This is a genomic window from Actinokineospora sp. NPDC004072 (assembly GCF_053604195.1).
In genome coordinates, this window is sequence record NZ_JBSGHB010000003.1 from 56,025 (window position 1) to 111,443 (window position 55,419).

52 protein-coding genes (1 of these 52 cut by a window edge) are annotated in these 55,419 nt (G+C 74.1%); 40 read left to right on the top strand and 12 right to left on the bottom strand.

All coding sequences use genetic code 11. The annotated features are described in order from the left end of the window. The 9 genes from ACWEPX_RS05045 to ACWEPX_RS05085 all read left to right on the top strand — a co-directional run. Positions 1-532 carry the 3' end of an FtsK/SpoIIIE domain-containing protein gene (locus ACWEPX_RS05045; protein WP_451895796.1) on the top strand. It extends 941 nt beyond the left edge of the window, so 532 of the gene's 1,473 nt are visible here — the last part of the coding sequence; the start codon falls outside the window, past its left edge; it ends in the stop codon at positions 530-532. Next, complete coding sequence (locus ACWEPX_RS05050; protein WP_451895797.1) at positions 529-2,115, top strand: replication initiator; 1,587 nt, start codon at positions 529-531, stop codon at positions 2,113-2,115. Before ACWEPX_RS05045 ends, ACWEPX_RS05050 begins: the two co-directional genes overlap by 4 nt. Before the next feature lie 14 nt (positions 2,116-2,129). Next, positions 2,130-2,321 (top strand): helix-turn-helix transcriptional regulator, encoded by a 192-nt coding sequence (locus tag ACWEPX_RS05055; protein ID WP_451895798.1) that lies wholly within the window; start codon positions 2,130-2,132, stop codon positions 2,319-2,321. Then, positions 2,321-3,559: a tyrosine-type recombinase/integrase gene (locus ACWEPX_RS05060; protein WP_451895799.1), complete on the top strand. Its 1,239-nt coding sequence runs from the start codon at positions 2,321-2,323 to the stop codon at positions 3,557-3,559. The genes ACWEPX_RS05055 and ACWEPX_RS05060 overlap by 1 nt, the downstream gene beginning before the upstream one ends. 325 nt (positions 3,560-3,884) lie before the next feature. Next, positions 3,885-6,446, top strand: coding sequence for a helix-turn-helix transcriptional regulator (locus ACWEPX_RS05065; protein ID WP_451895800.1), 2,562 nt, complete (start codon positions 3,885-3,887; stop codon positions 6,444-6,446). Between the two features lie 29 nt (positions 6,447-6,475). Then, positions 6,476-7,675 (top strand): class I SAM-dependent methyltransferase, encoded by a 1,200-nt coding sequence (locus tag ACWEPX_RS05070; protein ID WP_451895801.1) that lies wholly within the window; start codon positions 6,476-6,478, stop codon positions 7,673-7,675. After that, on the top strand, positions 7,672-8,529 hold the full coding sequence (locus ACWEPX_RS05075) for an NAD-dependent epimerase/dehydratase family protein (RefSeq protein ID WP_451895802.1): 858 nt from the start codon (positions 7,672-7,674) through the stop codon (positions 8,527-8,529). The genes ACWEPX_RS05070 and ACWEPX_RS05075 overlap by 4 nt, the downstream gene beginning before the upstream one ends. Before the next feature lie 51 nt (positions 8,530-8,580). After that, positions 8,581-9,123 (top strand): dTDP-4-dehydrorhamnose 3,5-epimerase family protein, encoded by a 543-nt coding sequence (locus tag ACWEPX_RS05080; protein WP_451895803.1) that lies wholly within the window; start codon positions 8,581-8,583, stop codon positions 9,121-9,123. Positions 9,124-9,132: 9 nt separating this feature from the next. Beyond that, on the top strand, positions 9,133-10,518 hold the full coding sequence (locus ACWEPX_RS05085) for an NDP-hexose 2,3-dehydratase family protein (protein ID WP_451895804.1): 1,386 nt from the start codon (positions 9,133-9,135) through the stop codon (positions 10,516-10,518). Here ACWEPX_RS05085 and ACWEPX_RS05090 read toward each other — a convergent pair. Next, positions 10,502-11,602 (bottom strand): DegT/DnrJ/EryC1/StrS family aminotransferase, encoded by a 1,101-nt coding sequence (locus ACWEPX_RS05090; protein WP_451895805.1) that lies wholly within the window; start codon positions 11,600-11,602, stop codon positions 10,502-10,504. The two genes, ACWEPX_RS05085 and ACWEPX_RS05090, sit on opposite strands and share 17 nt — an antisense overlap. A gap of 220 nt (positions 11,603-11,822) precedes the next feature. Here ACWEPX_RS05090 and ACWEPX_RS05095 point away from each other — a divergent pair, with 220 nt between their 5' ends. Both ACWEPX_RS05095 and ACWEPX_RS05100 read left to right on the top strand, forming a co-directional pair. Further along, on the top strand, positions 11,823-13,001 hold the full coding sequence (locus tag ACWEPX_RS05095; protein WP_451895806.1) for a macrolide family glycosyltransferase: 1,179 nt from the start codon (positions 11,823-11,825) through the stop codon (positions 12,999-13,001). Then, positions 12,998-14,383: a BTAD domain-containing putative transcriptional regulator gene (locus ACWEPX_RS05100; RefSeq protein ID WP_451895807.1), complete on the top strand. Its 1,386-nt coding sequence runs from the start codon at positions 12,998-13,000 to the stop codon at positions 14,381-14,383. Before ACWEPX_RS05095 ends, ACWEPX_RS05100 begins: the two co-directional genes overlap by 4 nt. 284 nt (positions 14,384-14,667) lie before the next feature. Here ACWEPX_RS05100 and ACWEPX_RS05105 read toward each other — a convergent pair whose 3' ends face one another. Then, positions 14,668-15,054 carry a hypothetical protein gene (locus tag ACWEPX_RS05105; protein ID WP_451895808.1) on the bottom strand — a complete coding sequence of 129 codons (387 nt, stop codon included), beginning with the start codon at positions 15,052-15,054 and terminating at the stop codon, positions 14,668-14,670. A gap of 56 nt (positions 15,055-15,110) precedes the next feature. Next, positions 15,111-16,664, bottom strand: a complete 1,554-nt coding sequence (locus ACWEPX_RS05110; RefSeq protein ID WP_451895809.1) for an FAD-dependent monooxygenase — start codon at positions 16,662-16,664, stop codon at positions 15,111-15,113. Between the two features lie 127 nt (positions 16,665-16,791). Here ACWEPX_RS05110 and fabG point away from each other — a divergent pair, with 127 nt between their 5' ends. From fabG to ACWEPX_RS05205, 19 genes are read left to right on the top strand one after another with little or no spacing between them, the layout of a single operon-like run. Next, positions 16,792-17,538, top strand: coding sequence for a 3-oxoacyl-ACP reductase FabG (gene fabG, locus ACWEPX_RS05115; RefSeq protein ID WP_451895810.1), 747 nt, complete (start codon positions 16,792-16,794; stop codon positions 17,536-17,538). Between the two features lie 34 nt (positions 17,539-17,572). Further along, the gene (locus ACWEPX_RS05120) at positions 17,573-17,872 is read left to right on the top strand and encodes an acyl carrier protein (protein WP_451895811.1); all 300 of its coding nucleotides are present in this window, start codon (positions 17,573-17,575) and stop codon (positions 17,870-17,872) included. Next, a complete protein-coding gene (gene fabZ, locus ACWEPX_RS05125) occupies positions 17,869-18,321 on the top strand; it encodes a 3-hydroxyacyl-ACP dehydratase FabZ (RefSeq protein ID WP_451895812.1) in 453 nt (150 codons plus the stop codon). Before ACWEPX_RS05120 ends, fabZ begins: the two co-directional genes overlap by 4 nt. 1 nt (position 18,322) lies before the next feature. Next, positions 18,323-19,378 (top strand): aminomethyl transferase family protein, encoded by a 1,056-nt coding sequence (locus ACWEPX_RS05130; protein ID WP_451895813.1) that lies wholly within the window; start codon positions 18,323-18,325, stop codon positions 19,376-19,378. Between the two features lie 8 nt (positions 19,379-19,386). Beyond that, a complete protein-coding gene (locus ACWEPX_RS05135; protein WP_451895814.1) occupies positions 19,387-21,657 on the top strand; it encodes a beta-ketoacyl synthase N-terminal-like domain-containing protein in 2,271 nt (756 codons plus the stop codon). After that, on the top strand, positions 21,654-22,358 hold the full coding sequence (locus tag ACWEPX_RS05140; RefSeq protein ID WP_451895815.1) for a nitroreductase family protein: 705 nt from the start codon (positions 21,654-21,656) through the stop codon (positions 22,356-22,358). Before ACWEPX_RS05135 ends, ACWEPX_RS05140 begins: the two co-directional genes overlap by 4 nt. Then, the gene (locus ACWEPX_RS05145) at positions 22,355-23,584 is read left to right on the top strand and encodes an FAD-dependent oxidoreductase (protein WP_451895816.1); all 1,230 of its coding nucleotides are present in this window, start codon (positions 22,355-22,357) and stop codon (positions 23,582-23,584) included. The genes ACWEPX_RS05140 and ACWEPX_RS05145 overlap by 4 nt, the downstream gene beginning before the upstream one ends. Next, positions 23,581-24,456, top strand: a complete 876-nt coding sequence (locus ACWEPX_RS05150) for an alpha/beta fold hydrolase (RefSeq protein ID WP_451895817.1) — start codon at positions 23,581-23,583, stop codon at positions 24,454-24,456. The genes ACWEPX_RS05145 and ACWEPX_RS05150 overlap by 4 nt, the downstream gene beginning before the upstream one ends. Positions 24,457-24,469: 13 nt before the next feature. After that, positions 24,470-25,360: an ACP S-malonyltransferase gene (locus ACWEPX_RS05155; RefSeq protein ID WP_451895818.1), complete on the top strand. Its 891-nt coding sequence runs from the start codon at positions 24,470-24,472 to the stop codon at positions 25,358-25,360. Continuing rightward, on the top strand, positions 25,357-25,752 hold the full coding sequence (locus ACWEPX_RS05160; RefSeq protein ID WP_451895819.1) for a phosphopantetheinyl transferase: 396 nt from the start codon (positions 25,357-25,359) through the stop codon (positions 25,750-25,752). Before ACWEPX_RS05155 ends, ACWEPX_RS05160 begins: the two co-directional genes overlap by 4 nt. Continuing rightward, a complete protein-coding gene (locus ACWEPX_RS05165; protein WP_451895820.1) occupies positions 25,749-26,561 on the top strand; it encodes an ester cyclase in 813 nt (270 codons plus the stop codon). Before ACWEPX_RS05160 ends, ACWEPX_RS05165 begins: the two co-directional genes overlap by 4 nt. Positions 26,562-26,570: 9 nt before the next feature. Next, the gene (locus tag ACWEPX_RS05170; RefSeq protein WP_451895821.1) at positions 26,571-27,341 is read left to right on the top strand and encodes an alpha/beta fold hydrolase; all 771 of its coding nucleotides are present in this window, start codon (positions 26,571-26,573) and stop codon (positions 27,339-27,341) included. Continuing rightward, entirely contained in the window at positions 27,338-27,814 is a 477-nt protein-coding gene (locus tag ACWEPX_RS05175) for a 4'-phosphopantetheinyl transferase superfamily protein (RefSeq protein ID WP_451895822.1), read from the top strand. The genes ACWEPX_RS05170 and ACWEPX_RS05175 overlap by 4 nt, the downstream gene beginning before the upstream one ends. After that, a complete protein-coding gene (locus ACWEPX_RS05180) occupies positions 27,814-28,791 on the top strand; it encodes a right-handed parallel beta-helix repeat-containing protein (protein WP_451895823.1) in 978 nt (325 codons plus the stop codon). Before ACWEPX_RS05175 ends, ACWEPX_RS05180 begins: the two co-directional genes overlap by 1 nt. Beyond that, a complete protein-coding gene (locus tag ACWEPX_RS05185) occupies positions 28,788-29,726 on the top strand; it encodes an ABC transporter ATP-binding protein (protein WP_451895824.1) in 939 nt (312 codons plus the stop codon). Before ACWEPX_RS05180 ends, ACWEPX_RS05185 begins: the two co-directional genes overlap by 4 nt. Positions 29,727-29,728: 2 nt before the next feature. Further along, positions 29,729-30,904, top strand: coding sequence for an ABC transporter permease (locus ACWEPX_RS05190; protein WP_451895825.1), 1,176 nt, complete (start codon positions 29,729-29,731; stop codon positions 30,902-30,904). Beyond that, positions 30,901-32,037 (top strand): ABC transporter permease, encoded by a 1,137-nt coding sequence (locus ACWEPX_RS05195; protein WP_451895826.1) that lies wholly within the window; start codon positions 30,901-30,903, stop codon positions 32,035-32,037. Before ACWEPX_RS05190 ends, ACWEPX_RS05195 begins: the two co-directional genes overlap by 4 nt. Before the next feature lie 42 nt (positions 32,038-32,079). Then, positions 32,080-34,098 carry a tetratricopeptide repeat protein gene (locus ACWEPX_RS05200; protein ID WP_451895827.1) on the top strand — a complete coding sequence of 673 codons (2,019 nt, stop codon included), beginning with the start codon at positions 32,080-32,082 and terminating at the stop codon, positions 34,096-34,098. A 15-nt stretch (positions 34,099-34,113) separates the two neighbouring features. Beyond that, the gene (locus ACWEPX_RS05205) at positions 34,114-35,358 is read left to right on the top strand and encodes a DUF445 domain-containing protein (protein WP_451896164.1); all 1,245 of its coding nucleotides are present in this window, start codon (positions 34,114-34,116) and stop codon (positions 35,356-35,358) included. Here the strand turns inward: ACWEPX_RS05205 and ACWEPX_RS05210 are convergent, their stop codons facing one another. The 3 genes from ACWEPX_RS05210 to ACWEPX_RS05220 are packed head-to-tail and all read right to left on the bottom strand — an operon-like array spanning position 35,359 to position 38,069. After that, positions 35,359-36,198 carry a metal ABC transporter permease gene (locus ACWEPX_RS05210; RefSeq protein ID WP_451895828.1) on the bottom strand — a complete coding sequence of 280 codons (840 nt, stop codon included), beginning with the start codon at positions 36,196-36,198 and terminating at the stop codon, positions 35,359-35,361. Next, positions 36,199-37,092 carry a metal ABC transporter ATP-binding protein gene (locus ACWEPX_RS05215; RefSeq protein WP_451895829.1) on the bottom strand — a complete coding sequence of 298 codons (894 nt, stop codon included), beginning with the start codon at positions 37,090-37,092 and terminating at the stop codon, positions 36,199-36,201. Then, positions 37,044-38,069: a metal ABC transporter solute-binding protein, Zn/Mn family gene (locus ACWEPX_RS05220; protein ID WP_451895830.1), complete on the bottom strand. Its 1,026-nt coding sequence runs from the start codon at positions 38,067-38,069 to the stop codon at positions 37,044-37,046. Before ACWEPX_RS05220 ends, ACWEPX_RS05215 begins: the two co-directional genes overlap by 49 nt. A gap of 169 nt (positions 38,070-38,238) precedes the next feature. On the opposite strand from ACWEPX_RS05220, the gene ACWEPX_RS05225 reads away from it, so the two are divergent. Beyond that, positions 38,239-39,339 (top strand): LacI family DNA-binding transcriptional regulator, encoded by a 1,101-nt coding sequence (locus ACWEPX_RS05225; RefSeq protein ID WP_451895831.1) that lies wholly within the window; start codon positions 38,239-38,241, stop codon positions 39,337-39,339. Here ACWEPX_RS05225 and ACWEPX_RS05230 read toward each other — a convergent pair. After that, entirely contained in the window at positions 39,336-40,016 is a 681-nt protein-coding gene (locus ACWEPX_RS05230; protein WP_451895832.1) for a hypothetical protein, read from the bottom strand. The genes ACWEPX_RS05225 and ACWEPX_RS05230 overlap by 4 nt on opposite strands. A gap of 179 nt (positions 40,017-40,195) precedes the next feature. Here ACWEPX_RS05230 and ACWEPX_RS05235 point away from each other — a divergent pair, with 179 nt between their 5' ends. From ACWEPX_RS05235 to ACWEPX_RS05245, 3 genes are read left to right on the top strand one after another with little or no spacing between them, the layout of a single operon-like run. Further along, on the top strand, positions 40,196-40,687 hold the full coding sequence (locus ACWEPX_RS05235; protein ID WP_451895833.1) for a beta-class carbonic anhydrase: 492 nt from the start codon (positions 40,196-40,198) through the stop codon (positions 40,685-40,687). A gap of 19 nt (positions 40,688-40,706) precedes the next feature. Next, positions 40,707-41,570, top strand: coding sequence for an A/G-specific adenine glycosylase (locus ACWEPX_RS05240; protein WP_451895834.1), 864 nt, complete (start codon positions 40,707-40,709; stop codon positions 41,568-41,570). Beyond that, positions 41,570-42,076 (top strand): 2'-5' RNA ligase family protein, encoded by a 507-nt coding sequence (locus tag ACWEPX_RS05245; RefSeq protein WP_451895835.1) that lies wholly within the window; start codon positions 41,570-41,572, stop codon positions 42,074-42,076. The genes ACWEPX_RS05240 and ACWEPX_RS05245 overlap by 1 nt, the downstream gene beginning before the upstream one ends. Here ACWEPX_RS05245 and ACWEPX_RS05250 read toward each other — a convergent pair. Then, complete coding sequence (locus ACWEPX_RS05250; protein ID WP_451895836.1) at positions 42,008-42,808, bottom strand: alpha/beta fold hydrolase; 801 nt, start codon at positions 42,806-42,808, stop codon at positions 42,008-42,010. The genes ACWEPX_RS05245 and ACWEPX_RS05250 overlap by 69 nt on opposite strands. Before the next feature lie 83 nt (positions 42,809-42,891). Here ACWEPX_RS05250 and ACWEPX_RS05255 point away from each other — a divergent pair, with 83 nt between their 5' ends. Genes ACWEPX_RS05255 through ACWEPX_RS05270 form a run of 4 tightly spaced genes read left to right on the top strand, consistent with a single transcriptional unit; the run spans position 42,892 to position 48,501 of the window. Further along, positions 42,892-44,313, top strand: a complete 1,422-nt coding sequence (locus tag ACWEPX_RS05255) for a M1 family metallopeptidase (protein ID WP_451895837.1) — start codon at positions 42,892-42,894, stop codon at positions 44,311-44,313. 9 nt (positions 44,314-44,322) lie between these two features. Beyond that, a complete protein-coding gene (locus ACWEPX_RS05260; protein WP_451895838.1) occupies positions 44,323-44,640 on the top strand; it encodes an antibiotic biosynthesis monooxygenase family protein in 318 nt (105 codons plus the stop codon). Beyond that, positions 44,624-45,421, top strand: a complete 798-nt coding sequence (locus ACWEPX_RS05265; RefSeq protein WP_451895839.1) for an SIR2 family NAD-dependent protein deacylase — start codon at positions 44,624-44,626, stop codon at positions 45,419-45,421. The genes ACWEPX_RS05260 and ACWEPX_RS05265 overlap by 17 nt, the downstream gene beginning before the upstream one ends. Positions 45,422-45,423: 2 nt before the next feature. Continuing rightward, positions 45,424-48,501 (top strand): BTAD domain-containing putative transcriptional regulator, encoded by a 3,078-nt coding sequence (locus tag ACWEPX_RS05270; protein WP_451895840.1) that lies wholly within the window; start codon positions 45,424-45,426, stop codon positions 48,499-48,501. Positions 48,502-48,522: 21 nt separating this feature from the next. Here ACWEPX_RS05270 and ACWEPX_RS05275 read toward each other — a convergent pair whose 3' ends face one another. Next, complete coding sequence (locus ACWEPX_RS05275; RefSeq protein WP_451896165.1) at positions 48,523-48,918, bottom strand: RidA family protein; 396 nt, start codon at positions 48,916-48,918, stop codon at positions 48,523-48,525. Positions 48,919-49,012: 94 nt separating this feature from the next. Between ACWEPX_RS05275 and ACWEPX_RS05280 the strand changes: the two genes are divergently transcribed. Next, complete coding sequence (locus ACWEPX_RS05280) at positions 49,013-49,999, top strand: helix-turn-helix transcriptional regulator (RefSeq protein WP_451895841.1); 987 nt, start codon at positions 49,013-49,015, stop codon at positions 49,997-49,999. Here ACWEPX_RS05280 and ACWEPX_RS05285 read toward each other — a convergent pair. Together ACWEPX_RS05285 and ACWEPX_RS05290 are read right to left on the bottom strand one after the other, a co-directional pair. Beyond that, a complete protein-coding gene (locus ACWEPX_RS05285) occupies positions 49,978-50,760 on the bottom strand; it encodes an ABC transporter permease (RefSeq protein WP_451895842.1) in 783 nt (260 codons plus the stop codon). The genes ACWEPX_RS05280 and ACWEPX_RS05285 overlap by 22 nt on opposite strands. Further along, on the bottom strand, positions 50,757-51,683 hold the full coding sequence (locus ACWEPX_RS05290; protein WP_451895843.1) for an ATP-binding cassette domain-containing protein: 927 nt from the start codon (positions 51,681-51,683) through the stop codon (positions 50,757-50,759). Before ACWEPX_RS05290 ends, ACWEPX_RS05285 begins: the two co-directional genes overlap by 4 nt. Before the next feature lie 86 nt (positions 51,684-51,769). On the opposite strand from ACWEPX_RS05290, the gene ACWEPX_RS05295 reads away from it, so the two are divergent. Further along, a complete protein-coding gene (locus tag ACWEPX_RS05295; protein WP_451895844.1) occupies positions 51,770-52,771 on the top strand; it encodes an endonuclease/exonuclease/phosphatase family protein in 1,002 nt (333 codons plus the stop codon). Between the two features lie 67 nt (positions 52,772-52,838). Here ACWEPX_RS05295 and ACWEPX_RS05300 read toward each other — a convergent pair whose 3' ends face one another. Then, positions 52,839-55,382 carry an ATP-dependent Clp protease ATP-binding subunit gene (locus tag ACWEPX_RS05300; RefSeq protein WP_451895845.1) on the bottom strand — a complete coding sequence of 848 codons (2,544 nt, stop codon included), beginning with the start codon at positions 55,380-55,382 and terminating at the stop codon, positions 52,839-52,841. Between the last annotated feature and the right edge of the window lie 37 nt (positions 55,383-55,419).

The window sequence follows — 55,419 nt, forward strand, 5'->3', positions numbered from 1 at the left end:
CGCGGAAGAGGTTCGGGAGCGGGCGGCCCGGTTCCGGGGCATCCGTCGGGGCTGGTCGGCCGACAGCGGCGAGCCCTTCTTGCTCCTGGTGCTCGATGAGCTTGCCGACGTGATCGCCTACCAGACTGACCGCAAGCTGAAGGAACGCGCGCAACTCGCCCTGCAGGCGATCACCTCGCAGGGCCGCGCCCCCGGTGTCGCGGTGCTGGCCCTGGTCCAAGACCCGCGCAAGGAGATCGTGCCCTTCCGCAACCTGTTCACCACCCGCATCGCCCTGCGCCTCGATGAGGCCGCGCAGGTCGACATGGTGCTTGGCGACGGCGTACGGGCACGCGGCGGCAACGCCCACGAGATCCCCGAAGCAACCCCCGGCGTGGCCTGGGTCAAGGAGGACGGCAAGCGTGACCCAGTGCGCGCCCGCGCCTTCCACGTCACCGACACCAACATCATCGAACTGCGGCACTACGTGACCGGAGGTTCGGCCGTCGTCCTGCCCTTCACCCTCCGACCGGACGGAGGTGCGGCGGCATGAACGGCCCTGTGAAGGTACGTCCGCCGCTGGCGCTGGAGGTCGTCACCGCGACCGCTGAGCAGCACGGCGTGTGCATCCGGCCGTTCACGATGGAGGTCGGCGACCCGGACACCGGTGCGCTTCGCTACGTGGGTGTGCCGTGTGGGTCGACGGTGGAGAGCGTGTGTGGGCCGTGCGCTAGGAAGGCGCGGGCTTTGCGGATGGCTCAGTGTCGTGAGGGTTGGCACCTGTGCTCCGAGCCTGTCGATGTGCGGCGGGAGCCTTCGGCGGAGGAGCGGGCGTTGTTGGAGCTGCGCGCCGACCTCGTGGCCGCCTACCGGCAGGCCGATGCCGCTGGAGAGGTGGAGGCGGACGGGCTGCGTGAGGACATCCGCGCGGTGGATGAGGAGCTGCGCGGCTGTGGTGTCGCGGGCAGGCTCCCGAACCCCGACGGGCCCGGCGCGAAGTCGGCTCCGAAGCGGTCGACCAGGCGGCGGCAGGACGCCCCGAACCTGCCTCGGCGACGGGTGGAGAAGCGCACCCTCGGCCGCGAGTACGCGGGCGGCTACCGGCCCTCGATGTTCGTCACCCTCACCTGCGACAGCTACGGCCCGGTCGGGGCTGATGGCGCACCCCGCGACTTCGCCAGCTACGACTATCGGCGGGCGGCGCGGGATGCGGTGCACTTCGCCTCCCTGGTCGACCGCTGGTGGCAGAACCTACGGCGGGTCGTCGGCTGGGACGTCCAATACTTCGCCACCGTCGAACCCCAGAAACGCACAGCGCCGCATCTGCACGCGGCGATCCGCGGCTCCATCCCGCACGAGGTCATCCGCCAGGTCACCGCGGCCACCTACCTTCAAGTGTGGTGGCCCGCCCACGACCAGCCCATCTACGACGGTGAGCGCCTGCCGATGTGGGACGGCGGCCGGTTCGTGGACCCGGACACCCGGCGCCCTCTAACGACCTGGGCGGACGCCCTCGACCAGGTGGAAGAACCGGCACACGTGGCGCGGTTCGGGCCGCAGGTGCACTCCAAGGGCATCCTCGGCAGCACCGAAGAGGCCGGACGCCACATCGGCTACCTGACCAAGTACCTCACCAAATCCACCGGCGAAGTCGTCACCGCCACCACCGACCGCCAACGCGAACACCACGAACGCCTACACGCCGAACTGGCGGTGACGCCGTGCTCGCCCCGGTGCGCGGTCTGGCTGCTCTACGGCGTCCAACCGCTGGACGTCACCTCCAAGACCATCCCCGGCCACTGCAAAGGGCGCGCGCACCGACGCTCCACCCTGGGCCTGCCCGGGCGGCGCGTGCTGGTCTCGCGCAAGTGGTCCGGCAAGACCATCGCCGAACACAAAGCCGACCGGCGCGCCTTCGTGCTGACGATGCTCGACGGTGTCGGCATCCGCCCACCCGAGCAGGACAACTCCCGGCTGATCTGGCGCAAACTCGCGCCGGGCGACACCAACGCCCCACCACGCGCCCACCTACTCATGCACGCCATCTCCGAACGCATCCGGTGGCGCGCCGAATACGACAGAGCCCTGCTCGCAGCGGGTACCGATGTTTCAGCAACTCCGCTTCTAGCGGCTTGACCAGGGGGAACGCTATGAGCAAGCAAGACGTGTTGTGGACGGTGGATGAGGTGGCGGCCTACCTGCGGGTGCCGGTGGCGACCGTCTACCAGTGGCGCAACCGGGGTTACGGGCCGGTGGGGCGTCGGGTCGGGCGGTATCTGCGGTACCGGGCTGAGGACGTGGTGCGGTGGGTTGACGGGCTGGCGGAGAGGAGGGCGGCCTGATGGGGCACGTCCAGGATCGCTGGTACCGGGCCAAGGTCGACGCGGACACCGGCAAGCCCGTGCTCAACGATCGGGGCAAGCCGGTCCGGGAGAAGACGCCTCTGTACGGCAAGGGTGACCGGTACCGGGTGCGGTGGGTCGACAGCTCGGGGCGGGAGCGTGCGAAGTCGTTTCCGGATCGGCAGAAGTCGCAGGCTGAGGCGTTCCTGGGGGAGGTGGAGAGCGAGCTGCGGCGGGGGACCTACATCGACCCGGACGCGGGCAAGGTGACGTTCGAGGTGTTCGGGAAGCGGTGGCTGGCGTCGCAGACGTTTGAGGAGTCGACGCGGGAGGCCGTTGAACTCCGGTTGCGGCTGCACGTCTTCCCGCACCTGGGCGGGCGGAGGCTCGACTCGATCCGGCCGTCAGACGTTCGGGACTGGCTGAAGGCGTTGCAGGACAAGGGGTTGAGTGAGAGCTACCGGCAAGTGATCTTCGTGCACGTGCAGGCGATCCTCAGCGCGGCCGTGGACGATGAGCGCATCCGGAAGAACCCCTGTCAGGCCGCGTCGGTGCAGAAGCCGCAGGTGCCCGCCCGGAAGGTCGTGCCGTGGACGGCGGAGCGGGTGCACGCGGTGCGGGACGCGATGAGCGAGCGGTACCGGGTGACGGTCACCCTCGGCGGCGGGCTGGGGCTGCGCCAGGGTGAGGTGTTCGGGTTGAGCCCGGATGACCTCGGCTGGGACAACGACGTCGTGCGGGTCCAGCGGCAGGTGAAGATCGTCGGGGGCAAGCCGTGCTTCGGGCTGCCGAAGGGCGGCAAGACGCGGGAGGTGCCGCTGCCGCACTCGGTTGGTCAGGCGGTGCGGGAGCACATGGACGCCTTCGCGCCCCTGGAGGTGACCTTGCCCTGGCAGCACCCGGGCGGGGAGCTGGTGACGGTTCCGGTGCTGGTGTGGAGCCGGGACCGGACGGTGGCCTGGCGTCCGGTCTACAACCAGTGGACCTGGGCTCCGGCGCTCAAGCGGGCGGGCGTCACCCCCCTCCCCCGGGTCGACGGCTTCCACGCGCTGCGGCACTTCTACGCCTCGACGCTGCTGGACGCGGGTGAGACCGTGACGGCGCTGTCGGCCTACCTCGGGCACGCCGACCCCGGGTTCACGCTCAAGGTCTACACCCACCTGATGCCCTCCAGTAAGCAGCGCACGCGGCGGGCCGTCGACGCGGTGTTCGGCGGCCTGGAGCCGGTGGCGGCCTGACGACGGCCTGAGCCTGGGGCGCGGCGGACAAGCGGCAGGTCAGGGGCGCACCCATTCCGCTACTACCAATTCTGACGCTGTACGCCTGTCGGCCTATTGGCTGCGCCAGGTCAGGCGAATTCCGGGTGAAGACCACGGGACCAGCGGTCCCACCAGGGGCTCTTCTGTGCTAAAGGGCCGATACTGAGAGCACAGGCGTATACCGATTCGCAAAGTTCTTTCATTACCCGATCTGGGCTATGACCATGCTATAAACCAGCGACAGAACCGCCTAAAGAGTCCATATGAGACTTGCTTGGCCACGAGCCACAAGGGGGCATGTCGAATGGTACGAACGGACCACGACGCGGCGCTCACCGAGCTGGTTGGCCTGTTCGCGGCGTGTCGGGCGGGGCAGGGGCGGCTGGCGCTGATCACCGGGGGGTTGGCCAGCGGGAAGACGCAGGTGCTCAACCGGTTCTACGCCCACGCCCGGGACGAGGGGGCGCTGCTGCTGACCGCGGCCGGGTCGCGGGCGGAGCGGGCGCTGCGGGCCGGGGTGATCGACCAGCTGTTCCACGGGGCCGGGCTGCCGCCCGCGGTGGCCGACCGGATGTCGCGGGTGATCTCGCCGCGCGCGGACGAGGAGTCGGGGTCGGACGCGCGGACGATGCGGCAGGGCTGCGCGATGATGGTGCACGAGGTGAGCCAGGCCGTGCTGGAGCTGTCCCGGGAGCGGCCGGTCGTGGTGGGCATCGATGACGTGCAGTTCGCCGACAGCTCGTCGCTCCAGTTCATCCTCTACTTACGCAAGCGGATGGCATCCGCGCGCGTCCTCATCGCACTGACCGAGTGGGAGCAGCCGCAGCCGACGCTGCCGGTCTTCCACGCCGAGATCACCCGCCGCCAGCACCACCGCATCGCCCTGGCCCCGCTGTCGACGGCGGCGATCGCCGCCCTGCTGGGCGAGCGGGCCGACCTCGCCCCGGTCTGGCACCGGGTCAGCGGCGGCAACCCCATGCTGGTGCAGGCGATGGCCGACGACCTCGCCGCGGGCGTCACCGCCGACGAGGAGCGCGCCGGACCGGCCTACGGGCGGGCCGTGCTGGCCTGCCTGCACCGCTGGGAGCCCTACCTGCTCGACGTCGCCCGCGCGGTCGCGGTGCTCGGCGACGAGGACGGCGGCGACGGCGGCGACCTGGTCGCCCGGCTGGCGGGCACCACGCCCGACGTCGCCGACCGGGCCGTGCGCATCCTGACCGGCGCGGGGCTGCTCAGCGGCGGGCGGTTCCGGCACGCGGCCGCGGCCGCCGCCGTGCTGGCGGCGATGCCGGTCGCCCAGCGCTCGACCATGCACACCCTGGCCGCCGAGCTGCGCTACCAGCGCGGCGCGGCGCCCTCGACCGTCGCGGCGCACCTGCTGGCCGCCGACCGGGCCGTGGCGGGCTGGTCGGTGCCGGTGCTGCTCGACGCCGCGGAGCAGGCGCTGACCGGCGACGACGCCGCGGGCGCGGTGCGGCTGCTCGAACTGGCCCTGCGCACCGGCGAGCAGCGCCTGGACGTGACCAAGGCGCTGGTGCGGGCGCTGTGGTGGACCAACCCGTCGGCCGCCTCCGCCCACATCGGACCGCTGCGGGCGGCGATGTGGGCGGGCGACCTGCGCGGGCGCGACGCGGTGACGCTGGTGCGGCACGCGCTGTGGACCGGCGACCAGGCCACCGCCCTGCGCGCGCTGGGCATGCTCTGCGACGCCGAGCTCGACCCGCAGAGCGCGGCCGAGCTGCGGATGACCGCCCAGTGGTTCCACGGCCGCGGCCCGGTCGCCGCGGCGGCCGAGGCGCTGCAGGCCGAGGGCGACGACCCGTGGACGGCGACGGCGCGCACGCTGGGCGCGATCTGGACCGGGCAGGCCGACCGGGCGACCGTGGCCGCCGCCGAGCTGATCCTCAGCAACAGCTGGCCGGGCCAGACCGCCCCGGAGGTGGTGGCCGCGGCGCTGCTGATCCTGGCCCACGGCGGCGGGTCCGAGCGGGCCGCGGGCTGGTGCGAGCGGCTGTCCGCCGACGCCGCCCGCCGCGGCGCGCCGACCTGGCAGGCCATGATCGAGGCGGTGCGCGCCGACATCGCGCTGCGCCGCGGCGACGCGGCGGGGGCGGCGGCGCGGGCCGAGGCGGCGATGGGGCTGCTGCTGCCGCAGGGCTGGGGGGTGTCCGTCGGCTACCCGCTGTCGATCCTGATGGCGGCCAACACCGCGCTGAGCAGGCACGGGATGGTCGAGGACCTGATGCGGCTGCGCGTGCCCGACGCCATGTTCGACACCCTGTGCGGCCTGCGCTACCTGCACGCGCGCGGGCGGGCGCTGATGGCGACCGGGCGGGTGCTGGCGGCCATCAGCGACTTCCAGAACTGCGGCCAGCGGATGCGGGCCTGGGGCGTCGACCTGCCCGCGCTGGTGCCCTGGCGCACTCACCTGGCCGAGGCGAACCTGCTGCTCGGCCGGGCGGACGTGGCCGAGCGGCACCTCAGCGAGCAGCTGCGGATGCCCGGCTGCGACAAGCGCACGCGCGGGGAGTCGCTGCGGCTGCTGGCGGGCGCGCGCGATCCCGCGCACCGGCCCGCGCTGCTGCGCGAGGCCGTCGAGTGCCTGCGCGCCACCGGCGACCGGGCCGCGCTGGCCAAGGCGGTGGCCGAGCTGGGCGCGGGCGAGCCGGACTGGGCCGACCCGGTGCTCAGCGACTCCGAGCGCCGGGTCGCCGAGCTGGCCGCCACCGGGCACACCAACCGCGAGATCGGCCGCGCGCTCTACATCACCGTGAGCACGGTCGAGCAGCACCTGACCCGCGTCTACCGCAAGCTCGGCGTCAACGGCCGGGCCGACCTCCCGCACCGGCTCGCCCTGGTGCGCTGATCCCCCACTACCAGCAGAGAAGAGCGCCCATGTCCACCTGCCGCATCTGCGCGGGCACCGTCACCGAGTTCCTCGACCTGGGGCGGCAGCCGCTGTCGGACGCCTTCCGGGCGCCCGACGACACCAGCGAGGAGTTCTTCTACCGGCTGGCCGTCGGCGTGTGCGGGACGTGCACGATGGTCCAGCTGATGGAGGAGGTCCCGCGCGAGCGGATGTTCCACCAGGACTACCCCTACGTCAGCCAGGGGTCGTCGGTGATGCGGGCGCACTTCCGGGCGGTCGCGGAGCGGTTCGCGCAGACCGCGTCGTTCGTGGTGGAGCTGGGCTGCAACGACGGCACGATGCTGCGGGTGCTGGCCGAGGCGGGCGTGCGGCACCTGGGGGTGGAGCCCTCGGGCGCGGTGGCCGACCTGGCCGCGGCCGCGGGGGTGCGGGTGCGCAAGGACTTCTTCGAGGAGTCGACGGCGCGCGACATCCGGGCGGCCGACGGGCCCGCCGACGTGATCTACGCGGCCAACACCCTGTGCCACATCCCCTACATGGGCTCGATCCTGCGCGGGGTGGACGCGCTGCTCGCCGACGACGGCGTGTTCGTCTTCGAGGACCCCTACCTCGGCGACATCGTGGCGCGGACCTCCTTCGACCAGATCTACGACGAGCACTTCTTCCTGTTCTCCGCCCGCTCGGTGGACGAGATGGCCCGCAGGCACGGCCTGGAGCTGGTCGACGTCGAGCGGCTGCCGGTGCACGGCGGCGAGGTCCGCTACACCCTGGCCCGGCCGGGGGCGCGCGCCCGCACCGCCGCGGTGGACGAGCTGCTGGCCGCCGAGGCGGACCTGGCGTCGATGGCGACGCTGGAGGGGTTCGCGTCGCGCGTGCAGAAGATCCGCTCCGACCTGGTGACGCTGCTGACCGACCTGCGCGAGCGCGGCGAGCGGGTGGTCGGCTACGGCGCGACGGCCAAGAGCGCGACGGTGACCAACCTGTGCGGGATCGGGCCCGAGCTGGTCGAGTTCATCTGCGACACCACCCCGGCCAAGCAGCACCGGCTGGCCCCCGGCTCGCACATCCCGGTGCGCCCGCCCGCCGACTTCACCGCGGACTACCCGCCGTACGCGCTGCTGTTCGCGTGGAACCACGCCGAGGAGATCATGGCCAAGGAGACCGCGTTCCGGGACGCGGGCGGCAAGTGGATCGTGTACGTGCCCGAGGTGCGGGTCATCTCGTGAGGGTGGCGGTGCTCGGCGGGTCCGGGTTCGTCGGCTCCGCGGTGGCCGACCGGCTCGCGGCGGCGGGGCTGGCGGTACGGGTGGTCGCGCGGGAGCCGGGGAACCCGCCGCACGAGGTGGTGCGCGCGGACCTGACCGAGCCCGGGCGGGTGGCGGCGGCGGTCGCGGGCGCGGACGTGGTGCTGTCGCTGGTCCTGCACACCGGCAGCGGGTCGTGGCGGGTCACCGCGGAGGGCGCCGCCGAGGCCGAGGCGGTCAACGTGGGGATCGTGCGGGCGGCCGCGGCGACCGGGCTCCCGGTGGTGCTGGCGGGCTCGACCTCGCAGGCCGCGCCCGCAGGCGAGTACGACCGGCAGAAGCTGGCCGCCGAGCGGGTCGTGCTGGCCGCGGGCGGCTGCTGCCTGCGGCTGCCGACCGTCTACGGGCCCGGGCCGCGCGACCGCGGGGTGGTCTCGGCGATGGTGCGCCGGGCCGCGGCGGGCGAGGCGCTGACCGTCTGGGGCGACGGCTCCATGCTGCGGGACCTGGTCTACGTCGACGACGTGGCCGAGGCGTTCCTGCTGGCCGTGCGGCATCTGGCGGTGCTGCGGGGCGAGCACTGGACGGTCGCGTCCGGGCGCGGTGTCACCGTGCGGGCGCTGTTCGAGCTGGTGGCCTCGACCGTGGCCGAGGAGACCGGGACCGACCCGGTGCCGGTGCGCTCGGTCCCCCCGCCGCCGCAGGCGACCGCGACGGACCTGCGCGGGTCGGTGGCCGACCCGTCCCGCTTCCACGCGGTCACCGGGTGGCGGGCGGCCACCGACCTGGCCGAGGGTGTGCGGCGCGTCTACAAAGGTCTTCCGGGGCACCCCTAACCTGGTGGTATAGGGGTTTACCCGCCCTCCGGGCGGCCGGAAGCTGTCCAGGTGAGAGCGCGCGAACTCGGTGTCGGCGGAGCGTGGGCCGTCACCCCGGACATCCACCGCGACGACCGCGGGTTGTTCGTCTCGCCGTTCGAGGAGCGGGGTTTCCGCCCGCTGTTCCCCGTCGCCCAGGTCAGCACCAGCGTGTCCGCGCGAGGCGTGGCGCGCGGGGTGCACTACGCGCGGACCCGGCCGGGCTGCGCCAAGTACGTGCACTGCTCGCGCGGGCGCGTGCTCGACTTCGTGGTGGACCTGCGCGCCGGGTCGCCGACCTTCGGCCGCTGGGAGGGCGTGGAGCTGGCCGAGTTCCAAGCGGTGTACCTGCCCGCCGGGCTCGGGCACGCCTTCCTGGCGCTGGAGCCCGACTCGACGGTCTGCTACCTGCTCTCCCGCGGCTACGAGCCCGCCGACGAGCTGGCGGTGTCCCTGCTCGACCCGGCGCTGGGCCTGCCCATCCCGGCGGACGCGGTGCTGTCGCGGCGCGACCGCGACGCGCCGACGCTGGCCGAGGCGCTGGCCGCCGACCTGCTTCCGCACTACCAGTAGGGAGTCCCGGTGTCCGCACCCACGCGCACCCCCGTCGAGCGGGTGGCCGAATCCATGCTCCACTGCGGACCCGCGGACGTCGGGGCGTGGCTGGCCGGGCTGGCCGACCGGTGGTGGATGCGGGTCGAGCCCGCCGACCTCGGCGACCTGGCCGGGTGGCAGGTGGAGCCGGGCACCGGGAACCTGCGCCACCACACCGGCGGGTTCTTCACCGTGGAGTCGCTCAGCGTCGACCTGCCGGGCGCGCCGGTGCCGCACTGGCGCCAGCCGATCATCAACCAGCCGGAGATCGGCATCCTGGGCATCCTCGTCCGCGAGATCGACGGGGTGCTGCACTGCCTGATGCAGGCCAAGCACGAGCCGGGCAACCCCAACGGCCTGCAGATCTCGCCGACCGTGCAGGCCACGCGCAGCAACTACACCGGGGTGCACCGCGGCAAGCAGGTGCCCTACCTGGAGCACTTCCGCTCCCCGGAGCGCACCGTCATCGACATCCGGCAGTCCGAGCAGGGCGCGTGGTTCTACCGCAAGCGCAACCGCAACATGGTGGTCGAGGTCGACCACGTGGAGGAGCGGGAGGGCTTCCGCTGGCTGACCCTCGGCCAGATCGCCGAGCTGATGACCGTGCCGGACCTGGTGAACATGGACACCCGCACGGTGCTGGCGTGCCTGCCCGGCGGCGGGGCCGCGCTGGCGGGCGCGGCGGTCGACGGGTTCACCTCGGCCCTGGTCCGCTCGGCCGACCCGGCGTCGCCGAGCGTGCACGGCCTGGGCGACGTGCTGAGCTGGATCACCGAGGTGCGCACCCACACCGACCTGCGGGTCGAGCGCGGCCCGCTGGCCGGGCTGCCGGACTGGGTCTACGACGACGGGCGCATCGCCCACCGCGACGGCGGGTTCTTCGCCGTGGTCGGCGTGCGGGTGGAGGCCGGGGGCCGGGAGGTCGCCGCCTGGTCGCAGCCGATGGTCGAGCCGGTCGGCACCGGGGTGATCGCCTTCCTGGTCAAGGAGATCGACGGCGTGCTGCACGTGCTGGCCCACGCCCGCACCGAGCCGGGGTACGCCGATGTCACCGAGCTCGCGCCGACGGTGCAGTGCGTGCCGGAGAACTACGACCGCCTGCCCGGCAGGCCCCGGTTCCTCGACGAGGTGCTGACTTCGTCGCGCGTGCGCTTCGACACCGTGCTGTCCGAGGAGGGCGGCCGGTTCCTGGGCGCGCGCAACCGGTACATGATCGTGGAGACCGACGCCGACGTGGCGCGCGACGACCCGCGCTACCGGTGGCTGACGCTGCACCAGTTCGACGAGCTGCTGCGGCACAGCTTCTACGTCAACATCCAGGCGCGGTCGCTGCTGCTGTGCCTGCGCAGCCTGATCCCTAGAGGAGCTTGCTGATCGCCTCGATGACCCGGTCCTGCACGTCGGTCGGCAGCGACGGGTACATCGGCAGGGAGAAGATCTCCCCGGCGGCGGCCTCGGTGACCGGCAGGCTGCCCGCGGCGTAGCCGAGGTGGGCGAAGCCGGTCATGGTGTGCACCGGCCACGGGTAGCTGATGTTCAGCAGGATGTCGTCGGCCTTCAGCGCTTCCAGGATCTCGTCGCGGCGCGGGTGGCGGACGACGTAGACGTAGTACACGTGGGTGTTGCCGGGCGCGGTGGCGGGCAGGACCAGGTCGGTGCCGCCGAGGGCCTCGGCGTAGCGGGCGGCCACGGCCTGCCGGGCGGCGATGTAATCGTCGAGCCGGGTGAGCTTGCGGCGCAGGATCTCGGCCTGCACCTCGTCGAGGCGGCAGTTGTGGCCGGGGGTCTCCACGACGTAGTACGTCTTCTCCATGCCGTAGTAGCGGTGGCGGCGCAGGTTGGCGTCGACCTCGGCGGAGTTGGTGATCGTGGCCCCGCCGTCGCCGTAGGCGCCGAGGACCTTGGTGGGGTAGAAGGAGAACGCGGCGGCGTCGCCGGTCGCGCCCGCGATCACCCCGTCGCGGCGGGCGCCGTGCGCCTGGGCGCAGTCCTCCAGCAGGTGCAGGCCGTGCTTGTCGGCGATGGCCTTGAGCGCGGCGATGTCGGCGCACTGGCCGTAGAGGTGGACCGGGAGCAGGCACCGCGTCCGCGGGGTGATCGCGGCCTCGACCTGGGCGACGTCCATCAGGTAGGTGTCGGGGTGCACGTCGACGAACACCGGGGTCGCGCCGAGGGCGTCGATGGCGACCACGGTCGGGGCCGCGGTGTTGGAGACGGTGATGACCTCGTCGCCGCGGCCGACGCCGAGGGCCTGCAGGGCGAGGCGGATGGCGTTGGTGCCGTTGTCCACGCCGACGCAGTGCGCCACGCCGTGGTAGTCGGCGAACTCCCGCTCGAACCCGGCCACGCTCGGGCCGAGGACGAGCCTGCCGGAGGAGAACACCGTCTCCACCGCGTCGAGGATGTCCTTGCGCTCGGCCTCGTACTCGCGCGTGTAGTCCCAGACGAGCGTGGTCATGGCCGCCCCTTCGCAGTCGTCGCCGTCCGGGTGAGCCTATGGCGGGCCACCCGCCTGGGGTAACCCCTATATTCGCAGGTCAGACCCGGTGCGCTAGCCCTGCTGGGGTGGCGGGGACTAGGCCGAACGCCGGCGCGGGGGTAGGGGTCGGGGGTTAGGGGTGTCCTGGCGAACGGCCGCCGACTTACGTTGGCGGCCGAATCCCCACGGAGGCGACCACATGCGGCTGCTGTTCCTGTGCCACCCCGACCACGGGCACGTCATCCCCAACCTGGCGATGGTGACCGAGCTGGCCCGCAGAGGGCACGAGGTGACCTACCTGACCGCGGCGAGCATGGCCGGGATCGCGACCGACGCCGGGGCCGCGGTGGTGACCTACGAGTCGCGCTACCGGGACGCGGACTTCAAGAAGGTCGCCGAGGACCCCGGCTACCTGATGGACCTGCTGCTCGACGAGAGCGCGGCGATGCTGGCCGCCGAGCTGCCGTCGCGGCCGGACGTGGTCGTCTACGACACCTCGATCCTGTTCGCCGGCCGCATCCTCGCCCGGCGGCTGGGCGTGCCCGCGGTGCAGGTGATCCCGGTGTTCGCCTCCAACGAGCACTTCTCCTACCTCAACGCGATGTACAACCCCGACGGCGCCGAGAAGCCCGCCGAGGTGCCGCGCGAGATGCCGCCCTGGGTGATGTCGACCATGCAGCGCATCGGCGCGATGTGCGCCGAGCACGGGGTCGACGTCGCGCCGCCGCAGCTGTGGTTCGAGGTGCCGCCGCTGAGCCTGGTCACCGTGCCGCGGGAGTTCCAGTACGCGGGCGAGACGTTCGACTCGCGGTTCGCCTTCGTCGGGCCGTGCGTGGGCGACCGCGGGTTCCTGGGGTCGTGGGAGCCGCCGTCGAGCGGGCTGCCGGTGGTGCTGGTGTCGCTGGGCGCGGTGTTCAACGAGCACGCCGAGATCTTCCGCACCTGCGTGGAGGCGTTCCGGGACAAGCCGTGGCACGCGGTGATGACCGTGGCCGAGGGCATGGACCCGGCGGCGCTGGGCGAGCTGCCGCCCAATGTGGAGGTCCACCGGTGGGTGCCGCACGTCGCGGTGCTCGAACACGCGGCGCTGTGCGTGACGCACGGCGGCATGGGCACGGCGATGGAGGCGCTGCGGTCGGGGACGCCGATGGTGTGCGTGCCGACCTCGGCGCTGGACCGGCCGACCGCCCGGCGGATCGAGGAGCTGGGGCTGGGCGTCGCGCTCGACCCGGCGGCGCTGACCGCGGCCGACCTGGTGGGTGCTGTTGAAGCGGTGATGGGCACGCCGTCCTACGCCGAGGCCGCCGCGGGGATGGCCGCGGCGATCGCGGCCTCGGGTGGTGCGGCGCGGGCCGCCGACGCGATCGAGCGGGCATGATCGGCATCCTCGGACCGGTCCGGGTGCTGGGCTCGGACGTGCGGATCGGACCCCGCGAGCGCGCGGTCCTGGCCCGCCTGGTGCTCGACGCGAACCGCGTGGTGAGCGTGGACCGGCTGATCGAGGCGGTGTGGCAGGGCTCCCCGCCCGCGAGCGCCCGGGGCCAGGTGGCGATCCTGGTCTCGCGGCTGCGGCGGGCGGTGCCCCAGGTGATCACCACGGCGAGCCCGGGGTACCTGATGCGGCTGTCGGACGAGGACGCCGACTGGTGCCGGTTCAACGCGCTGGTCGCCCGGTCCCGGACCTGCGCCGACCGGATGGGCGCGGTCGCGCTGCTGCGGGAGGCGCTGGCGCTGTGGCGCGGGGTGCCGTTCGAGGACGTGCCGGGGCTGCGCGCGGAGGCGGCGCGGCTGCAGTCGGCCCGGCTGGACGCCGCGGAGGCGTGCGCCGAGCTGGAGCTGGAGCTGGGGCTGCACGACCGGGTGGGCAAGGAGCTGGCCGCGCTGGTCGCCGAGCACCCGCTGCGGGAGCGCGCGCGGGCGCAGCTGATGGTGGCGCACTACCGCGCGGGCAGGCGGGCCGAGGCGCTGCGCGTCTACCAGGACGCGCGGCGGGCGCTGGTGGAGCAGATCGGGCTGGAGCCGGGCCCGCAGCTGCGCGTCGTGCACGAGCAGATCCTGCGCGACGCGCTGCCGCCGCCCGCGCCGGTGGAGGCGCCGTCGCAGCTGCCGCGGCAGCCGCTGCCGTTCGCGGGCCGGGTCGCGGATCTCGCGTTCCTGGACGACGCCCTGGCCGACGGGGCGGACGCGCCGGGGGCGGCGGTGGTGTGCGGGCCGGGCGAGGTGGGCAAGACGGCCCTGGCCCTGCGCTGGGCCCACCAGCGCATCGATCGCTTCCCCGACGGCCAGCTCTACGCCGACCTCGCCGCGGGCGGCCCGGTCCTGGACCGCTTCCTGCGCGCCCTCGGCGTCCGCGCGATCCCCGACGACCCGGGCGAGAAGGCGGCGCTGTACCGCAGCACGGTCGCCCGGCGCAGGCTGCTGGTCCTGCTCGACAACGCCACCGACAGCACCCAGGTCGCCGCCCTGCTCCCGGGCGGCCCGCACAGCCGGGTGATCGTCACCAGCCGCGAGCCGCTGGACGAGTTCGAGGCCCGCTTCGGCGCCCGCCACCTGTTCCTCGACCCCTTGGGCGCCGAGGAGAGCCGCACCCTCCTGGCCCTCCTGCTGGGCCGCGAGTGGGTGGCGGCCGAACCGGGCGAGGTCGCCCGCATCAGCGCCCAAGCCGCGGGCTACCCCCTCCCCCTGCGCCGCGCCGCAGCCCGAGCCGACCGCCAACGCCGCCAATCCTGCGCCCGCAGCCGCACCCTCATCCCCGCCTGACCGGCCAAGGCACCCAATCCGCCTACGGGTGCAGCCTCATCCGCGGCATAAGCGGCCAGCAACTAGATCCGGACTCCGCTCTCGCCGCACCCCATCAGCCCGCCAACCCTGTGGCGGCCTCCAGCCAGACCGACCAACCACCCGGCCCGGGCTCCGCCCGCCACACACCGCCAGCCCCGGCGTGTCAGGCCGGGAAACGCTGCGTCCGCAGGGGTGCAGGGACTGGTGGGGCGGCGGGAGCGGGTTCGGGTCGAGGTGGGTTCGAGAACGGAAGTTTCCTGCCCCTACCGCAGCCCATCCCAATCCTGGCCTGCCCGCGTGAACAGGGCTGGGCCGTGGGGGCCGAGGAGGGTGGGGTGGAGGGTGCGGGCGAGGGTGGCTTGGGTGGTGATCGCGTGGGTGAGGTCGTAGAGGGTTCGGGCGCTGGTGGGGACCTTGTTGGCGGCGATGAGGCCTTCGGCGGCTGCCAGGTCCGGGAGGTCGGCGCGCTGGGTGTCGCGGTAGACGACGACGTGGACGTGGGCGGCGCGCAGGTCGAGCAGGACCCAGTAGCGCAGGGGGCCGTCGGTCAGGGTCAGCTCGTGGGCCTTCTCGGCGGTGAGCGGGACGAAGTCGAAGGCGGCCTTGGTCAGCGGGGCGAACGCCTCCGCCACGGTCCGGTGCTCGGTCACCCCGCTACCCCCTCCCCGGTGGCCACGGTAGTCCGCGCGCGCCGGATAAGGGGTCGTCAGGGGTTGCCAAGTACGGCGCGGAGGGTGGCGGCGATCGTCGACGGGTCGGCGGGGGCGTCCGGGACGCGCCAGGCGACGTGGCCGTCGGGGCGGATCAGGACGGCGCCGGTGGGGCCGATGCCGTACTCCTTGGCCCAGGTCGGCGACTCGTCCGGGGTGATCTCGACGGTGGCGACCTGGCCTGCCGCCGCCTGGGCCCAGCCGCTGCCCGCCCGGGTCATGAGCGTGAACGCCGGGCCGAGCAGGTCCAAAGTGGACACCTCGGCGCCGTCGCGGGTCAGCCAGACGTGCGGGGCGCGGTGGCCGGGGCGGGCGGTGGGGACGTAGGTGCGGTAGGGGTCATCGGGGGCGGGGGCCGCGGTGCCGTCGGGCAGGACAGCCGACGACGTGTAGTGGAAGCCCAGCACCAGGCCCTCGGAGCTGCGCCTGCCCGCCTGCATGGTGATCGCCTCGGCGAGGGTCAGCTCGCCCTCCATCATCCGGAAGGTGATGAAGGCGTTGGCCAGGCTCTCCTCGACCGTGCGGGCGCCGATCGGGTGGCGCTCGGCCTCGTAGGTGTCCAGCAGCCCCGCACCGGCCCGGCCCTTGACCACCGCGGCGAGCTTCCACACCAGGTTGTGGGCGTCCTGGATGCCGCAGTTCATGCCGAACCCGCCCTGCGGCGTGGTCACGTGCGCGGCGTCGCCCGCCAGGAAGACCCGGCCCGAGCGGAACCGGCGCGCGGTCACCGCCTGCTGCAACCACGGCATGATCCCGACCAGCTCCACGTCGAGGTCGGGCACGCCGACCGCCGCGCGCACGACGGCTTCGCAGAACTCCGGGGTGAAGTCGGCCTCGCTGCCGCCCTCGGCGGGGTCGTAGCCGGTCTGGACCATCCACCGCCGCTGGTTGTCCACCGCCTCGACCGCGCACGGGATCTCGTTGCGCAGGAAGTACAGCGCGCACATCCGGTCCTTCAGCAGGTGCACGATGTCGGCGTCGAACATGATGCTGATCATGTGCCCGAGCGGGGGCGGCCCGTCGACCTCGATGCCCAGCGCCGAGCGGATGCCGCTGCGGGCGCCGTCGGCGGCGATGCAGTAGCGGGCGCGCACGGTCTCGCCGGTCGACAGCTCGGCGGTCACCCCGTCGGCGTCCTGGGACAGCGCGGTCATCCGGGTGCCGAAGCGCACGTCGGAGCCGGACTCGGCCAGCGCGCGCAGGATCACCTCGAACCGGTCCTGCGTGCAGATGAACGCATACGTGGGGCTGTGCGGGGCGTCCTCGGCGATCGGGGCGGCGGCGCGGTGGAAGTCGTCGGCGGTCAGGGAGGTGCCGACGCCGACGGCGAGGGTGTCCTCCCGCGGCAGCCCGGCGCGCTCCACCTCGTCCTGCAGGCCCCAGGCGCGCACCAGCTCCATCGTGCGGGTGGTGACCAGCCGGGCCTTGGGGAAGATCGAGGTGCCCGCGTGCTTCTCCACCAGCAGGCTCGACAGCCCGTGGCGGGCGCACTCGATGGCCGCGGACAAGCCGACCGGTCCCCCGCCAACGATCAGCGCGTCTACGTCCATGCCAGCAATGTCGACCACGCCGCCACGGGCGTCAATGGCGCGGATATCCGATTGATAAGGGAAAGAAAACGCAGGTCAGTAGCGTGGCCGTGCACGCTGGCTAGCGGTCTACACGTAGGAGACATCGATGTTCAGCGAAGGCGCGGTGGCCCTGGTGACCGGTGGTTCCCGCGGTATCGGCCGGGCCGTCGCGGTGGACCTGGCCGCCCACGGGGTGCACGTCGTGGTCAACTACTCGCGGTCGGAGGAGCGGGCCAAGGAGCTCGTCGCCCAGATCGAGGCCGACGGCGGCAGCGCGGGCCTGGCCAAGGCCGACGTCACCGACGAGGCCGCCGTGCGGGAGATGTTCCGCGCGCTGCGCGCCGAGCACGGCAGGCTCGACGTGCTGGTCACCAGCGCGGGGGTGACCCGCGACCGGCACCTGATCGCCATGAGCGCGGAGATGTTCCGGGAGACCCTGGACATCAACATGTTCGGCACGTTCCTGGTCTGCCGCGAGGCCATGCGGATCATGCAGCACCAGCAGCGCGGGTCGATCGTGGCCATCAGCTCGACCAGCGGGCTCGACGGCGGCTTCCCCGGGCAGACCAACTACGTCGCCTCCAAGGGCGCGATCATCTCCTTCTCCAAGACGCTGGCCGCCGAGGCCGCGCCGCACAACGTGCGCGTCAACGCGGTCGCGCCGGGGTTCGTCGAGACCGACATGACCAAGGCCATCCCGCTGAAGATCCGCAGCGGCTACGAGTCGCGCATCCGGCTGGGCCGCATGGGCAGGCCGGAGGAGATCGCCAACCTGGTGACGTTCCTGGCCTCGGAGAAGGCCTCCTACATCACCGGCACCGTCGTCGTGGCCAACGGCGGCGGGCTGGCCTGATTCGTCCACACCTTTCACGTTCAAGGGAGCAGTCGTGACCATCGACGAGCTGCGCGCCGCGGCCGCCGCGCGCCGGGAGACCTGCGCGCGCATCAAGCAGATGATCGTCTCCCGGCTGGACCTGCCGATCGAGCCGGACTGGATCACCGACGACCAGCCGCTGTTCGGCCGCGGCCTGGAGCTGGACAGCCTCGACGTGCTGGAGCTGTACGTGGCCATCGAGGCCGAGTTCGGCGTCGCGCTCTACGACAGCGACATGTCGGTCTTCGGCTCGGTGTCCCGGCTGGCCGGGCACGTCGACCCGGCGCTCTCCCTGGCCGAGACCCCCGCATGACGACCGCGGCCCCCACCCGGCTCAGCCACGACGAGGTGCGCGCGATCCTGCCGCACCGCTGGCCGATGCTGCTGCTGGACCGCGTCGACCGGGTGGAGCCGGGCGTCAGCGGCACCGCGGTCAAGAACGTCTCCGGCACCGAGATGTGGTTCCAGGGCCACTTCCCGGAGGAGGCGGTGCTGCCGGGCGTGGTCGTCATCGAGGCGATGGCCCAGCTCGCGGGCGTGGTCTTCGCGCTGGCGGGCGCGGGCCGGATCAGCTACCTGGCGGGGGTGCGGTCGATGCGCTTCCGCCGCCCGGTCGTCCCCGGGGACCAGCTCGTGCTCACCGCCGAGCGCACCGCGGGCGGGCGCGGCTTCGGCGAGTACAAGGTCACCGCCCGGGTGGACGGGCAGGTCGCCGCAGAAGGCTCCATCAGCATCGCAGACCCAGCACATGGAAAGGCCTGACATGGAATCCCCGATCGCCCAGCCCGACGGGACCGTCCACGGCGACGTCCTGGAGGCCAGGGTCGCCCTGCGCTACGGCGCCCTCGCCGCCGAGTACGCCGCCATCCGCGAGCGCGCCGCGCTGCTGGACCTCTCCGGCGCGCGGATCATCGAGATCGCCGGTCCCGCCGCGGTCGACTTCGCCCAGCGGGTGCTGGCCCGCGACGTGGAGTACCTGACCGCCGAGCGCTGCATGACCAGCCTGGTGCTCGACGCCGACGGCCGCGTCGTCGACCAGGTCGTGGTGTGGGGCCGGGAGACCGGCATGCTGCTGGAGAGCTCCGTCGGCGGCGGCGCGCGGCTGCTGGCGCACCTGACCGCGCTGGCCGACGCCGACGTGGAGATCACCGACCGCTCCGCCGAGCTGACCCTCTTCGGCCTGGAGGGCCCCTACTCCTGGGGCGTGGTCGGCAGGCTCATCGACGGCGAGCTGGCCGCGCTGCCGTTCGAGTCCGTCGTGGACACCGAGTGGGACGGGGTGCCGATCGTCTTCGCGCGCACCGGGTTCACCGGCGAGTACGGCTACAAGGTGCTGCTGCCGCGCGCCGAGGCGCAGCGGCTGTGGGACGCGGCCGCCGCCGAGGCCGTCCCGGCCGGGCACGAGGCGCTGGAGCTGGCCATGCTGGAGGTGCGCCAGCCGCTGGTGCACCGCGAGGCGGGCGACGCCGACATCCTGGAGATGGGCGCGAACTGGCTGGTGGACATCACCAAGGAGGACTTCGTCGGCCGCGACGCCGTCCTCGCCGCCTTCCACGGCCCCGCCGGGCTGCGCACGATCGGCTTCACCACCTCGTCGGCCGCGCCCGCCGCGGGCACGCCGGTCACGGTGGACGGCGAGCGCATCGGCGAGGTCGTGCACGCGGTGCACAGCGTCGGCCTCGACGCCGCGCTCGGCCTGCTGCGGGTGCCCGCCGAGCTGGCCGCCGCCGGGCTGCGGCTGACCGTCGGCGACGCCGAGGTGACCACGCTGACCAGCCCGTACGTCACCCCGAAGTCGTGGAGCACCCCGATCATCTAGGAGGAGCCATGCTGGCGCTGCGCCCTGTGGTCATCACCGGCGTCGGGGTGATCTGCGCGGCAGGCCGCGACCCGGAGGAGTTCTGGGCGCGGCTCACCGCGGGCGAGAGCGGCATCACCGCGGTCGCCGACGAGCGGTTCGCCGCGTTCGAGGCCCGCTACGCCGGTCAGGTCCCCACCGAGTGGATCGACTCGCAGCTGCCCGCCGCCGACCACGGCCTCGACCGCACGGCGCGGCTGGCGCTGGTCGCCGCCCGCCAGGCGGTCGCCCAGGCGGGGCTGGGCGCGGTGCCCGGCGAGCGGTTCGGCCTGGTGCTGGGCAAGTGCCAGGCCACCCCGGCCGCCGACGGCGGCTACCAGCCGATGCACGCCACCGGCGACGTGGTCGCGGGCAGGCTGGGCATGCGCGGCCCGCGCATCCTGGTCTCCACCGCGTGCGCCGCGGGCGGCAACGCCGTCGGCCTGGCCAAGGACAAGATCCTCACCGGCGAGGCGGACGTGGTGCTGGCGGGCGGGGTCGACCCGCTGCTGTTCGGCACGTACGCGGGGTTCGCGGGCTTGCAGGCGCTCAGCTCCGGGCCGTGCGCGCCCTACAGCCGCTCCGACGGGCTGAACCTGGGCGAGGGCGCGGCGTTCCTGGTGGTCGAGCCGCTGGACCTGGCGCTGGCCCGGGGCGCGGTGCCGCTGGCCGAGGTCGCCGGGTACGGGCTCTCGGCCGACGCCTACCACGCGACCGCGCCGGACCCGACCGGCCGCGGCGGGGTCAGCGCGATGCGCCGCGCGCTGGCCGACGCGGGGCTGGAGGCGGGCGACGTGGACTACGTCAACGGCCACGGCACCGGCACGCCCGCCAACGACGCGATGGAGAAGAAGGTCATGCGCGCCGTCTTCGGCGAGCGCGCCCCGCAGGTGCCGACGAGCAGCATCAAGTCGTTCATCGGCCACACCCTGGGCGCCGCGGGCGCGGTGGAGGCGGTGGCCAGCGTCCTGGCCCTGCGCACCGCGACCGCGCCGCCGACCATCGGCTTCACCGAGGAAGCGATCGCCGAATCCACATTGGACTTCGTGCCGAACCGGGCGCGGTCCATGCCGATGTCGGTGGTGGTGTCGAACAACTACGCCTTCGGCGGGAACAACGCCGCGCTGGTCCTGCGCACGCCCGGCGCCCCGCGCGAGCACGACGAGCTGCCGCAGCGGGATGTGGTGATCACCGGCCTCGGCCCGGTCACCGGCCTGGGCACCGGCATCGCCGAGGTCGCCGCGGCGGTGGCCGCTGGCCAGGCCAGCGACGCCCCGCCCGCCCTCGACGGCCGCACGTTCGCCCCGCGCTCGCTGTGGCGGCACATGAACAACCTCTCCCGGATGGCCATCGCCGCCTCCCGGCTGGCCTGGGAGGACGCGGGCCTCAAGCTGACCCGCGCCGCCAGCGACGCGGTCGGCGTCATGTTCGCCACCGCGGCGGGCTCGGTGGAGAGCACCGACGGCTTCGACGAGAGCGTGCTGGCCAACCCCACCAAGCCGGCTGTGCTCAGCTTCTCCAACGTGGTGCTCAACGCCACCGGCGGCGCGGTCTGCCAGACCCTCGGCCTCCGCGGCCCCACCACGACGATCTGCAACGGCGCGGCCTCGGCGTCCATCGCCCTGGACTGCGCGGTGGAGACCATCCGGGCGGGCAAGGCCGAGGTCGTGATCGTCATCGCCGCCGACGAGGCCGGGAGCCGCGGGCGCTCGGCGGCGGGGCTGTCCGGGGTCACGCCCTACGACCGCGACTCCGCGGCCGCGCCCCAGGCGTCCGCGGCCGTCGCGCTGGTCGTGGAGTCGGCCGAGCACGCCGCAGCGCGGGGCGCCCGGGCCTACGCGCGCGTGATGGCGACGTCCCACGCCGGGGCGGGCGACGGCGGCGAGCGGGAGGTGGTCGAGCGGGTCATCGCCGGGGTGCCGACCGATGTGGAGCTGGTGGTCGGGGCCGCGACCGGCGGGGCGGACGACGCCGACGAGGCCGCCGCCGTGCTGGCCGGGGTGCCGGGCGGCCCGCTGACGGCCTCCACCGGGCTCACCGGGGACTGCGGGTCGGCGACCGGGGCGCTGAACCTGGCGCTGGCGGCGCTGGCGATCCGCGACGGGGTGGTGACGGCCATCCCCGGCCTGGAGAACCCGCACACCGGGGGCATCGAGTCCTATGTGGCCAAGCCGGTGCTGCCGGGGCCGGTGCGCCGGGCGATGGTGCTCACCGCCGCGCCCGGGTCGGTGCGGGGCGCGGTCGTGCTGGGGGCGGTATGACGCCCTTCGACGTGCTGGAGACCGACCGGCTGCTCACCACGACGCGGTCGGTGCGGCGGCGGCTCGACCTGGAGCGGCCGGTCCCCAGGGCGGTGATCGAGGAGGCCCTGGAGGTCGCCGTGCAGGCGCCCACCGCCAACGACCAGCAGAACTGGCGGTGGGTGGTGGTCACCGAGGCGGCGACCAAGGCGCAGATCGCCGAGCTGGTGGAGATCGCCTGGAACTTCCACGAGAAGGAGTCGTGGACGCGCTCGGGGCGCAGGCGCGAGCAGGCCAAGCGCAACCGGGCGTCGGCCGCGGCGCTGGTGTCGATCCTGGCGCGGGTGCCGGTCATGGTCATCCCCTGCGTGCTGGGGCGGCCGCCGGACATCGGCGAGATCGACCGGCAGTGGCTCCAGACCCGCATGGGCAAGCAGACCGCGGGCGTCACGCTGGGCGCGATGCGGGCCAGCAACTTCTACGGCTCGATCTTCCCCGCGATCTGGTCCTTCCAGCTCGCCCTGCGCAGCCGGGGCCTGGGCAGCACCATCACCTGCACGCACGTCCCCTTCGAGCGGCAGGTCGGCGACCTGCTCGGCATCCCGGCGGGCGTCACGCAGATCTGCCTGATCCCCGTCGCCTACACCATCGGCACCGAATTCCGCCCGGCGAACCGCCACGCGGCGAAAGAACGCACCCACTGGGAGAGGTGGCAGCCATGAGAACCGATGTCGTCATCGTCGGCGGCGGCATCGCCGGGGCCTCCGCCGCGGCCTACCTCGCCTCGCACGGGGTGGACGTGGTGATGCTGGAGAAGCAGGACCGCTACACCGACATCGTCCGCGGCGAGTGGATCGCCCCGTGGGGCATGCGCGAGGCCCAGCTGCTCGGCGTCGAGGACGCCTTCGGCCTCGGCGGCGCGTGGGAGATCCGCGAGTGGACGCAGTGGGACGAGACGACCGACGACCCGGCGACCGCCGAGACCGTGGACATGACCCGCTTCGTCCCCGGCGTCGGCGGGCCGCTGTCGTTCCCGCACCACGCCGTCTGCGAGCTGATGGCCGAGCAGGCCGCCGACAACGGCGCCCGGGTCATCATGGGCGCGCGCAAGGCGACGGTGGGCGAGGGCCCGGTCGTGCGCTTCCAGACCGAGGCGGGCGACCACGAGATCCAGGCGGGCATGGTCATCGGCGCCACCGGGCGCGGCTGCACCATCGGCCGCCAGATCGGGGTCACGATGGCGACCTCGGTGCACCACTGGGGCGGCGGCGTGCGGGTCGAGGGGCTCGACGACTGGCCGATGGACGTGCAGGCGATGGGCACCGAGGGCGAGAAGATGTTCATGGTCTTCCCCCAGGGCGACGGCATGGCCCGCCTCTACATCAACTTCCCCACCGCCAACAAGCACCGCTACCGCGGCGAGGGCGCCGTCGAGCGGTTCCTCGCCGACTTCGAGCTGGAGAGCCTGCCCGACCGCGGCAAGTCGGTCTACGCGGCCGCGCGGCCGATCGGCCCGCTGAAGGTGTGGCCGTCGGTGTCGATGTTCCCCGAGGTCCCGATCGTCGCCGACGGGGTCGTGCTGGTGGGCGACGAGGCGGGCAACGCCGACACCGTGCTGGGCACCGGGCTGTCCTGCAGCCTGCGCGACACCCGCACGGTCTGCGACATCCTGCTCGGCGACGACTGGTCCACCGCGGCGTTCGAGCCGTACCTGGTCGAGCGGAAGTTCCGGATGGACCGGCTGCACTTCGGCGCCGGGATCATCGCCAAGCTGCACTGCGAGTTCGGCCCCGAGGCCGTCGCCCGGCGCCGCCGCGTGCGCGAGCTGATGGCCGAGAACTTCGCCGCGCAGGTCACCGGCTTGCTCAACATGGTCCCGCCGGAGGAGGTACCCGAGTTCGGGTTCAGCGAGTTCTTCGCCGAGCGGCTGTTCAGGGAGAGGGCATGACTGACACCTTGCTGACGGGGTCGGCGCACGTCAACGGCATCGACATCGCCTACGTCGACCGCGGCGAAGGCGACCCGGTGGTGCTGCTGCACGGGTTCCCCGACTCGCACTACCTGTGGCGCCACCAGATCGACCCGCTGGTCGAGGCCGGGTTCCGGGTGATCGCCCCGGACCTGCGCGGCTTCGGCGCCTCCAGCAAGCCGCAGGAGGTCGAGGCCTACGACATGCGCACGATCGTCAACGACATCGTGGCGCTGACCCTGCACCTGGGCATCCAGCGGGCGCACATCGTCGGCCACGACTGGGGCGCGGCGATCGCCTGGATGTACGCCTTCCTCATGCCGCGCCGGGTCGACCACCTCGCGGTGCTGTCGGTCGGGCACCCGGGGGTGTTCAGCACGCCGTCGATCGAGCAGCGCGCGGCGAGCTGGTACATGCTCTTCTACCAGTTCCCCGGCGTCAGCGAGCAGCTGCTGCGGCGCAACGGGTGGCGGCTGTTCAAGGAGATCATGGGCAATGAGGGCGACTACCAGCGCTACCCGCGGGAGCTGGCCAAGCCGGGCGCGCTGACCGCGGCGCTCAACTGGTACCGCGCCAACCGCTCCCCCGCCGCCGAACTGCGCGTCGAGCGCAACTTCCCGCCCGTGCTCGCCCCGACCCTGGGCGTGTGGTCCACCGGGGACAAGGCGCTGCTGGAGGAGGGCATGACCGGCTCGGTGAAGTTCGTCAAGGGCCCGTGGCGCTACGAGCGGGTGGAGGACGCCAGCCACTGGATCCCGCTGGACCAGCCCGAGCAGGTCACCAAGCTGCTGCTGGGCTTCCTGGGCACCGAGCAGGCGGCCACCACGCCCACCCGCCGCAGGCGACTGTAGGAGGGGGCGCGCCGTGATCGCGTTCGTGTTCCCCGGGCAGGGCACGGTCCGGGTCGGGATGGGCGGCTGGCTGCGGCGCGACCCGGCGGCCGCCGCCGCCTTCGCCGCCGCCGAGGCCGTGTCGCCGGGCGTGGCGCAGGTGTGCGCGCGGGGCCCGCTGGAGCGGCTGGTGGCCGAGGCGCAGCCCGCGGTCACGGCGTGCAACCTGGCCGCGCTCGCGGTGCTGGCCGAGCGCGGCGTGCGGCCCGACGTGGTGGCCGGGCACAGCGTCGGGGAGCTGAGCGCGCTGTGCGCGGCGGGCGTGCTGGAGGTGGACGCGGCCCTGCGGCTGGTGACCGTGCGGTCCCGGCTGATGGCCGCGGTCCCCGGCACCGGCGGCATGGCCGCCGTCATCGGCCTGCCGGTGACGCGGGTGGAGGAGCTGGCGGCCGCGGCGGCGACCCCGGAGGAGCCGCTGGTGGTCGGGCTGGAGAACGCCGCCGACCACGTGGTCGTCTCCGGCTCCTTCGCCGCGATCGCGCGCATGGACACCGCGGAGGCGAGCAAGGTCGTCGCGCTCAAGGTGGCCAACGCCTTCCACTCCCCGCTGATGGCCCCGGCCGTCGACGGCTGGGCGGCCGCGGTGCGCGCCGCGGCGCTGGCCCCGCCCCGCGTCCCGGTGATCCCGAACGCGACCGCCGAGCCGACGACCGACCTGGCCGTGCTGCGGGAGGCGCTGATCGAGCAGCTCACCGCCCGGGTGCGGTGGACGGCGACGATGGCCCACCTAGCCGACGCCGACACCTGCGTCGAGGTCGGCGACAGCAAGGTGCTCACCGGCCTGATGCGCGGGACCGGGACCCGGTGCGCGAGCATGGCCGACCCGGCCACGCCGCGCAGGCTGCGCAGGGAGCCGGTCGGATGAGCCGCTGGGGCAGCGCGGTCGTGGCCTTCGGCGGGTTGTCCGCGCCGGAGGAGCTGGTCGCGCCGATGGCGCTGGACACCGTCTACTCGCGCGCCGAGCGGCTGCGCTCCACCGAGGGGCGCACGCTCCAGCACTGGGCGGGCAGGCTGGCCGCCAAGCACGCCGTGCTGCGGCTGCTGGGCGTGCCGGTGTCGGAGGAGTCCCTCGGCGGGGTGGAGGTGCTGCCGCAGCCGTCGCCGATGTGCTCGCGCAGCGCGGCCTGCCTGCACGGGCACCCGCCGGAGGTGCGGCTGCGCTCCCCGCTGACCGCGACCGGCAGCATCCGCGTCTCGGTCAGCCACACCGCCGACCTGGCGGTCGCGGTGGCCCTCAGCCAGGAGGACGACGCATGACCCCCATCGAGCGCCACCTCGCCGCGTGGCGCACCGGCGACCCGGACGCCGCGGCCGCGGTCGCGTCCTTTGTGGACCCCGACACCGACAAGCCGCTGTCCGGCCACGCCCTGGCCGCCCACGCCCGCGGCTTCATGACCCGCTTCCCCGGCGGCTTCGAGTTCACCCGCGTCGCCGCCGGGTGCGCCGAGTGGACGGTCACCACCGCCCACCGCGACGCCTACCTCGGCATCCCCGGCACCGGCGCGGAGATCACCTTCAGCGGCACCGACGTGCTCACCGAGGACGCCGGCGAACTGCACGTGCACCGGCACTTCGACCGCCTGGCCGTTGCGGAGGCACTGGGCTACCAGGGCCGGTTCGTCCCCCGCTCCGACGGCACGCGCGAGTTCGGGGTCAGCTCCCGCAGCCCGGGCAGCCCCGGCACCCCGGGCGCGCTCGCCCTCACCTGGCTGTCGGTGCGCGACGGCGACGAGGCCGCCGACGTCGACCTGCTCAGCGTCGAGGTCGTCAAGTCGATGCGGGCCGCGCGCGGCTTCCTGGGCGTGGGCACCTTCGACATCGGCGACCGCAAGTACACCCTGACCGCCTTCGACCGGCCGGAGTCGGTGCGGTCGATCCACGCCCGCGCCCACCAGCGGGCGATGCGCCGCTTCTTCCGCGGCGGCCTGTGCACCGGCGCCTACACCAGCGTGTGGACGCTGGCCAAGGAGAGCCACTTCGCCCGGTGCGCCGACTGCGGCGCGATGGCGGCCGCCGGGAAGCCCTGCGACTGCGGCTGGACCCCCGCCGCCGACCCGCTGTTCTAGGAGCCCGCCTTGACGACCTTCACCGCAGAGCACCACGCCGCGACCGGCAAGCCGCTGGTGGCGTTCATGTCCGCGCTGTTCGCGGGCGGCTGGATCTGGGACCGCCCCTACGCCGCGCTGGCCGAGCGCGGCTGGCCGGTGCTGCGCACCAACGAGCCCATCTGCGCGCTGGACAGCCGCGTCGCCGGGTCGATCGAGCGCCTCGGCGACGCCCTCATGGAGTCCTGCGACGCCGTGGGCGCCAAGCAGGTCGTGGTCTGCGCCAACTCCCTCGGCGGGCTGGTGGCCATCGACCTGGCGGGCAGGCACCCGGACCGGATCAGCGCCATCGTGGTCAGCGGCGCGCCCGGCCTGACCCCGGACCCGGACGTGGGCCTGAACATCGACCGGCGCGCCGACGTGCGCCCGACCGGCCCGGAGTTCCGCGACCGCATGCTCGCCGCGCTCTTCCACGGCACGCCGCTGTTCGGCGAGGAGCAGGTCGAGGAGGTCGGCAGGCTCCTGCAGACCGGACCGGCGATGGTGGCGATGGCGCGCAGCATCCGGGCCACGCGGACGTACAAAGTGGACCCGGCGATGGCCAAGGTGGAGTGCCCGTCGCTCTACGTCTGGGGCCGCCACGACCGGATGACCCCGATCGACCCGTGGCTGGAGCTGGTGCCCCGGCACGCCGGGACGGAGTTCGTCGCCGTCGAGGACTGCGGCCACATCCCGATGGTCGAGGCGGCCGAGGAGTACAACGCGCACCTGCTGCGGTTCCTCGAACGGGTCGGCGGGTGATCGCGCCGCCGGTGCTGGTCGGGGTCGACGTGGTCGAGGTCGACCGGATCAGCCGCGCCGTCGCCTACAGCGGCCCCGCCTACGCCCACCACGTGTGCGCCCCCGACGAGCAGCCGCTGCACGAGGACCCCGAGCTGGCGACCGCGGCCACCGTCGCGGTCAAGGAGTGCCTGGTGAAGGCCCTCGGCGGGCGGCCCCCCGGGTTCTCGTGGCACGACTTCACCGCCGAGGGCGACGGCGGTGGGGACTGGGCGCGCCCGCTGCTGGACGCGGCCGTGCCGGAGTTCGCCGCCACCACCGACATCGCGCTGACCCGCTTCAGCGCCTACGCCGTGCGCGGCGCGAGCGCGGCGGCGGCGCTGGCCCGCTTCCCCGGCGGCGCCGGGGTCGCCGCGGCGGCCCGGTGGGGCTGGCGCGGGAACTTGATCGTCGCCCTTGCCATACTGACCGCGTTCCCGGAAGGAGCACGCTGATGCCGACGGCAGTCGAGGTCCAGGTCAACCCCGGGGAGTCCATCCAAGCCGCGATCGACGGCGGCGCGCTGTCCATCCGGTTGGCCGAGGGCGTCTACGCGGGCGGGGTCGCGCTGCCCGACGGCGCGCGGCTGATCGGCGCGGGCGCGGGCCGGACGGTGATCATCCCGGGCCAGCGCGCGGAGAGCACCATCCCGCCGCTGCACGACGCCCCCGAGGCCGTCGACCACGGCATCGCCCTGCACGGGGTGAACGACGTGGTGGTGGAGGGCCTGACGCTGCGCGGCTTCTCCGGGGCCGGGGTGTACGCCCACACCGCCGCCGGGCTGCGGCTGGTGGACGTGGAGTCCGACGGCAACCGGGTGTGGGGGCTGTACCTGCGCGAGTCCAGCGGGCTGGTCGTGCGCGGCTGCCGCGCCTCGGGCAGCCAGTACGGCGGGATCGCGCTGGCCTTCTGCGCCGCGGCGGAGGCCGAGATCGCCGACTGCGAGGCGACCGGCAACGCCTACGGGGTGTTCGTGGACAACTCCAGCCGCGCCCGCGTCCAGCGGGTGCGCGCGCACGGCAACGCGGCCGGGATCCTGATGCTGCACCAGACCTACCCCGGCGAGCCCGAGGGCGGGGTGACCGACTGCCTGGTCGCCGACTGCGACCTCACCGGCAACAACCTGGCCGCGGGCGGCGACGACCCGCAGGCGCCGGGCGCGGCAGGCCCGCCGATGTCGGGCGTGGGCCTGGCGATGATCGGCGTGCAGCGGGTCGCGGTGGTCGGCAACCGGATCACCGGCAACCACCCGGGCGGGCCGTCGGTGATGCCCGCCGCGCTGGTGGTGGCCTCCTCGGCGGACTGGGGCGGGTCGGCGTCGGCGGACAACACCATCGAGTGGAACACCGTCACCGGCAACTCCCCGATGGACGCGCTCGTCGACCCCGACGGGCAGCGCATGGTGAACAACGCGATCGGCGAGGCCACATGAGTCCAGCCCTGGAGTGCGCGGACCTGGTCAAGCGCTACGGCGACAAGACCGTCGTCGACCACGTGGGCTTCCAGATCGCCGAAGGCGAGGCCTACGGCCTGCTCGGGCCCAACGGCGCTGGCAAGACCACGACGATCTCCATGCTCGTCGGCCTGCTGCGCCCCGACGGCGGCGCGGTGCGCGTCGGCGGGGTCGACGTGGCCGCCGACCCGGTCGCGGCCAAGCGGCTGATCGGGTACGTGCCCCAGGACATCGCGCTCTACCCGGAGCTGACCGCGCGGGAGAACCTGCGCTTCTTCGGCAGGCTCTACGCCCTGCCCCGCCGCGAGCTGGCCGCGCGCATCGACGAGGTGCTCGACATGGTGGGCCTCGCCGACCGCGCCGACGACCGCGTGCAGACCTACTCCGGGGGCATGAAGCGGCGCACCAACATCGCCGTCGCGCTGCTGCACCGGCCGCGGCTGCTGATCCTGGACGAGCCCACCGTGGGCGTCGACCCGCAGAGCCGGGTGGCGATCCTGGACAACGTCGAGCGGCTGGTCGCCGAGGGCATGAGCCTGCTCTACACCTCCCACTACATGGAGGAGGTGGAGCGGGTGTGCACCCGGGTCGGGATCATCGACCACGGCAAGCTCATGGCCGACGGCAGCAAGCGGGAGCTGGTCGCCGAGCTGGGCGGCAGCGACCGCATCGAGCTGGTCCTCGACGGGGACGTGGCCACCGCGGTGGAGAAGCTGCGCGCGGTGGAGGGCGTCACCGAGGCGGTGGTGACCGGGGCGTCGTCGGTGCGGCTGCTGGCGGGCGACGGGCGGCACCTGCTGCCGACGCTGATCGCCGCGACGGCCGGGGCCGCGGCGGTGACCGGCGTCGAGGTGGTCGAGCCCGACCTCGAAGCGGCGTTCCTGCACCTGACCGGCAACACCCTGCGGGACTGACGATGCGACCTCTGCTCGTGGTGGGCGGCCGGGAGCTGGCCGCGCGCCTGCGCGACGGGACCGCGGTGCTCATCGCGCTGGTCGCGCCGATCGTGCTTGCCACGATGTTCGGCTTCGCGCTCGGCGGCGACGACGACCCGCCGCTGCGCGCCACGATCGGCATCGTCGACCACGACGGCGGGGAGTTCCCCGCCAGCGTGCAGCGGGAGGCGCTGGGCGCCGAGGAGCTGCGCGGCATCCTGACCTTCAAGTCCTATGTGGACGACGACGCGGCGCGGGCTGCCATCGACTCCGGCGAGGCGGGCGCGGCGATCGTGTTCCCGGCCGGGTTCAGCGCCAGCGTCGGCGCGGGCGACGGTGGCGAGGTGACCGTGCTGGCGTCGGCCGACGCCCCGCTGGCCGGGGTGATCGCGCGCAGCATGGTCGACCGGATCTCGGCCCTGGTGGAGGCCCGGACGCTGGCGGTGCGCGCGGCGCTGCGCGCCGGGGTGCCCCCGGAGGAGGTCAAGGAGTTCGTCGAGCGCAACGGCGCGGCCGGGCCGTCGCTGTCGCTGGCCAGCGACCCGGTCAGCGGCGGGGCGGTGGACCTGGCGGTGTACTACGGCTCGGGCATGGCGGTGATGTTCGCCTTCTTCGTCGTCGGCCTCTCGGCGCGCTCGCTGCTCACCGAGCGCCAGCTCGGCACGCTGGCCAGGATGCGGGCCGCGCCGATCCCGGCCTGGACGGCGGTGGCGGGCAAGGGCGCGGTCGGCTTCCTGCTGGCCCTGCTCAGCATGTGCGCGACCTGGCTGTCCTCCGAGCTGATCTTCGGCGCCAGCTGGGGCCCGCCGCTGGGCGTGCTGGCGCTGGTCGTGGCGCACACCTTCGCCGCCACCATGATCGTGATGCTGGTGGCCAGCGGCGCCCGCACCGACGCCCAGGCCGACGGCTACACCCTGGGCATCGCGTTCGTCTTCGCCTTCCTCGGCGGCAGCCTGGTCCCGGTCTACAACCTGCCGGACTTCCTGCAGGCGGTGTCCCTGGCCACGCCCAACGGCTGGGTCTCGGCGGGCCTGACCGAGCTGGCCGCGGGCGGCGGGCTCGGCGCGGTCGCCCTGCCGGTGGCCGTGGTGACCGGCATCGGGGTGGTCGCCGGGGCCGTCGCGGTGCTGCGCTTCCGGAAGGGGTTGCTGGCATGAGCGCGGTCCGGGCCCTGGTGGTGGCCAACCTGGTGCGGCAGGTCCGCGACCGGGTCGGGCTGTTCTTCATGGTCGTCATGCCGTTCGTGACGATCATGTTCGTCGGCCTGGCGATGGGCGGGGCGGACGACTCGCGCATCCCGGTCGCGGTGGTGGCCGCCGACGGCGACCCGACCGGCGACGCGGTGCTGCGCGAGCTGGCGGCCAGCCCGGCGCTGGAGGTGCGGCGCGCGGGGTCGGCCGAGGAGGTCCGGGCCGACGTGCGGCGCGGGGTGGTGGCCGCCGGGCTGGTGATCGAGCCCGGGACCACCGAGTTCGACCTGGTGCTGACCCAGACCAGCGGCAGCGGCATGGCCGCCCGCTCGGAGATCGACGTCGCCGTGGGCAAGGTGTCGGCGGTGCTGGAGGCGACCCGGGCCGCCGAGCAGGCGGGCGCGAGCCCGCAGCAGGCGGCCGAATACGTGCGGGCCGCGCAGGCGGAGTCGGCCGACGTGCTCGTCCGCGACACCGGCGGCGACGACGGCGAGCCCACCGGCTTCGCCTACACCGCCCCGGCCAACCTGCTGCTGTTCACCTTCATCAACTCGATGGCCGTGGCCGCCGCGCTGGTGGAGAGCAGGCGCATCGGCATGGTCCGCCGGACCCTCGCCGCGCCGGTGCGGGAGGGCACCGTCCTGTTCGGCGAGGCGCTGAGCAGGCTGCTCGTGGCCGCCGCCCAGGCCCTGCTGATCATCGTCGTCAGCGCGCTGATGTTCGACGTGTCCTGGGGCGACCCGCTGGGCGTCGCCGTGGTCGTCGCCCTGTTCTGCCTGGTCGCCACCGGCGCGGCGATGCTGGTCGGCGCGCTGGTCGCCAACCCGCAGCAGGCCCCGGCCATCGGCCCGCCGCTGGGCATCGTGCTCGGCATGCTGGGCGGCTGCCTCTGGCCCAAGGAGGTCGCAGGCGAGCCGCTGACCACGATCGGGTATCTCTTCCCGCACTCGTGGGCCATGGACGCCCTCCTCACGCTCACCCGACCGGGTCACGGGCTCGGTTCGGTGTGGACGGAAGTGGCGGTTCTGGCCGGGATGGCCGCGATCGCCCTGGGCACTGCCCTGATCGTGTTCCGCGGACGGGCCCTGCGGGTGGCCTGACGCCGCGTTGCGGGTGCGGGGTCGGCCGGTGAGCATGGGCCGGTGGCGGACGAGCACTCCAACCCGGTGGCCGATCCCGTCTACGCCCCGGTCGTCCAGGCCCGGGACCTCACCGCGGAGCTGCGGGTCGACGTGCGCCCCGGGGTGCCGCTGCCGCACTGGTTCGGGGCCCGGCCGCCGCGGGCGCGCGGGTTCCAGGAGCGGCGGGCGCCGCTGGACGGCACGACCGTGCTCACCGGGGAAGCGGGGGTCGGCAAGAGCCAGCTCGCCGCCGACCTCGCCGAGCGGCTGTGGGTGGCGGGGCGGGTGCGGCTGGTCGTCTGGGTGCGGGCCTGGTCGCGGGAGGCGGTCGTGGGCGAGTACGCCCGGGTCGGCTCCGCGCTGACCGGCGTGCGGCACCGCGACGCCGAGGTCGGCGCCCTGCGGTTCCTGCAATGGCTGGCCGCGGCGCGCGAGCCGTGGCTGGTGGTGCTCGACGGCGTGGGCTCCCCCGCCCACCTCGACGGGCTGCTGCCCGGCGGCCGCGGGCACGTCCTGGTGACCGCCCGCCGCCCCGACGGCGTGCCGGGCTCGGTGCTGGAGGTCCCGGTGTTCGCACCGGCCGAGTCGGCGGCCTACTTCGCCGCCGCGGTCCGGGCCGAGCTGCTGCCCGGCGCCGACGACCTCGCCGCCGAGCTGGGCCACCTCCCGCTGGCCCTGGCCCAGGCCGCGGCCTACCTGGCCGACCGGGGGCTGACCTGCCGGGAGTACCTGAAGCTGTGGCGGCAGCGCAAAGCCGCGGGCGGCTTGCCCGACCCCGCCGCCCTCGAGTCGGTCGCCGTGCCCGAGTCGGTCGCCGTGACCACGGCGCTGTCGGTCGAGCGCGCCGACGAGGGCGCCCCGGCGAGCGGGCTGCTGCGGCTGGCGAGCGTGCTGGACCCCGAGGGCATCCCGCTGCCGGTGTTCACCGCCCCGGCGACGGGCGCGTCGCAGGCCCGGGTCCGCGCCGGGCTGCTGGCCCTGCAGCGGCTGGGCCTGGCCGATGTGGACCAGGAGGTCCGGGTGCACCCGCTGGTGCAGCAGACCGTCCGGGACGGGCTGTCCACCCGCGACCGCACGGCGGCGGCCAGGACCGCGGCGGTCGCGCTGCTGGAGGTGTGGCCGCCCGCCGAGCGCGACCCGGTGGCGGGCCGGATGCTGCGCGCCAACGCCGCCGCGCTGGAGCGGTGCGCCGGGGACGTGCTCGGCGAGGACGGCTACCCGGTGCTGCTGCGGGCCGCGCAGAGCCTGGGCGAGTCCGGCCAGCCGGTCGCCGCGGCGGCCGACCTGCTGCGCCTGGCCCAGGCCGCGGCCGAGCGCTGGGGCCACGACCACCCCATCACCCTGGTCATCCGCTCCCGGCACGCCCACTGGCAGGGCGAGGCGGGCGACCCGGCCGGGGCGGCCAAGCGCTTCGCCGACGTGCTCGCCGACCGGCTGCGGGTGCTGGGCCCCGCCGACCCGTCGGTCGCCACGACCCGCGGGAACCTGGCGTTCTGGCGCGGCCGGGCGGGCGGGGCGGACACCGCGTCGCTGGACTTCGCCGCGCTGCTGGCCGAGCAGACCCGCACCCTCGGCCCCGACCACCCCGACACCCGCCGCACGCGCGACCTCCTGGCGAAGGCCCTGGGCTCCACCGCCGACCCCGCCGCGGCCGCGATCGCGCTGGCCGACCTGCTCGCCGACCAGGCCAGGGTCCTGGGCCCCGACCACCCCGACACGCTCATGACCCGGTTCGAGCGGGCCGTCATGCTGCTGACCGCGGGCGAGCTGAGCCCGTGCGCCACCGAGCTGGCCGACCTGCTCGCCGACCGCCGCCGCGTCCTGGGCCCGCACCACCCGGACACCCTGCGCACCCGCGGGGCGCTGTGCGTGTGCCGGTGGCAGGCGGGCGACACCACCGTGGCCGCGGAGATCCCCGCGCTGCTCGCCGACTGCGACCGGGTGCTCGGCCCCGACCACCCCGACACCACGACGGTGCGCCGCTACCACGATTACCTCAGCGGACGGCCTGCGCGGTCGGATAACCTACCCGGCGGTTAAGCCGTGGAGGTGGAGTTGGACGCGGGCCGGGTGCTGTCGGACATCGCGGCCGACTGGCCGCTCTTCGCCATGATGCCGGTCATCGCGGCCATCATCGGCTACGTGACCAAGCGGGTCGCCATCGAGATGATGTTCCGCCCGCTGCGCTTCGTCGGCATCGCCGAGCCGTACCTGGGCTGGCAGGGCGTGGTGCCGCGCAACTCGGCCCGGATGATCCGCGTCTCCACCGAGATGATCACCACCCGGCTGGTCGACGCCCGCCAGCTGGCCGCCCGGCTGGACCCCGACGAGCTGGCCAGGGAGATCCAGGGCCCGCTGCTGCTGGTCATCGACCGGGTGACCAGGGACGTGATCGCCGAGCACCACCCGCGGCTGTGGGAGACGCTGCCGGTCTTCGCCCAGGACATGATCATCAAGCAGGTGCAGGCCGGGGCGCCCGCGATGGTCCGCCAGATCGTGTCCGACCTGCGCGCCAACATCGACGAGGTGCTCGACATCCAGCAGGTCGCCATCGACGCGCTGGAGCGGGACAAGTCGCTGCTGGTCCGGCTGGTCCGCGACATCTCCCGCCCGGAGATGGCCTTCATCGCCCGCTGCGGCATCTACTTCGGCTTCGCGCTGGGGGTGGTGCAGACGGTGGTGTGGGCGCTGACCAGGGAGCCGCTGGTCCTGCCGATCTTCGGCGGGCTGATCGGCTGGTTCACCGACTGGCTGGCGATCAAGCTGGTGTTCTTCCCGCGCGAGCCGCGGCGCATCCTGGGCATCCGGTTCCAGGGGGTCTTCCAGCGGCGGCGCAAGGTGGTGGCGCAGCAGTACGGCGAGATCGTCGCCCGCGAGGTGATGACGGTGCCGAACATCATCAACGGGATCCTGCACGGCCCCCGCTCCGACCGGGTCATGGCGATGGTCCGGCGCACCGTGACCAAGGTGGTCGACGAGCAGGCCAGCCTCGCCAAGCCGTTCGTCGCGGTGGCCGTGGGCTCCCGCCGCTTCCAGCAGATGAAGCACGCCGCCGCCGACAAGGCCATGTCCTACCTGGACGAGACGGCCCGCATCGCCGCCCCCTACGCCCAGGAGCAGATCAACCTGGGCAAGGTCATCGCGGCCAAGATGGACAAGCTGACCAGGGTCGAGTACGAGGGCCTGCTGCGCCCGGCCTTCCGCCAGGACGAGTGGAAGCTGATCGCGGTCGGCGCGGTCATCGGCGCCCTGGTCGGCGAGCTCCAGGTGCTGGTGTTCCTGTCGTCGGGCTGGTTCTAGTCAGGCGCGGGTCAGCTTGCGGCTGCGGCCGACCGCCCAGCACACCACGTAGATCACGAACGAGATCGCCGTGACGAAGGCGCTGATCGGCGCGCCGGGGGCCAGCGACAGGATGATCCCGCCGACCGCGGACACCAGCGCGAACAGCACCGACAGCAGCGTCGCGCGCAGCGGGCTGGCCGTCACCCGGCAGGCGGCGGCCGCGGGGGTCACCATCAGCGACAGCACCAGCAGCGCCCCGACCGTGCGCACGCCCAGCGCCGTCGCCACGCCCACCAGCACCGCGAAGACCAGCGACAGCGCCATCACCGGCACCCCGCGCGCCCGGGCCACCTCGGGGTCGACGGAGGCGAACAGCAGCGGCCGGTAGATCACCGCCAGCACCGCGAACACCCCCGCCGCGCAGCCCAGCAGCAGCGCGACGCTGGCGAAGTCCTGGCCCACGATCTGCCCGGTGAGCAGGCCGAACTTGTTCGACGCCCGGCCCTTGTAGAACCACAGCATCAGCACGCCGACACCCAGGCCGAAGGCCAGCACGACGCCGATCACCGAGTCGTAGTCCGACGTGCGCCGCGACAGCAGGGCCAGCACCAGCGCCGCGACGATCGCCCCGGCCAGCGCGCCGTTGCCGATGTCCCAGCCCAGCAGCAGGGCCGCCGCGCCGCCGGTGAAGGCCAGCTCGCTGGTGCCGTGCACGGAGAAGGCCATGTTCCGGCTGACGATGAGCGGGCCGAGCACCCCGGCCAGCAGGCCGAGCACGACGGCGACGACCAGCGCGAGCTGGACGAACGGCTGGTCGAGCAGGGCCAGGGTCAGGTCGACGTCGAAGAAGCTGTCCACTTACCCCGCCTCGTGGTCGTGGTGCGGGTTGTCCTCGCACAGGTCGCTGTGCGCGCCGACGACGTGGATCTGCCCGCGCACCCGGATCACCTCGATCTCCGTGCGGTACAGCTCCGAGAGCGTCGCCGAGGTCATCACCTCGTCCGGGCGGCCCACCCGGAAGCGGCCGTCCACCAGGTACAGCACCCGGTCGACCAGCGGCAGCACCGGGTTGATCTCGTGGGTCACGAACAGCACGGCCGTGCCCGCGCTGCGGCGCCGGGCGTCGATGAGCGTGCTCACCGCGCGCTGGTTGGCCAGGTCAAGCGAGAGCAGCGGCTCATCGCACAGCAGCACCGACGGGTCGCCGACCAGCGCCTGGGCCACCCGCAGCCGCTGCTGCTCGCCACCGGAGAGCAGACCGACCGGGCGGTCGGCGAACGCCGCGGCGTCGACGGACTCGATGGCCGCGGCCACCCGCGCGGCCCGCTCGCGGCGGCCCGCCCAGCCCGGGCCCCAGCGGTGCCCGTCGAAGCCGAGGCCGACCAGGTCGCGGCCGCGGATGGCCAGCGAGGGGTCCAGCGCCCGCTGCTGCGGGATGTACCCGACGCCGCGGTTGCCCCGGCCGGGGGCGGCGCCCGCCACCCGGACGGTGCCCGCGGTCAGCTTCTGCAGGCCGAGCAGCACCCGCAGCAGGCTGGTCTTGCCGGATCCGTTCGGGCCGAGCACGGCGACGAACTCCCCGGGCGCGATGTCGAGGTCCAGGCCGTCCCAGAGGACCCGGTCGCCGTAGGACAGCCGGGCGGCGGACAGCGCCACCGCGCTGCCCGGGCGGGAGGCGGTGGTGGCGGCGGCGGGCTGGGCGCTCACTGCGCCACGGCCGCGGCCAGGCGGTCGACCTGCTCGGTCATCCATTCAAGGTAACCGCCGACCCCGTCCGGCAGCGTCTCGGTCATGCCCACCACGGGCACCCCGGCACGCTCCGCGGTCGCCTTGACCGCCTCGGTCACCGGGGTCGCGGTCTGGTCGTTGAACACCACGGCCTCGACCTGCTTGTCGGTGATCAGCTTCTCGATCGCGGCGCGCGCGGCGGCGGAGGGCTCGCCCTCGTCGGCGACGGCGTCGGCGAACTCGGCCGGGGTCGCGTCCGCCAGGCCCGCGGTCGCCAGCAGGTAGGCCGCGACCGGCTCGGTGGCGACGACCTTCGCCCCGGGGGAGCCGATGGCGGCGGCCTTGGCGGTCAGGGCGTCGAGGTCGGCCCCGAAGGCGGTCGCGTTGGCCTCGAAGGTGGCGGCGTTGGCCGGGTCGATGGCCGCGAGGTCGGCCGCGACCCGGTCCGCGACGGCGTGGACGGCGGCGAAGTCGTACCAGATGTGCTCGTTCGCGCCGTGGTCATGGCCGTGCTCGTGGTCGTGGCCGTGCTCGTCCTCGGCTTGCTCCCCCTCGGTGTGCTCACCGCCGGTGGGCTTCCCCTCGGTGTGCTCGCCCTCGGCGGGGGCGGCTTGGACGTGGCCGCCCGCGACCTCGACCGCGACGATCCGCTTGAGGTCGCCACCGGCGTTGTCGGCCAGGCCGGTGAAGAAGTCGTCGTAGCCGCCGCCGTTGGACACCGCGAGGCGGGCGCCGTCGAAGGCCACGGCGTCGGCGGGCCGGGCCTCGTAGCCGTGCGGGTCGGCGGCCGGGTCGGCCAGGATCGGCCGGACCTGCACGGCGTCGCCGCCGACGGCCCTGACCACGCTGGCCCACACGTTCGTCGAGGTCACCACCACGGTCCCCGACCCCGTGCCGGGGCCGGTCTGCTCCGGTGATCCACCGCACGCGGCGACGCCGAGGAGCGCCGTCGCGGCGAGGCCCGCCACGGCGGCGGCCGGTCTGCGGGGACGAGAGGTCATCTGGGGCTCCTGCTGGGCGACGGCCGCCTGCTGGCGACAATGGAAACCGTTGTCGAAATCAGTTTACGGCACGTCCGGGTGATCGCGTCACACGACCGGGTGAATGTGGCGAATCCAGCAGGACGTCCTCGGGCTTCTGCAATTGGTTCTGAACCGTTACGGTCAGATCATGGCGCGGTCTATTCATGTCCGACGGCCTGCGACACTGGCGTCGCTGGCCGCCGAACTCGGGGTCTCCAGGACCACGGTGTCCAACGCTTACAACCGTCCGGACCAGCTGTCCCCCGAGCTGCGCAGGCGGGTGCTGGAGACCGCGCGCAGGCTGGGCTACCCGGGGCCGGACCCGGTGGCCCGCTCGCTGCGCACCCGCAAGGCGGGCGCGGTCGGGCTGCTGCTCACCGAGAACCTCTCCTACGCCTTCCGCGACCCGGCCGCGCTCGGCTTCCTCGAGGGCCTGGCGCTGGCCTGCGAGGGCGCGGGCCAGGGCCTGCACCTGGTGCCGGTCAACCCCGAGCGCGAGGACGTCGCCGCGGTGCACCGGGCGGGCGTGGACGGCTTCGTCGTCTACTCCGTGCCCGACGACGACCCGCACCTGGCCGCAGTGCTGTCGCGGCCGGTGCCGACCGTGGTCGCCGACCAGCCCAACGTCGAGGGCGTCGACCAGGTCGGCATCGACGACCACGCCGCCATCACCGCCCTGGCCCAGCAGCTGATCAACCTCGGCCACCGCCGCATCGGCGTGCTCTGCATGCGGCTCTCCCGCGACCGCAACGACGGCTTCGCCTCCCCCGAGCGCCAGCGCGCGGCGCACTTCCACGTCCAGCGCGCCCGGCTGGGCGGGCTGGCCGAGGCGTTCGGCGCGGTCGGGGTCGAGTGGTCGGGCGTGCGCGTGGTGGAGCGCTTCGACCACACCACGGCCAGCGGGGCCTCGGCCGCCGCCCAGCTGCTCGACGCCGACCCGCAGGTCACCGCGCTGATCTGCACCTCGGACATCCTGGCGCTCGGCGCGCTCACCGAGGCCCGCCGCCGCGGGCTGCGGGTGCCGCAGGACCTGACCGTGACCGGCTTCGACGGGATCGCCGACGCCGACCGCGCCGGGCTGACCACCGTGCGCCAGCCGGTGCTGGAGAAGGGGCGGGCCGCGGGCAAGCTGCTGCTCGGCGCGCCCGACCCGACCCGCCCGCGCGAGGTCGTCCTGGACACCGAGCTGGTGCCGGGCAGCACGGCCGCTCCCCCGCGCACCAGCGAGGAGCGCTGGTTCGGGCCCTAGCGGGTCAGGGTCAGCGCGACCGGCTCGCCCGCGCGGCCGCCGAGCCTGGGCACCACCCGGTACTCCCCGGCGGGCACGCCGTCGCGGCGGGTCGGGCAGCCCGGCGCCGAGGTCCGGCCTGCCCAGCGCACCTCGTACTCGTGCCGCTCGCGCGGTGCGAGCACGACCGGCGAGGGCGCCTGCCCGCCGAAGTAGCAGTCGTTGCTCGACCACAGCCGGGTGCGCCCGTCGCGGCTGGTGACCACCAGCTCGCGGCGGGACCGGCCGAGGTCGTAGGTGCACGGCACCGGCCCGGCGTTGACCACGACCAAGCGCAGCAGTGGCCGCTGCCCGACCTGGTAGGAGCGCTCGCCGGTCTCGGCTGCGACCCGCACGGAGGTGTCCGGGCAGGGCGCGCCCGGGTCGGCGGGGACCTGCTCGGGCGTGCGGCTGCGCGGGGTCGGCGACGGCTCGGCCGCCGTGGGCGAGGTGGCGGCAACCGGCGCGGCGGCAGCCGAGGTGGTAGGAGTGGCGGCGGACGGCCCGGGGGCCTTCGACGAGGAGGCCGCTTCGCCCTGGACGGGTTCATCGCCGCCGAGCAGCGCGTCGATGAGCCAGATCAGCGCGACCAGGGCGAGCAGCACACCCACCAAGGCGCCGACCCGGCGCCGGAAGTACACGCCGCGGGGGTCGTCCATGAGCATCGACCGTAGTCGCGGCGACCGGGCCGATTGTGGCAGCAAAACGTCACTCGATCGGGCGGTCTCCCGTCAGCGGCGCATGCCACAGTGAGATTCGTTCCACTGCCCTTGTCCAGGTGGTGGGACACCGGTTCCAATTGCTGATCAAAGACCGACGACCGCCGGGAGCAGGCCAGATGACCGCCATCGACGACCTCCTGCAGCGCCACCTCGACGGGCCAGACATCGGGGCACCGGGCATCCTCACCCCGTCCCCCAAGCTGCACCTGGCCGTGGTGACCTGCATGGACGCCCGAATCAAGGTGTTCGACGTGTTCGGCCTCAAGCACGGCGAGGTGCACATCCTGCGCAACGCGGGCGGCGTGGTGACCGACGACGTCGTGCGCTCGCTGTCGATCAGCCAGCGCAAGCTCGGCACCCGCGAGGTCATCGTCATGCAGCACACCTACTGCGGCCTGTCGACGATCACCGACGACGAGTTCCGGGACGAGCTGCTGGAGGACACCGGCCTGCGCCCGACGTGGGCGGTGGAGGCGTTCCGCGAGGTCAAGGACAGCGTGCGGCAGTCGGTCGAGCGGGTGCGGCGCAGCCCGTTCATCCCGCACACCGACAACGTGCGCGGCTTTGTCTACGACGTGAACACCGCGGCGCTCACCGAGGTCCACTGATCGCTTAGAGTCGCCCGCGATGGACGTGCGCGCGGTGGTGTCGTGGTTCGACGCGGTCGCTCGGGACCTGCCGTGGCGGGCCCCCGACCGCACCGGGTGGGGCGTGCTGGTCAGCGAGGTGATGCTCCAGCAGACCCCGGTGGCCCGGGTGGAGCCGGTCTGGCGGGAGTGGATGGACCGCTGGCCGGTGCCCTCCGCGCTGGCCGCGGCCGGGCGCGGCGAGGTCGTGCGGGCCTGGGGCAAGCTCGGCTACCCGCGCCGGGCCCTGCGGCTGCACGAGGCGGCCGCGGTGATCGCCGCCGAGCACGGCGACGTGGTGCCCGCGGACGTGGACACGCTGCTGGCGCTGCCCGGGATCGGGGCCTACACCGCCCGCGCGGTGGCCGCGTTCGCCTACGGGCAGCGCTGCCCGGTGGTCGACACCAACGTCCGCCGGGTCGTCGCGCGGGCGGTGCACGGGGCCGGGGAGGCCGGGCCGCCCTCGACCGCGCGGGACATGGCGGACGTCGAGGCGCTGCTGCCGGAGACCGGGGCGGCGCACTTCTCCGCGGCGCTGATGGAGCTGGGCGCGGTGGTGTGCACGGCCCGGTCGCCGCGGTGCGCCGACTGCCCGGTGTTCACCTCCTGCGCCTGGCAGCGCGCCGGGCGGCCCGCCTACCAGGGGCCGGTCAAGGCGGCGCAGAAGTTCGCGGGCACCGACCGGCAGGTCCGCGGCCTGCTGCTGGACGTGCTGCGCGGCTCGTCCACCCCGGAGCCGAAGTCGCGGCTGGACCTGGTGTGGGCCGACGCGGGCCAGCGCGACCGCTGCCTGGACTCCCTGCTGGTGGACGGCCTGGTCGAGCAGACCGCCGACGGCCGCTTCGCCCTGCCCGGGGAGTCCTGATGGCCCAGCGGGTCGCGGTGCTCTTCGACGACGCCGCCGACCGCGCGGTGCGCGAGCTGTGGGCGCGGCTGGACGCGGCCGGACTGCCTGCCGGGCGCGCCTTCGCCCCGCACCTGACCTTCGCGGTGGCCGCCGAGATACCGCAGCGGACCCGGGACGCGCTGCGGGCGGCCCTGCGGCTGCTGCACCTGCCGTCGCTGTGGTTCGGCTCGCTGTCGGCGTTCGCCAGCACCGAGAACGTGCTGGTGCTCTCGGCGGTGGCCGACCCGGAGCTGCTGGCGGTCCACTCGGCGGTGCACGACGTGCTCGCGGGCGCGGTGAAGCACCCGAGCGCGTACCACCTGCCCGGCTCCTGGGTGCCGCACTGCGCGCTGCTGGACCAGGTCGGCGCCGAGGAACTGGTGCGCGGCTTCGCCGCGGTCTTCCCGGTCGACGCCCTACGCGCCCGCGTCGCCGCCGTCGCGGTCCTGGACACCGCCACCGGCGAGGCCGACCTGCTGACCTGACAGGAACGCCTCGACCGCGCCCCGGAAGAACTCCGGGGCCGCGGCGTGGACGAGGTGGCCCGCGCCCGCGGCGACGACGTGCGCCCCGCCCGCGCGCCGGGCGATCTCGGCCTGCTGGCCCGCGGGCATGGCGCTGTGCTCGGCCTCGATGACCAGCAGCGGGCAGCGCACGGCGTCCACCCAGGACCAGTACTCGCGCCTGCCCCACTCCGCGGCCACCGCGAACAGGTCGTCCACCGCCGAGAGCAGGTGGTAGCCGTCGGCGCGCTCCTCGACGCACTCGGCGAAGTAGGGGCCGACGACCGGGCCGAAGAACTCGTGCAGGTGGGCCAGCGAGCGGAACGGGACCGGCCAGGTGTCGAACAGGGCGCGCCACCCGTCGACGGTGCGGCCGCGCAGGTCGACGGCCATGTCGACGACCACGAGGCCGCGGACCAGCTCCGGGTGGGTGGCCGCCGCGCCCAGGCCGTGCAACCCGCCCATCGAGTGGCCGATGACCACGCCCGGGCCGCGCTCGGCCAGCACCGCGGCGACGTCGGCGACGAAGTCCGGGGTGCGCCAGGACGGGCCGCGGTGGGGGCTGCGCCCGTGCGAGCGCGCGTCGAAGGCCACCACCCGGCCGTACCGGGTCAGCCACCGCGCCACCGGCCACCAGGTGGTCGCCCTGCCCATCAGGCCGTGGAGGAGGAGGATGGTCTGGCCGTCACCGCCGAAGTCGATCACGTCGTCCACGGGGAGCGAGTCTGCCGGAAGCAACCCGGGCGCCACAGCGCGCCGGTCATGATGGGCGGGTGCGTCCAGTCCCCGTTCGAGTGATGTCCGCCCTGGTGGCCGCCGCCGCGCTCACCGCGTGCACGTCGGCCCCCGAGCCCCAGCAGCAGCAGGCCGCGCCGGAGCCCCGGCCCGCCGAGGAGGGCGTCGGCGCCGCGGGCATCGGGGACCCGTACTACCCCGACGACGGCAACGGCGGGTACGACGTCACCGCCTACGAGGTCGGCATCAGCTACGACCCGGCCACCCGCAGGCTCGACGGCGACACCGTGGTGAAGGCCACCGCCAGCACCGACCTGACCCGGTTCAACCTGGACCTGACCGGCTTCGAGGTCGAGTCCGTCGAGGTCGACGGGACCGCGGCGGGCCACGCCCGCGAGGGCGAGCAGGAGCTGGTCATCACCCCGGCGACCCCGCTGCGGCAGGGGCAGGCGTTCGCCGTGCGGGTGCGGTACGCGGGCGAGCCCGAGGCGGAGTCCGAGGGGCCGCTGGGCGCGGGCGGCTGGCAGGTCAGCAAGTCCGGCGGGGCGTACGCGGCGGGCGAGCCGCACAGCGCCAGCAGCTGGTACCCGGTCAACGACCACCCGCGCGACAAGGCCACCTTCGCCCTCACCGCGCGCGTGCCCGACGGCTGGAGCGTGGTCTCCAACGGCGTCGAGCAGCCGCCGAAGGCCGAGGGCGGGTGGACGACCTACCGCTGGGTCGAGCCCAACCGCATCGCCACCTACCTGACCACCATCGGCATCGACAAGTGGGTCTTCGAGCGCTCGACGCTGCCCGGCGGGATCCCCGTGGTCAACGCCTACGCCCCCGGCACCGAGGACAAGAAGGCCGTGCAGGCGCGGATGCCGGAGATCATCGCCTTCTTCGAGAGCCGGTTCGGCCCGTACCCGCAGAGCGCGGCGGGCGGGATCTACCTCAACGAGAACATCGCCTTCTCGCTGGAGACCCAGGGCAGGCCGATCTACGCCAAGTGGGCCGAGGTGGACGTGGTGGCGCACGAGCTGGCCCACCAGTGGTGGGGCAACAGCGTGTCCATCGACACCTGGGCCGACATCTGCCTCAACGAGTGCTTCGCCTCCTACGCGATGTGGATGTGGGAGGAGTCGCAGGGCGCCGACCTCGACGAGCTCTACCGCACCACCGTCGCCCGCAACTACGAGCGCGACCGGTTCTGGAAGCGCAAGCTCTACGACATGGGCCGCGGCAACGAGTTCACCGCCGTCTACGACAAGGGCCAGCTCGCCCTGCACGCCCTGCGCAAGCGCGTCGGCGAGCAGGCGTGGGCGCAGATCCTGCGCACCTGGCTGGGCGCCCACGCCGACGGCACCGCGTCGTGGGAGCAGTTCGAGGACCTCGTCGCCGAGGTCGCGGGCGCGGACGTGCGGCCCTTCCTCGACGCCTGGTTCCGCCAGCCCGCCCGACCGGCTGACGAGCACCTCTTCCCGGGCCCGCTGGCGCGTTAGTGTGGCCGCATGGCAATCGTGAAGATCAACGCGATCGAGGTCCCCGAGGGCGCGGGCCCGGAGCTGGAGAAGCGGTTCGCCGCCCGCCTCGGCGCGGTCGAGGGCCAGCCCGGCTTCCTCGGCTTCGAGCTGCTGCGGCCGACCGGCGGGGAGACCCGCTACTTCGTCTACACCCGCTGGGAGAGCGAGGAGCACTTCCAGGCGTGGATGGGCGGCTCGGCCAAGGAGGCGCACGCCGGGGAGCGGGCCAAGCCGGTGGGCACCGGGTCCAGCCTGCTGGAGTTCGAGGTCGTGCAGAGCGCGGGTCCCCGTGCGCCCGGAGCTTGACCGGGCCGCCGAGCTGATCGCCGCCGCCGACGCGCTGCTGGTGTGCGCCGGGGCGGGCATGGGCGTGGACTCCGGGCTGCCGGACTTCCGCGGCGACCGCGGCTTCTGGGCGGCCTACCCGCCCTACGCCCGGCTCGGGCTGCGCTTCGCCGAGCTGGCCGACCCGGTGCACTTCGCCGAGGACCCCGAGCTGGCCTGGGGGTTCTACGGGCACCGGCTCGCCCTCTACCGGGCCACCGAGCCGCACCCGGGCTTCGACGTCCTGGCCGAGCTGGGCGCCCGGGTGTTCACGTCCAATGTGGACGGGCAGTTCCAGAAGGCCGGGTTCACCGGGGTGGCCGAGGTGCACGGCTCGATCCACCACCTGCAGTGCCTCGGGCCCTGTTCCAGCCGGATCTGGCCTGCCGACGGGCTCGACGTCGAGGTCGACCCGCAGACCATGCGCGCGGTCGGGCCGCTGCCGACCTGCCCCGGCTGCGGGAGCCTGGCCCGGCCGAACATCCTGATGTTCGGCGACTACGGCTGGGTGCCCGACCGCAGCCAGGCCGAGCTGGACGCGCTCAACGCCTGGCGGCGCTCGGCGGGCCGGGTCGCGGTGCTGGAGATCGGCGCGGGCACGGCGGTGCCGACCGTGCGGCGGATGGCCGAGCTGGCCAGCGCGGCGACCGGGGCGCTGATCCGGATCAACCCGCGCGAGCCCGAGGTGCGCCACGGCCGCGGGGTCGGCCTGGCGATGGGCGCCGCCGAGGCGCTCGCCGAGCTGCGGAAGCGGTTGACCTGACGGTGGAGGTGTCGCTGCTCGGCCCGGTGCGGGCCGTCCGGGACGGGACCGAGCTGCCGGTGGGCGGCCCGCGGCTCAAGGCCGTGCTGGCCCGGCTGGCCATCGACCCCGGCCGGGTCGTGCCGACCGGCACGCTGATCGCCGACCTGTGGGGCGGGCAGCCGCCCGGCGACGCCGTCAACGCCCTGCACTCGCTGGTGTCCCGGCTGCGCAAGGCCCTCGGCGACCCCGGCTCGGTGGAGTCGCACGCCACCGGCTACCGGCTGGCCGCCGAGGTCGACACCGTGCGCTTCGAGCGCGCCATCGCCGCGGCCCGGGCCGCCGCGCAGGCGGGCCGCCACGACGAGGCCGCCGCGCAGCTGCGCGCGGCGCTGCGGCTGTGGCGGGGCGAGCCGCTGTCGGGCATCGGCGAGACCGGCTTCGCCGCCGCCGAGGCCGCCCGGCTGACCGAGCTGCGCGCCCGCGCCGCCGAGGACCGGGCCGAGGCCGACATCCTGGCCGGGCGGGCCGCCGAGGTGGTCCCGGAGCTGCGCACCGCCGTCGCCGCGCGGCCGCTGGCCGAGCGCCCGGCCGCCCTGCTGATCCGCGCGCTGGCGGCGACCGGCCAGCAGGCCGAGGCGCTGGCCGCCTACGACCGCATCCGGCGGGACCTGGCCGAGCAGCTGGGCGTGGAGCCCTCGCCGCAGTTGCGCGACCTGCACGTGGCCCTGCTGCGCGGGGAGCTGGCGCCCCGGCAGGCCGCCGCCCGGCCCGCCGAGCCGCCGCCCCCGGCGCGCGGGCCGCGCCCGCTGACCAGCTTCGTCGGCCGCACCGCCGAGCTGGCCCGGCTGCGCGCGCTGCTCGCCGAGCGGCGGCTGGTGACCCTGGTCGGCCCCGGCGGGGCCGGGAAGACCCGGCTGGCGACGGTGCTGGCCGGCGAGCTGGCCGCGCCGACGCCGTTCGCCGCGCTGGCGGGCGTGCACGCGGCCGAGGACGTCGTCCCCGCGGTGCTGTCCGCGGTGGGCGGGCGGGAGACCCCGCTGTTCGAGGCGATGCCGGCGCGGGCCGCCCTCGACCGGCTGGTCGACGTGCTCTCGGCGCGCCCCGCCGTGCTGGTGCTCGACAACTGCGAGCACGTCGTCGACGCCGCCGCGCACCTGGTGGACGCGCTGCTGGCGCGCTGCCCGCAGCTGCGGGTGCTGGCCACCAGCCGCGAACCGCTGGCGATCACCGGCGAGACCGTCTTCGCCGTCGGCCCGCTGCCCCAGGCCGACGCGCTGGAGCTGTTCGCCGACCGGGCCGCCGCCGCGGGCGCGGTGGTCGAGCAGGCGGTGGCCGCGGAGATCTGCCGCAGGCTCGACGGCCTGCCGCTGGCGCTGGAGCTGGCCGCGGCCCGGCTGCGCTCGATGACGCCCCGGCAGGTGGCCGCCCGCCTCGACGACCGGTTCCGGCTGCTGACCGGCGGCGACCGCACCGCGCTGCCGCGGCACCGCACGCTGCGGGCGGTCGTGGAGTGGAGCTGGGACCTGCTGCCCGCCGACGAGCGGCTGCTGGCCGCGCGGCTCTCGGCGTTCCCGGCCGGGGCGACGGCGGAGTCGGTGGCCGCGGTGGCCGGGCTCCCGGTCGACGACGTGGTCTACGCCCTGGCGTCGCTGGTGGAGAAGTCGCTGGTCATCGGCGGCGAGGACCGCTACCGGATGCTGGAGACGGTCCGCGCCTACGCCGCCGAGCACCTCACCGCGGACGCGCGGCTGGCCTTCGCCCGGCACATGCTCGACCTGGTGACCGAGGCCGAGCCGCGGCTGCGCGGGCCCGACCAGGTCCACTGGCTGCGCCTGCTCGCGGCCGAGCACGCGAACCTGCTGGCCGCGGTGCGGGTGGCCGCCGCCATCGGCGAGGTCGGGCTGGCCAGGGAGATCGCCGCGGGGGCGTCCTGGTTCTGGGCGGTCAGCGGCAGCCACGAGGAGGTGGCCCAGCTCGCCGCGGAGCTGATGGCGCTGCCCGGGGACGGCCCCCCTGCGGAGACGGCGATGCTGGCCGTCTACGCCGCCTTCGGCGCGTCCGGCGGGCTGCCCGAGCCCGAGGTCCTGCGCGGCCTGCTCGACCGGCTGGCCGCCACCGACGCGATGACCCGCTTCCCGATCACCGCGATCCTGGAGCCCATGCTCGCCACCACCACCGGCGACGCCGAGCTGGCCCAGGCCCGGCTGGCCAGGGCCGCCGAGCTGGCCGACCCGTGGGGCCGCGCGGCAGGCCTGCTCAGCCGCGCCTACCTGGCCGACATCAGCGGCCGCCCGGAGACCGCCGACGGCGCCTCGGCCGAGGCCCTGGCCGCCTTCCGCGAGCTGGGCGACCGGTGGGGGCAGGCGCTGGCCACGATGCAGATCGCCGAGCAGCACTCGCTGTGCGGCGAGCACGCCGCCGCGCTGCGCGCCGACGAGGACGCCGTGCGGGCCGTCGCCGAGCTGGGCGCCGCGGACGAGCTGGCGGGCGCCCGGGCCCGGCTGGGCCTCACCCGCGCCCGGGCGGGCGACCTCGCGGGCGCCGAGCGCGAGCTGACCGAGGCGCTGCGGCTGGCCGAGGAGCGCGGCGGGCACGAGCTGGCCGCGCTCGGCCGCATCTGGCTGGCCGCCGTCGCCCGCCAGGCGGGCGACCTCGACCGCGCCGCGGAGCTGGTGGCCGAGGGCCGCGCGGCCCTGCACGCGCTGGAGCGGCCCTCGGCGCAGTGGCTGGCCGTGCACGGCTGCGTCTCGGCCGACCTGGCCTGCGCCACCGGCGACCCCGCCGCGGCGCGCGGCTGGCTGCGGGAGGCGCTGGCCGCGATGGCGCAGACCCCGGACATGCCGGTCGTCGCCGCCATCGCAGGCTCGGCCGCCCGCGCCGCGGCCACCGCAGGCGACCACGCCACCGCCGCCCGCCTCATCGGCATCGCCACCGCGATCCGCGGGCGGCCGGACCTCGGCGACCCGGAGCTGCCCGGGCTGCTGGCCGCGATCGACGACCGCATCGGCGAGGCCGAGCGCCTGCGCGCCCACGACGCGGGCGCGGGCCTGCCGCAGGCGGCCGCCCTCGCCGAGCTGGCGGACCTCATCGCCGGCTGACCCAGCCCGGCGCAGCGCGCATCACCCGACGGCGGTGCCCTCCAGCTCGACCATCAGGTCGAGCAGCGCCAGGCGGGTCACGCCCAGCATCGTCGTGGTCGGGGCCACCTGGGCCGCGCCCAGCCGGGCGGCCAGGACGCCGTAGTGCTGGAAGAGCAGGTCCACGTCAGTCGTGTAGACCGTGAGCCGGACCAGGTTGCCCAGGTCCATACCCGCTTCGGCGAGCACCGCCGCCAGGTTGTCGACGGCCAGCGCGAGCTGCGCGGCCATGTCGCCCGCGTGCTGGGGCTTGCCGTCGGCGTCCATCGCCGCCTGCCCCGAGCAGTACAGGGTCCGGGTGTGCCCCGACACGACCTCGCCCTGGTTGTACCCCAACTGCACCGACCACGCCCACGGGTTGACGGTCGTCCGCTGCACAGCCACTTCTGCTCCAATCGGTTGTCGAACTGCCGAACAGAGCCTCCCAGCGAAACATGACATCTCTTGTCAGGTATTCGCATAGGGTTTGCCCATGCGCGCCGACCGGTTGGTCTCGCTGGTTCTGCTGCTGCGGCAGCGCGGTCGGATGTCGGCGGCGGCGCTGGCACGCGAGCTGGAGGTCTCCACCCGCACGGTCCTGCGCGACATCGAGGCGCTGTCGGCCGCGGGCGTCCCGGTCTACGCCGAGCGCGGCCGCAACGGCGGGTTCGCGCTGCTGCCCGGCTTCCAGACCGAGCTGACCGGCCTCAACCACGACGAGGCGCTCGCCCTGCTGGTCGCCGGGTCGCGGCGCGGGGCGCAGGCGTTCGGCCTGGGCGCGGCGCTCGCCTCGGCCATGCGCAAGGTGGTCGACGCGCTGCCCGAGGACCACCGGGCGACCGCGGCGGGCGCGGCGCAGCGGTTGCTCATCGACCCCGAGACCGACCTCCTCGCCCGCAAGCAGCCCACCGAGGAGGCGCCTGAGGCGCCCGACGCGGTGGTGGCGGCGGTGCGGCGCGCGGTGTTCGCCGGGCGCAGGCTGCGCATCCGCTACGCGCCCTCCGGGCAGGCCCCGCGGTGGCGGACTGTGGACCCGATCGGGCTGGTCACCGCGCACGGCCGCGGCTACCTGCTGGCCACGCGCTCCGGCGAGGACCGCACCTACCGGCTGTCCCGCATCTCGGCGGCCGAGGAGCTCGACGAGCCCGCGCAGCGACCGGCCGAGGTCGACCTGGACCAGGCGTGGCAGGAGCGCAGCACCCGCTTCCGCGCGGGCGGCGACCAGGTCGCCGCGCTGGTGCGGGTGGCGCCTGCGCGGCGGGCGGAGCTGGTGGCCACCGCGGTGGCCGTCCGCGCCGAGGAGGCCGACGCGGACGGCTGGCTGCGGCTGGACGTGTCCTTCCAGGACGGCAGGCACGCCGAGTGGGCCCTGTGGCAGCTCGGCGCGGACGCCGAGGCCCTGACCCCGCCCTGGCTGCGGACCGCCCTGCACGAGCGGGCCGCCGCCCTCGCCGCCCGCTACGCGACCCGCTTGCGGTAGGCGCGCAGGGCCAGCGGGAAGAACACCGCCACCAGCCCGACCGCCCAGAGCGCGGCCCACCCGGTGCTGGCCAGCCAGTCGCCGCCGAGCAGCAGGCCGCGGGCGGCGGTGGCCAGGTGGCTGACCGGGTTGATGTCCACCCACGCCTGCAGCCAGCCCGGCATCGTCTCGGCGGGGACGAACACGTTGCTGCCGAAGGTCAGCGGGAGCACGAACGCCACCAGCGTGCCCGGCACCGCCTGCGGCGACTTGACCAGCATGCCCACCCACACCGAGATCCAGCACAGGCACAGCCCGAACACCAGCATCAGCGCCACGGCGATGAGGAACCGGCCGGGATCGGTGGTGACCCGGAAGCCCAGCAGGTAGGCGAACCCGAACAGCACCACCAGCGTCACGATGAAGCGCACCACGTCGGCCAGGACCGCGCCGACCAGCGGAGCCGACCGGGCGATGGGCAGGCTGCGGAACCGGTCGAAGACGCCCTTGGTGATGTCGGTGTTGAGCGCCATCCCGGTGCCCAGGCTGGCGAAGACGGTGTTCTGGACCATGATCCCGGGCAGCACGAACTGCAGGTACTCGTCGGTCCCGCCGGAGATCGCGCCGCCGAAGAGGTAGACGAACAGCACCAGGAACAGGATCGGCTGGACGGTCACGTCCAGCAGCGACTCGGGGTTCTTGCGGATCTTGCCGATGCCGCGGGCGGCCAGGACCAGCCCGTGCCGCAGCCCGGCTGCTGGTCCGATGTGGAGGGTGGTCATGCGCGGCTCCCGGTCAGGCTGAGGAAGACCTCGTCGAGGCTGGGCAGGCGCAGGGCCAGCTCGTCGGCGGTGATCCCCGCGTCGTCGAGCCTGCGCACCACCGTGGACAGCAGGACCGGGTCGGCGACGCCGACGGTGAGCACCCCGGTGTCGGCGTCGACGTGCGGCTCCACCCCGGCCACCTCGGCCAGGATCGTCGAGACCGCGGGCACGTCGGCGGCGACGGTCGGGCGCACCTGCAGGGCTTGGGCGCCGGTCTTGCGCTTGAGCTCGTGCGGCGTCCCGGTGGCGATCACCCGGCCGTGGTCGAACACCGCGATGAGGTCGGCGAGCTGGTCGGCCTCCTCCAGGTACTGCGTGGTCAGCATGACGGTCACCCCCTCCTCGACCAGCCGCCGCACGATCGCCCACACCTCGTTGCGGCTGTGCGGGTCCAGCCCGGTCGTCGGCTCGTCCAGGTAGAGCACCTGCGGCCGCCCGACCAGGCTCGCGGCCAGGTCGACGCGCCTGCGCATGCCCCCGGAGTAGGTCTTCACCGGCCGCTGGGCCGCGTCGGTGAGCTCGAAGCGGGCCAGCAGCTCCGCGGCGCGGTCGCGGGCGTCGCGCAGGCCGAGCAGCCTGCCGATGAGCACCAGGTTCTCCAGGCCGGACAGGTCCTCGTCCACCGAGGCGTACTGCCCGGTCAGCCCGATCAGCGAGCGCACGGCGGTGGCCTGGGTGACCACGTCGTACCCGCCGACGCGGGCGGTCCCCGCGTCGGCCCGCAGCAGCGTCGCCAGGATGCGGACGGCGGTGGTCTTGCCCGCGCCGTTGGGCCCCAGGACGCCGAGCACCTTCCCGGTCGGCACGGCCAGGTCGACCCCGTCGAGGGCGACGGTGTCACCGAAGCGCTTGACCAGCCCTTCGGCTTCGATCGCGTACATCGTGTGCTTCTCCCTTCACGCGACCTCCACAGTCCCCACCCGCGCTGTCAACGCCCGCACAGCGCGCTGTCAGGCATCCTGATGGCATGCGCACGGCCGAGATCGACGCCCCCGCCCCGCAGGGGCCGCCCCGCCGCACCAGGAGGCGCCGCTGGGTCACGGTCCTGCTGGCGCTGCCGGTGCTGCTCCTGCTCGGGGTCACCGCGATGCGGCTGGTCGGCATCGACGGCAACCGGTACGCGGTGGCCGTGCTCGCGCTGACGCCCTACCTGGCCGCGGCCGCCGCGCTGGTCGCGCTGCTGGCGCTCATCGCCCGCCGCCGGGTGCTGCTGGTGGGCGCGCTGGTCGCCACCGTGTCGCTGGGCGCGGTGCTGGTCCCCCGCAGCCTCGACGACGGCGCCCGCATCGGCGACGGGCAGCGCCTTCGGGTGATGACCGCCAACCTGCTGCACGGCAGCGCCGACGCCGCCGCGCTGCTCGCCCTGGCCCGCGACTCCCGGGTGGACGTGCTGGCCCTGCAGGAGCTGACCCCGCTCGCGGTCGAAGCGCTGGACGCGGCGGGGATGCGCGGGCAGTTCCCGTACCAGGTGCTGCGCGCGGAGGCGGGCGGCTCGGGCAGCGGCATCGTGGCCACCGTCCCGCTGCGCCAGATCGTGCTGGTGGAGGAGTCCACGTTGGAGCAGGTCGCCGTGGTGGCCGACCTCTCCGGACCCACCGACGTGGAGATCCTGTCGGTGCACGTGCTGCCCGGCGTGCTCAGCGCCGACGCCTTCACGACCTGGAAGCGCGAGCTGGCCGAGCTGCCCGCGCCGGACGCGGAGGGCCGCCCCCGCATCCTCGCGGGCGACTTCAACGCCACCCTCGACCACCCGGCCCTGACCCGGCTCATCGACCGCGGCTACGCCGACGCCGCCGAGCTGACCGGCGAGGGCCTGCGCCCGACCTGGTCGCAGGCCCCGTTCGGCCCGCCGGTCACCATCGACCACGTGCTGGTCGACCGCCGCATCACCGCGGCCTCGGTGGCCGTCTACGACCTCCCCGGCAGCGACCACAACGCCGTCGTCGCCGAGCTGGTCCTGCCCCGGTAGCCGCCCGCGAACGCGGAACCGCCCCCCGAGGGAGGTCCTCGGGGGGCGGTTCAGCTCGCGTGCGGTGCTAGTCGGCCGACTCGGCGGAGTCCTCGCCACCGGCCGCGATCTCCACCAGCGGGGAGTCGGGGACGCGGTCGCGCTTCTCGCCGCGGAAGACGAACTTGGCCTTGTCCGCGCTGGCCTCCTCGCCGTCCCAGCCCTCGACGTCGGTGATGATGATCTGGCCGGGCTCCAGCTCGCCGAAGAGGATCTTCTCCGAGAGCTGGTCCTCGATCTCGCGCTGGATCGTCCGGCGCAGCGGGCGGGCGCCCAGCACCGGGTCGAAGCCGCGCTTGGCCAGCAGCCGCTTGGCCTTGTCGGTCAGCTCGAGGGCCATGTCCTTGTTCTTGAGCTGGGTCTCCACCCGGCCGATCATGAGGTCGACCATCTTGATGATCTGGTCCTCGGTCAGCTGGTGGAACACGATGATGTCGTCGATGCGGTTGAGGAACTCCGGGCGGAAGTGCTTCTTCAGCTCGTCGTTGACCTTGTTCTTCATCCGCTCGTAGTTCGAGCCCTGGTCGTTGCCCGAGGTGAACCCGAGGCCCACGGCCTTGGAGATGTCCTGGGTGCCCAGGTTCGAGGTGAAGATGATCACCGTGTTCTTGAAGTCGACCGTGCGGCCCTGGCCGTCGGTCAGGCGGCCGTCCTCCAGCACCTGCAGGAGGGTGTTGTAGACCTCCTGGTGGGCCTTCTCGATCTCGTCGAACAGCACGACCGAGAACGGCTTGCGGCGCACCTTCTCGGTGAGCTGGCCGCCCTCCTCGTAGCCGACGTACCCGGGGGGCGCGCCGAAGAGCCGCGAGGCGGTGTAGCGGTCGTGGAACTCGCCCATGTCGATCTGGATGAGCGCGTCGTCCTCGCCGAAGAGGAAGTTCGCCAGCGCCTTGGACAGCTCGGTCTTGCCGACACCGGAGGGGCCGGCGAAGATGAACGAGCCGGACGGGCGCTTGGGGTCCTTCAGACCCGCGCGGGTGCGGCGGATGGCCTGGGAGACGGCCTTGACCGCGTCCTCCTGGCCGATGATGCGCTTGTGGAGCTCGTCCTCCATGCGCAGCAGCCGGGAGGTCTCCTCCTCGGTCAGCTTGAACACCGGGATGCCGGTCCAGTTGGCCAGCACCTCGGCGATCTGCTCGTCGTCGACCTCGGCGACGACGTCGAGGTCGCCGTCCTTCCACTGCTTCTCCCGCTCGGCCTTCTGGCCCAGCAGCTGCTTCTCGGTGTCGCGCAGCTTGGCGGCCCGCTCGAAGTCCTGCGCGTCGATCGCGGACTCCTTCTCCCGGCGCACGTCGGCGATCTTCTCGTCGAACTCGCGCAGGTCCGGCGGCGCGGTCATCCTGCGGATGCGCATGCGCGCGCCCGCCTCGTCGATGAGGTCGATGGCCTTGTCCGGCAGGTAGCGGTCGTTGATGTAGCGGTCGGCCAGGGTCGCGGCGGCCACCAGGGCGGCGTCGGTGATCGTGACGCGGTGGTGCGCCTCGTACCGGTCGCGCAGGCCCTTGAGGATCTCGATGGTGTGCTCCAGCGACGGCTCGCCCACCTGGATCGGCTGGAAGCGGCGCTCCAGCGCCGGGTCCTTCTCGACGTACTTGCGGTACTCGTCGAGGGTGGTCGCGCCGATGGTCTGCAGCTCGCCGCGGGCCAGCATCGGCTTGAGGATGGAGGCCGCGTCGATGGCGCCCTCGGCCGCGCCCGCGCCGACGAGGGTGTGGATCTCGTCGATGAACAGGATGATGTCGCCGCGGGTCTTGATCTCCTTGAGCACCTTCTTCAGGCGCTCCTCGAAGTCACCGCGGTAGCGGGAGCCTGCGACCAGGGAGCCGAGGTCGAGGGTGTAGAGCTGCTTGTCCTTGAGGGTCTCGGGCACCTCGCCCTTGACCACCATCTGGGCCAGGCCCTCGACGACGGCGGTCTTGCCGACGCCGGGCTCGCCGATGAGGACCGGGTTGTTCTTGGTGCGGCGGGACAGCACCTGCATGACCCGCTCGATCTCCTTGGTCCGGCCGATGACCGGGTCCAGCTTGCCCTCCCGGGCGGACGCGGTGAGGTTGCGGCCGAACTGGTCGAGCACCAGGGACGAGGACGGGGTGCCCTCGCCGCGGCCACCGGTCTCGGCGGCCTCCTTGCCGGTCTGGTAGCCCGAGAGCAGCTGCAGCACCTGCTGGCGGACCCGGTTGAGGTCGGCGCCGAGCTTGACCAGCACCTGGGCGGCCACGCCCTCGCCCTCGCGGATCAGGCCGAGCAGGATGTGCTCGGTGCCGATGTAGTTGTGGCCGAGCTGCAGCGCCTCGCGCAGCGACAGCTCCAGCACCTTCTTCGCCCGCGGGGTGAACGGGATGTGCCCGCTGGGCGCGTGCTGCCCCTGGCCGATGATCTCCTCGACCTGCTGGCGCACGCCCTCCAGGGCGATCCCCAGCGATTCGAGCGCCTTGGCGGCGACACCCTCACCCTCGTGGATCAGACCCAGGAGGATGTGCTCGGTGCCGATGTAGTTGTGGTTGAGCATCCGGGCCTCTTCTTGGGCCAGGACGACCACCCGCCTCGCGCGGTCGGTGAACCTCTCGAACATTCTCACTCCCTGACTGCTGCGCCGGCGGCCCTTCTCC

Excerpts from the sequence above, each read along its gene's own strand:
- ACWEPX_RS05050 (WP_451895797.1), top strand. The coding sequence starts at position 529 with ATGAACGGCCCTGTGAAGGTACGTCCGCCGCTGGCGCTGGAGGTCGTC.
- ACWEPX_RS05055 (WP_451895798.1), top strand. The coding sequence starts at position 2,130 with ATGAGCAAGCAAGACGTGTTGTGGACGGTGGATGAGGTGGCGGCCTAC.
- ACWEPX_RS05060 (WP_451895799.1), top strand. The coding sequence starts at position 2,321 with ATGGGGCACGTCCAGGATCGCTGGTACCGGGCCAAGGTCGACGCGGAC.
- ACWEPX_RS05065 (WP_451895800.1), top strand. The coding sequence starts at position 3,885 with ATGGTACGAACGGACCACGACGCGGCGCTCACCGAGCTGGTTGGCCTG.
- ACWEPX_RS05070 (WP_451895801.1), top strand. The coding sequence starts at position 6,476 with ATGTCCACCTGCCGCATCTGCGCGGGCACCGTCACCGAGTTCCTCGAC.
- ACWEPX_RS05090 (WP_451895805.1), bottom strand. The coding sequence starts at position 11,602 with ATGACCACGCTCGTCTGGGACTACACGCGCGAGTACGAGGCCGAGCGC.
- ACWEPX_RS05095 (WP_451895806.1), top strand. The coding sequence starts at position 11,823 with ATGCGGCTGCTGTTCCTGTGCCACCCCGACCACGGGCACGTCATCCCC.
- ACWEPX_RS05100 (WP_451895807.1), top strand. The coding sequence starts at position 12,998 with ATGATCGGCATCCTCGGACCGGTCCGGGTGCTGGGCTCGGACGTGCGG.
- ACWEPX_RS05110 (WP_451895809.1), bottom strand. The coding sequence starts at position 16,664 with ATGGACGTAGACGCGCTGATCGTTGGCGGGGGACCGGTCGGCTTGTCC.
- fabG (WP_451895810.1), top strand. The coding sequence starts at position 16,792 with ATGTTCAGCGAAGGCGCGGTGGCCCTGGTGACCGGTGGTTCCCGCGGT.
- fabZ (WP_451895812.1), top strand. The coding sequence starts at position 17,869 with ATGACGACCGCGGCCCCCACCCGGCTCAGCCACGACGAGGTGCGCGCG.
- ACWEPX_RS05130 (WP_451895813.1), top strand. The coding sequence starts at position 18,323 with ATGGAATCCCCGATCGCCCAGCCCGACGGGACCGTCCACGGCGACGTC.
- ACWEPX_RS05135 (WP_451895814.1), top strand. The coding sequence starts at position 19,387 with ATGCTGGCGCTGCGCCCTGTGGTCATCACCGGCGTCGGGGTGATCTGC.
- ACWEPX_RS05140 (WP_451895815.1), top strand. The coding sequence starts at position 21,654 with ATGACGCCCTTCGACGTGCTGGAGACCGACCGGCTGCTCACCACGACG.
- ACWEPX_RS05145 (WP_451895816.1), top strand. The coding sequence starts at position 22,355 with ATGAGAACCGATGTCGTCATCGTCGGCGGCGGCATCGCCGGGGCCTCC.
- ACWEPX_RS05150 (WP_451895817.1), top strand. The coding sequence starts at position 23,581 with ATGACTGACACCTTGCTGACGGGGTCGGCGCACGTCAACGGCATCGAC.
- ACWEPX_RS05160 (WP_451895819.1), top strand. The coding sequence starts at position 25,357 with ATGAGCCGCTGGGGCAGCGCGGTCGTGGCCTTCGGCGGGTTGTCCGCG.
- ACWEPX_RS05165 (WP_451895820.1), top strand. The coding sequence starts at position 25,749 with ATGACCCCCATCGAGCGCCACCTCGCCGCGTGGCGCACCGGCGACCCG.
- ACWEPX_RS05180 (WP_451895823.1), top strand. The coding sequence starts at position 27,814 with ATGCCGACGGCAGTCGAGGTCCAGGTCAACCCCGGGGAGTCCATCCAA.
- ACWEPX_RS05185 (WP_451895824.1), top strand. The coding sequence starts at position 28,788 with ATGAGTCCAGCCCTGGAGTGCGCGGACCTGGTCAAGCGCTACGGCGAC.
- ACWEPX_RS05190 (WP_451895825.1), top strand. The coding sequence starts at position 29,729 with ATGCGACCTCTGCTCGTGGTGGGCGGCCGGGAGCTGGCCGCGCGCCTG.
- ACWEPX_RS05195 (WP_451895826.1), top strand. The coding sequence starts at position 30,901 with ATGAGCGCGGTCCGGGCCCTGGTGGTGGCCAACCTGGTGCGGCAGGTC.
- ACWEPX_RS05215 (WP_451895829.1), bottom strand. The coding sequence starts at position 37,092 with ATGGATGACCGAGCAGGTCGACCGCCTGGCCGCGGCCGTGGCGCAGTG.
- ACWEPX_RS05220 (WP_451895830.1), bottom strand. The coding sequence starts at position 38,069 with ATGACCTCTCGTCCCCGCAGACCGGCCGCCGCCGTGGCGGGCCTCGCC.
- ACWEPX_RS05225 (WP_451895831.1), top strand. The coding sequence starts at position 38,239 with ATGGCGCGGTCTATTCATGTCCGACGGCCTGCGACACTGGCGTCGCTG.
- ACWEPX_RS05230 (WP_451895832.1), bottom strand. The coding sequence starts at position 40,016 with ATGGACGACCCCCGCGGCGTGTACTTCCGGCGCCGGGTCGGCGCCTTG.
- ACWEPX_RS05235 (WP_451895833.1), top strand. The coding sequence starts at position 40,196 with ATGACCGCCATCGACGACCTCCTGCAGCGCCACCTCGACGGGCCAGAC.
- ACWEPX_RS05240 (WP_451895834.1), top strand. The coding sequence starts at position 40,707 with ATGGACGTGCGCGCGGTGGTGTCGTGGTTCGACGCGGTCGCTCGGGAC.
- ACWEPX_RS05245 (WP_451895835.1), top strand. The coding sequence starts at position 41,570 with ATGGCCCAGCGGGTCGCGGTGCTCTTCGACGACGCCGCCGACCGCGCG.
- ACWEPX_RS05255 (WP_451895837.1), top strand. The coding sequence starts at position 42,892 with ATGTCCGCCCTGGTGGCCGCCGCCGCGCTCACCGCGTGCACGTCGGCC.
- ACWEPX_RS05260 (WP_451895838.1), top strand. The coding sequence starts at position 44,323 with ATGGCAATCGTGAAGATCAACGCGATCGAGGTCCCCGAGGGCGCGGGC.
- ACWEPX_RS05280 (WP_451895841.1), top strand. The coding sequence starts at position 49,013 with ATGCGCGCCGACCGGTTGGTCTCGCTGGTTCTGCTGCTGCGGCAGCGC.
- ACWEPX_RS05285 (WP_451895842.1), bottom strand. The coding sequence starts at position 50,760 with ATGACCACCCTCCACATCGGACCAGCAGCCGGGCTGCGGCACGGGCTG.
- ACWEPX_RS05290 (WP_451895843.1), bottom strand. The coding sequence starts at position 51,683 with ATGTACGCGATCGAAGCCGAAGGGCTGGTCAAGCGCTTCGGTGACACC.
- ACWEPX_RS05295 (WP_451895844.1), top strand. The coding sequence starts at position 51,770 with ATGCGCACGGCCGAGATCGACGCCCCCGCCCCGCAGGGGCCGCCCCGC.
- ACWEPX_RS05300 (WP_451895845.1), bottom strand. The coding sequence starts at position 55,382 with ATGTTCGAGAGGTTCACCGACCGCGCGAGGCGGGTGGTCGTCCTGGCC.